The sequence below is a fragment of the Pantoea sp. DY-5 genome (assembly GCF_019795955.1).
Taxonomy (GTDB): Bacteria; Pseudomonadota; Gammaproteobacteria; order Enterobacterales; family Enterobacteriaceae; genus Pantoea; species Pantoea leporis.
The window spans coordinates 173015-230685 of the sequence record NZ_JAIMIE010000002.1; the positions used below are offsets into that span (position 1 = coordinate 173015).

Sequence of the window (57671 nt, forward strand, 5' to 3'; positions counted from 1 at the left end):
CCCGGAATCGCCTTCATCGCCTGCAGCGCTTTATCCGCTGCATCCTGCTCAGCATCAATATCGATCACCACGTAGCCCATAATTGGCGTGGTTTGCAGATATTGCGCGGCGATGTTGATGCCCTGCTCGGCAAAAATCTGGTTGATAGCGGTCAGCACACCCGGACGGTTTTCATGAATGTGCAGCAGACGGCTAGCACTTGCCGCATGCATCGGCAGTGAAACTTCCGGGAAGTTAACCGCAGACAGCGTAGAACCGTTGTCGGAGTATTTCGCCAGCTTGCCAGCCACTTCGATACCGATGTTTTCCTGCGCTTCCTGCGTTGAACCACCAATGTGCGGCGTCAGGATCACGTTATCGAACTCGCACAGCGGTGAGTTAAACGGATCGCTGTTAGTAGCAGGCTCGACCGGGAAGACGTCGATAGCGGCACCGGACAGATGTTTATTCGCCAGGGCATCACACAGCGCCGGAATATCGATCACGGTACCGCGCGCGGCGTTGATCAGCAGCGCGCCTGGCTTCATTAACGCCAGCTCTTCGGCACCAATCATGTTCTGAGTGGATTGCGTTTCAGGAACGTGCAGACTCACTACGTCGCTCATGTTGAGCAGCTCGGAGAGATGACGCACCTGAGTGGCGTTACCCAGCGGCAGCTTGCTTTCGATATCGTAGAAGAACACATGCATACCGAGGCTCTCTGCCAGCACACCCAGCTGCATGCCGATGTGGCCGTAACCGATGATGCCCAGTTTCTTGCCGCGTGCTTCAAACGAACCGTTGGCGACTTTATTCCAGATGCCACGGTGCGCTTTGGCGTTGGCTTCCGGAATGCCACGCAGCATTAGCAGCATTTCGCCAATCACCAGCTCTGCAACAGAACGGGTGTTGGAGAACGGCGCGTTGAACACCGGCACACCGCGTTTCGCCGCTGCAGCGAGATCAACCTGGTTGGTACCGATACAGAAGCAGCCGACTGCTACCAGCTTTTCAGCGGCAGCAAAGATCTCTTCAGTCAGTTGGGTACGGGAACGGATACCAATGAAGTGCGCATCGCGGATGGAGGATTTCAGCGACTCCGCATCCAGCGCCCCTTTGTGAAACTCGATGTTGGTGTAGCCTGCTGCACGCAGGTTTTCCAGCGCACTCTGGTGAACGCCTTCCACCAGCAGGAACTTAATCTTGTCTTTTTCCAGTGATACCTTTGCCATTTCCCGACCCTATTCAGAATTCAATGAGGACTACCATAAGGTAGCCTTCTGTCAAAATATCAAAAATTTCGTGCGCAGCAATACAAACGATTGCCTGGGAGCCAGCACGCGCCCACGCGGAGACAGCACAATGCCGTACAAAATCGTGACATCCTTAATGGACGAAGTACGAACTTACTGCTGATGAAGCTTTTGTGACATAAGTCACCAAATTTCAGCCTGGTGAGAAAAGATGTTTTGCGGATGGAAATAACCGGCGCATCACGCGCGCCGGACAGATCATTTTACGATGGTTTTGACGCCGTCAGCGGTGCCAATCAGCGCGACATCGGCACCACGTCCCGCAAACAGGCCAACGGTCACCACGCCCGGCAGCGCATTGATGGTTTTTTCCAGCTCGATGGGATCGAGAATACGCAGATTATGCACGTCGAGAATAATGTTGCCGTTGTCGGTAATGACGTTCTGGCGATACTCCGGCAAGCCGCCGAGTTTGACCAGTTCACGCGCCACATACGAACGCGCCATCGGAATCACTTCAACCGGCAGCGGGAAATGGCCCAGCACATCGACTTCTTTCGATGCATCGGCAATACAGATGAATTTCTTCGCCACCGCTGCAACGATTTTCTCACGCGTCAGCGCTGCGCCACCGCCTTTGATCATCTGCATCTGCGGATTGATTTCATCGGCGCCATCTACATAAACCGACAGCTCATCAATTTCGTTGAGATCGAAGACGTGAATGCCCAACGCTTTCAGTTTCTCCGTCGAGGCTTCCGAACTGGAAACCGCGCCTTCAATCTGATTCTTCATGGTGCCGAGTGCATCAATGAAATGCGCTGCCGTTGAGCCCGTACCTACACCGACAATGGTGCCGGGCTCTACGAACTGCAGGGCTGCCCAACCTACCGCTTTTTTCAGTTCATCCTGGGTCATGGTATGTTTAAAACCTGTGCGACATCGAAGTGCGCGTAGTATAAAACAAGGCGCTGTAAAAAAGCGCGACTGTTAGACAGCCGATTTAACGCTTTGGAAGCCAGCCCGCAAAAATGAGCCGCAGCACAATTTGACAGTTTTATGGCATAGTAACGTCCACCCTGAACGAGAGAGAACAACAATGAAACGCCCGGATTATCGAACGCTTCAGGCGCTGGATGCTGTGATTCGCGAGCGCGGCTTTGAGCGTGCGGCACAAAAACTCTGCATCACCCAATCGGCGGTTTCGCAGCGTATTAAACAGCTGGAAAATTTATTTGGTCAGCCGCTGCTGGTGCGCACCGTGCCGCCGCGTCCGACCGAGCAGGGACAAAAATTACTGGCGTTGTTGCATCAGGTTGAGCTGCTGGAAGAGGAGTGGCTGGGTGATGATAACGGTGGAACCACTCCGCTGTTGCTGTCGCTGGCTGTCAACGCCGACAGTCTGGCAACCTGGCTGCTACCCGCGCTGAAAGACGTGCTGGCCGATTCGCCAGTGCGCCTGAATTTGCAGGTGGAAGATGAAACCCGCACTCAGGAACGTCTGCGTCGCGGTGAAGTGGTCGGCGCGGTGAGTATTCAGCCGCAGCCGCTGCCGAGCTGTCTGGTGGATCAACTGGGCGCGCTCGATTATCTGTTCTGCGCATCACCTGATTTTGCTGCACGCTATTTCCCGAACGGCGTGACGCGCTCTGCGCTGCTGAAAGCGCCGGCGGTGGCGTTTGACCATCTGGATGATATGCATCAGGCGTTTTTACAGCAGAACTTTGACCTGTCGCCGGGCAGCGTGCCCTGCCACATCGTCAACTCGTCAGAAGCCTTTGTGCAGCTGGCGCGTCAGGGTTCGGTGTGCTGTATGATTCCGCATCTGCAGATTGAGCGCGAGTTGGCGCAAGGTGAACTGGTGGATTTGACGCCAGGCCTGTATCAGCGTCGTATGCTGTACTGGCACCGCTTTGCGCCTGAAAGTCGTTTGATGCGCAGCGTCACCGACGCGCTGATTGCGCACGGACATCGTGTGCTGCGTCAGGATGTGTTGCCCGTTTAAGCAATGCGTTGCATATGATTGCAGGTGCGCATCAATGCGCACCCAATAACCGTAGGGTCGCCATTCATGGCGACCTGAATTAAAGTTTTACGGCGTATTCGGTTTGATTTCGAATACCACATCCACCTGATCGTCAAAGTGAATGCTCTGCTGCTCGTAAGTTTGCTGCGCGGTGGTATCAGCAGGTGCAGCGGCGGCTTTATACATGCGCGCCATCGGCATCGGTTGATAGTTCGCAACGTGATAGCGGATGCTGTAAACCGAACCTAACTTAGCGTTAAACCCTTCTGCCAGCGCGTTCGCCTGCTGCGTAGCATTCGCGATGGCCACTTTACGCGCCTTCTCTTTATAGCTGTCCGGATTCGCCACACCTAACTCGACCGAACGAATTTCATTCAGGCCAGATTTTAATGCGCCATCCAACAGCTCGTTGAGTTTGTCCAGCTGGCGCAGCGTCACCTGTACCTGACGCTCGGCACGATAGCCTTTCAGTACCGATTTGCCATCTTTGGTGTAATCGTATTCCGGCTGCGTGCTGAGGTTTGCCGCATCAATATCTTTTTTCTCGATGCCGTTCTTTTGCAGGAAATCGAAATATTGCGCCACGCGGTCATCAGCTTGTTTCTTCGCTTTTGCCGCGTCTTTCGACGAAACATTCACCACAATAGCGAGCGTCGCGAGATCTGGCGTGGCATCAACGCTTGCCTGTCCAGAAGTCACCACATGCGGTCCATTCGGCAATTCGCCTGCCTGAACTAAACCGGAAAGTGCGCCCGTGCTCATTACGGCGGCTAGCACCAGTGCTTTCAGTTTCACGAAAGTCCTCCTTGAGAGATTCAATTTGCAGGTCGCCATTATGGCTAAACCTAAAACACATTAACATGTGTGCTTATCTGATTAGTAAACGGCTCAAAAGTTCGAGCAATCTCCTTTTAAACGTAGCCGCGATCGCAAATTTAGCGGTACAGATTCGCCAAAAAAACACTTAAACGTTTCTATTAAAGAAACACCTCTGAGTTCGGGAGAGTTGCCAATGACAGAACAGCCGCTTAGCCAAACTGCCGTTAGCGTTCGCGCGGGACGCACGCGCTTTCTGATGCTCGGTCTGGTGTTTATTAACATCATTATCAACTACATGGATCGTACTAACTTGTCGGTTGCTGCTACAGCAATCGCCGGTGAACTGCGCTTCACGCCGATGGAAATGGGATTGATCTTCTCTGCTTTCGGCTGGATCTACGCTGCGCTGCAAATCCCCGGCGGCTTCCTCATCGATCGCCTGGGTGCGCGCGTGGTCTATGGCATCGGTTTGTTTGCCTGGTCGCTGATCACCGCGCTGCATGCGCTTGCCAGCAGCTTTGGCGCGCTGTTTGGTCTGCGGCTCGGCGTCGGCGCCTTTGAAGCGCCAGTGATGCCCTCCAACAATCGGGTGATCTCCAGCTGGTTTCCGGAGCAAGAGCGCGCCAGTGCCATCGGCATTTACTCCTCAGCGCAGTTTGTCGGCCTGGCGTGTATGACGCCGCTGCTGTTTCATCTGCAGGATGCTTTTGGCTGGCGCGGACTGTTTTTGATCACCGGACTTGCGGGGATGATTTGGGCGCTGGTGTGGTATTGGCTCTACCGCGAGCCGAATCAGCATCAAGGCGTGTCAAAAGCTGAGCTCAGCTATCTGCGTGACAACGGTGCGCTGCTGGAGAGTCGACAAAATTCGCAGCAGCCCATAGCGCGCTGGGGCGATTTGGCGCAGATGTTCCGCAGTCGTAAATTGGTCGGCATCTATATTGGCCAGTTCACCATTTCCGCCACCTTCTGGTTCTTCCTCACCTGGTTCCCAACTTATCTGGTGGAGTATCGCCACATGGGCTTCATCAGAAGCGGTTATGTGGCTTCGGTGCCCTACTTCGCCGCCTTTTGCGGCGTGCTGCTGGCCGGATTTGCCTCGGATCGCATGATACGTCGTGGCGTCTCCGCCAGCGTGGCGCGCAAACTGCCGGTGATCCTCGGCCTGTTCCTGACGCTGTTTATCCTTGGTGCCAATTACACCGACGATTCCACGCTGATTATCCTGTTTATGTCGCTGGCGTTCTTCGGCAACGGCCTGGCGACCATTACGTGGGTGTTTGTCACGGCGCTGGCACCGCGCCACTTGATTGGTCTGGCGGGCGGCGTATTTAACTTTACCGGTGCGCTGTCATCCATCGTGGTGCCGATTGCCATTGGTGCGTTAATCGACGGCGATAACTTCGCGCCAGCCCTGGCATTTATCGCCGTGCTGGCCGCGATTGGCATCTGCAGTTACCTGTTTATTGTCGGGAAAATCGATCATGTTAGCGCGGGGTGAACACGGTTTGCGCCAGCGATTGCAACTGTTGCAGGCGCTGCGCGAGGTGCGCCTCATCGTCCTGCCAGATTTTGGCGAACGCCAATGCCGCGCGATTGTGATCAATCGGCTGCGCCATGCTGATTTCGCCATCATCGCGATGCCAGATCAGGTAACCCTCAGCACGCTTACGCGCCAGCAGCGGCGCGATTTGCAGCCACTGTTCTTCGCTAAAACGCGGGCGCAGCGCCTCGTCACTTTCCGCCGCCAGCAACGACACGCCAATCACCGATTGCCACGCGGGCAGCATACGGAAACCGGCCAGCGCCTGGCTGGCGTTGATGCGTTCACCGGGTTCCGAGTGCCAGATATAGATCACCTGATCCTCCCACAGCACGCCCAGCGCCACCACGATATCGCGCGGCGCGTGGCGTTCCAGCTGCGGCAACGCCTGCGCGAACAGCGAAGATCCGCGAATCGCCTGTGCCGCCAGCGCGTGAATACCGGGGCCAGGCAGATAGCGTCGATGCTCATCCTGCGTCGTCAGTCCAATCGACGCCATGGTCATCAGCAGTCGATTCACACGCGTGCTGTTCATCCCCATCTGGCGCGCCAGTTCACGGCAACCCACGGCCTTGTCACTGGACACCAGATATTGCAGACAGCGAATACCGTCAATCAGGCTTTGGTTCGGTTGAGAAGACATAGATCACCTGCGGCGGGCAAACTCCAATCTTAGCCTTAGAGTCAGAGGAATGAAATGATGCAGACTTTCTCTACGCAAAATGAGCGCCACTTTCCGCAACAACGACTACAAGCGGAGTTACTGATCGTCGGCGGTGGACTGGCGGGCGTGTGTGCCGCGCTGGCCGCCGCACGCGATGGCCTTGATGTGGTGCTGATTCAGGATCGCCCGGTGCTGGGCGGCAACGCCTCCAGCGAAGTGCGCTTGTGGGCCAACGGTGCGACCTCACACATGGGCAATAACAATCGCTGGGCGCGCGAAGGCGGCATCATGGGCGAGATCATGGAGGAGAACCTGTGGCGCAATAAAGAGGGCAATCCGGTACTGTTCGATATGGTGCTGCTGGACATCGTACAGGCGCAGCCCGGCCTGACTTTGCTGCTCAATACGGTGGTGACCGATATCGAAAAATCTGGCCGCCGTTTGCTGTCAGTGCAGGCGTTTAACGCCATTAATCAAACGCGTTATCGGGTTTCGGCTACACAATTTATCGATGCCAGCGGCGATGGCGTATTGGGCTATCTGGCCGGTGCGGCGCATCGCGTGGGCGCGGAATCGGTGGAGGAGTTTGGCGAGAAGATGGCGCCGGGCGAGAATTTCGGCCACAAGCTCGGTCATTCCATTTACTTCTACACCAAGCGCACGGCACAACCGATACGCTTCGTTGCGCCCTCTTTCGCACTGAAAGAGATCACCGCCATTCCGCGCTATAAACGGCTGAGTTCAGAGCTGAACGGCTGCGATTTATGGTGGCTGGAATGGGGCGGACGGCTCGATACCGTGCATGAGAGCGAAACCATCAAGTGGGAACTGTGGAAAATTGTCTGGGGCGTGTGGGATTACATTAAAAACTCCGGGGAATTTCCCGATGCCGATAACCTCACCATCGAATGGGTGGGCCTGATTCCCGGCAAGCGCGAGAGCCGGCGTTTTCTCGGCGAGACGATGCTGTGCCAACAGGACATCATCGAACAACGCGACCACTATGATGCAGTAGCGTATGGTGGCTGGTCGATTGATCTGCATCCGGCCGACGGCGTCTACAGCGAACACGATGGCTGTCGTCAGTTCCACAGCAAAGGGACTTACACCATTCCCTTCCGCGCGCTCTACAGCCAGTCGCTGGACAATCTGCTGCTCACCGGCCGACTGATCTCCGCTACGCACGTCGCCTTTGGCAGCGCACGCGTCATGTGCACCTGCGGCGTGCTGGGCGAAGTGGTGGGCCGCGCGGCGGCGCTGTGCCAGCAACAGCAGATCACGCCCGCCGAACTGGCGCAGCCTGAGCGCGTTGGGCAGCTGCAGCAGCATCTGCTGCGTCAGGGTGCGTTTATTCCTCGACATCCGTTGGCCAACCCAGCGCGCGATGCGCATGTCATGGTGAGCAGCACCTTACAGTTGTGCGCCCTGCCTGCCGATGCCGGTTGGCAGCCGCTGAAATCCCGCTGTGCGTTACTGCTGCCGCTCAAAGCGGGCGAACGTTTGCCGCCAATCAGCGTGCAGCTGCGCGCCGCCAACACGCAGAAATTACAGGCATCGCTGCTCACCAGCGATAATCCGGCGAATACCTGCGGCGATTGTCATCTGGCCACGCAAAGCATCACGGTTACTGAACAAGGCACTTATCGACTGAACTTTGATTATCGCGCCGAATGTGATCGCTATCTGTTTATCGCCTTTGAGGAGAACGCTGCGATTGAGGTTGCATTAACCAGCCAGCGTTTGCCGGGCGTGATGATGGTGTTCAACAGTCTGAATACGCGCGTGGCGAAACGCACACGTCAGATTAACGATGGAGATTATGGCGTTGATGAGTTTGATTTCTGGCTGCCGCGCCGGGCTCCACAGCAAATCCTGCTGGCCTTTGCTCTGGAAAAGCCGCTGCAGCTTTGGCATCGCGATTATCTGCTCAACGGCAAGCTGCGCCCGGAACAGCACACCAATTGCTGGGTGCCGGCGCAGGATGACACGCATCCCAACGTCAGCTGGCATTGGAATGAACTGCAGCAGGCGAAACGCATTACCTTGCTGTTTGACAACGACTTCGACCATGCGATGGAAACGGTGCAAATGGGCCACACGCAGGCGGTCACGCCGCATTGCACCACGTATTATCGCGTATGGCTGGATGAGATGCTTTTAGCTGAAGTGACGGAAAATCATCACTCGCTGTGCCATCACATGCTGCCAGAAGGCGTGAGTTTTAGTCAGATTCGGCTGGAGTTGCTCGCCAGTGCGGGCGCGCTGCCCGCACTGTACGGACTACATCTGCATTAGAGAGCAGCAATGCCCTGACGCGCCAGCTGAATGGCGATAAACCACATCACGCCGCCGACCAGCAAATTGATAATGCGCTGCGCCCGCACGGTGCGCAGCCGCGGCGACAGCCACGCGGCCAATAGCGCCAGGCCGAAGAACCAGATGATTGACGCACTCACGGTGCCAAACGCAAACCAGCGACGCGCGTCTTCAGAGGGAAGCTGGCTACCGAGGCTGCCGAGCACCACAAAGGTGTCGAGATAGACATGCGGATTGAGCCAGGTGACCGCCAGAATGGTGGCGATGATACGCCAGCGCCCTTGCTTTATCTCCGCATCGGAAGCCAGCGACACATCACCTTGCCATGCACTGCGCAGCGCGCCCCAACCGTACCACAGCAAAAACGCCACGCCCGCCCAAGTGATCAGCATCAGTAAGAGAGGCGATTGATTCAGCAACGCGCTGCCGCCAAAAATCCCACCACAGATCAGCGCAATATCGCTAAGGGTACATAGCGATGCGGTCATCAGATGGTAATGGCGCTTAATGCCCTGATTCATCACAAAAGCATTTTGCGGGCCTAACGGCAAAATCAGCGCAGCACCAAGGGCAAGCCCTTGTAAATAAACAGATAACACGGAAATAACCTTAATAACTGGGGAGATGCGGTGCAGTATAGTGACGCGAAGATATTAGAGGAAATTGAAATATTTAATAGGCTATTAGAATGAGTAATAAAAAAGGCACCCGCAGGTGCCCTTCTCTATTATTCGCTGCGTGCAGGCTGTTGTTGCTCGCTCTTCACCTGATGCAGATGCACATCCATCTGCGGGTAAGGAATGCCGATGCCGTTCGCGTCCAGCGTACGTTTGAAGTTCTTCATCAGATCCCAATAGACGTTTTGCAGATCGCTGCTTTTACTCCAGCAACGCACCACAAAGTTGAGCGATGAAGCCGCCAGTTCATTTAGGCCGATCTGTACGCCGAGGTCTTGCAGTACGCGCTCGTCCGCATCAACCACTTCACGCAACAGGCTAATAACCTGATCGACATCCGCATCGTAAGCCACACCAATAATGAACTCGTTGCGACGGATCGGTTCACGTGAATAGTTAACGATATTGCCGGCGATAATTTTACCGTTAGGCACCACCACGATTTTGCCATCAGCGCTTTTCAGCGTAGTGGAGAAAATCTGCACGTTCTGTACGGTACCCATCACGCCGCCGAGATCGACAAACTCACCGGTTTTGAACGGGCGGAAGGTCACCAACAGCACGCCAGCAGCCAGGTTGGACAGCGAACCTTGCAGCGCCAAACCCACAGCCAAGCCAGCAGCACCCAGCACGGCAATCACAGAGGCGGTTTGTACGCCAACGCGTCCCAGTGCAGCAATGACGGTAAAAGCGATAATTCCGTAGCGCACCATTGCAGAAAGGAAATCTGCCACAGTGGCATCAATATGACGCGCCAGCAGAACGCGGTTAATCGCATTGGAGACGATGCGCGCAATGAACATACCAATGATGATGGTAATAATCGCCGCCACAATATTGACCGCATAGCTCAGGATCAACGCCTGATTACGTATCAGCCATCCACCAGCACTATTAATGCCATCAACGACATGTAAATCTTCCATTTGTTAGCCCTGTTGTTGAGTTTCCCGCGGGAAATTGCCAAAAACTGCCAGATTGACTCCGACACTCCGAATACAAGGGTAAACAAAAATAAGGCGAAGCGCCAAAAATGGCCTGAATTCGTGGGATTTTCTGGATGAGACGCATAAAAAAAGGCCCTTGCGGGCCCTTTTTTGTACTGTACGGAAAAATTACAGTACGTCGACAGCGTTAAGCTCTTTGAAAGCCTGCTCCAGGCGAACAACCATTGAAGCCTGAGCAGAACGCAGCCACACGCGTGGATCGTAATATTTCTTATTCGGGCTATCTGAACCATTTGGGTTACCCAGCTGGCCTTGCAGATAGTCTTCGTTCTTTTTGTAGTACTGCAGAATACCGTCCCACGTTGCCCATTGGGTGTCGGTATCGATGTTCATCTTGATCACGCCGTAGCCGATAGACTCTTCGATTTCTGCAGCAGAAGAACCTGAACCACCGTGGAACACGAAGTCCAGCGCGTTGTGCGGCAGATTGTGTTTCTTGGTCACGTATTCCTGAGAATCACGCAGGATAGTTGGCGTCAGTTTCACGTTGCCTGGCTTGTACACGCCGTGCACGTTACCGAATGAAGCCGCGATGGTGAAACGTGGGCTGATTTTGCTCAGCTCGGTATAAGCGTAATCAACGTCTTCTGGCTGAGTGTACAGCGCAGAAGCGTCCATGTGGCTGTTGTCCACGCCGTCTTCTTCGCCACCGGTACAACCCAGTTCGATTTCCAGGGTCATATCCAGTTTGGCCATGCGCGCCAGATACTTAGAAGAGATCTCGATGTTCTCTTCCAGTGACTCTTCAGACAGGTCGATCATGTGAGAAGAGAACAGCGGCTTACCGGTTTTCTTGAAGTGCTCTTCACCCGCGTCCAGCAGACCGTCGATCCACGGCAGCAGTTTCTTGGCGCAGTGGTCGGTATGCAGGATTACTGGCACACCGTACTGTTCAGCCATCAGATGCACATGGTATGCACCCGCGATAGCGCCGAAGATAGCCGCGCCCTGCGGCTTGTCGGTTTTGAAACCTTTACCGGCGATGAAGGCAGCACCACCATTGGAGAACTGAACGATGACCGGCGCTTTCACTTTGGCCGCAGCTTCCAATACCGCGTTAATAGAATCCGTGCCGACGCAGTTAACTGCTGGCAGAGCGAATTTGTTCTCTTTCGCTACCTGGAAAATTTTCTGAACGTCGTCACCAGTGACAACGCCGGGTTTTACGAAATCAAAAATTTTAGACATGTTTGTGTCCCGTTTCGTTACCGTTCATCCCCGAAGGGATTGCGATTTGTTTGCCCCATAAAGGGCTAGCCTTCAGGCGACGCCAAAGCGTCGCCCCCAAAGAATTACTGCTTCGCGCGCTCTTCCAGCATAGCAACTGCTGGCAGTTTTTTGCCTTCCACGAACTCGAGGAATGCGCCGCCGCCGGTAGAGATATAAGAGATCTTATCTTCGATACCGAACAGATCGATTGCAGCCAGCGTATCGCCGCCGCCTGCCACTGAGAATGCATCGCTATCGGCGATTGCATTTGCCACGATTTCGGTACCTTTACGGAAGTTCGGGAACTCGAACACGCCAACCGGGCCGTTCCACAGAATGGTTTTCGCGCCTTTCAGAATCGCAGCCATCGCCTGTGCGGTTTCGTCGCCGAAGTCCATAATCTCTTCGTTATCCGCCACTTCGGAAACCTTTTTCACGGTTGCCGGTGCAGTTTCAGAGAATTCCGTGCCTACGCGAGAATCAGTAGGAACCGGGATGCCGTGCTCGTCACGCAGTTTTTTCGCTGCTTCAACGAAGTCTGGCTCGTACAGTGATTTACCGACGTTGTTTTCGATCGCCACGAAGGTATTCGCGATACCGCCGCCAACAATCACGGTGTCAGCAATTTTCACCAGCGACTGCAGCACATCAAATTTGGTCGACACTTTAGAACCGCCAACCACAGCAACCAGCGGACGCTCTGGATTACTCATCACTTTGCCCAGCGCTTCCAGCTCAGCTGACAGCAGCGGACCGGCACACGCGATTGGGGCAAATTTGCCCACGCCGTGGGTAGAAGCCTGTGCGCGGTGCGCGGTACCGAAGGCATCCATCACGAACACGTCGCACAGTGCGGCATATTTCTTCGACAGCCCTTCTTCGTCTTTTTTCTCGCCTTTGTTAAAGCGCACGTTTTCCAGCACAACCAATTCACCCGCGCCGACTTCAACGCCGTCGAGGTAATCTTTTGCCAGGGTAACGTTGGTGCCGTTCAGTTTATCTTTCAGGTAGTTAACAACCGGCAGCAGGGAAAACTCTTCGTTGTATTCACCTTCGGTCGGACGACCCAGGTGAGAGGTAACCATCACTTTCGCGCCCTGTTTCAACGCCGCTTCGATGGTAGGCAGAGAAGCACGAATACGTGCATCTGACGTCACTTTCCCTTCTTTCACTGGCACGTTGAGATCGGCACGGATCAGAACGCGTTTACCAGCAAGATCCAGATCGGTCATCTTAATTACAGACATGGTGAACCCTCTCGTTGATTCTCATAAGTTTTGCCAGACGCAGTCCGCGTCTTACCTGAAACCGCTTGCGGCCATTGCTAACGTGGTGTCGATCATGCGGTTAGCAAAGCCCCATTCGTTGTCACACCAAACCAGCGTTTTGATAAGGTGATGACCACTGACCCGCGTTTGCGTGCCATCGACTATGGCACTGTGCGGATCATGGTTAAAATCTACTGAGACTAACGGTAATTCCGTATAGTCAACTATACCACGAAACGCCCCTTCTGACGCGTTTTGCAGCAACGCGTTGACCTCACACGCCTTCACCGCTTCGCGCACCGACACGCTCAGATCAATGGCTGTCACGTTGATGGTGGGCACGCGCACGGCAATCGCCTCAAAGCGATCGTTAAATTTCGGAAAAATACGGGTAATGCCAGCAGCGAGACGCGTATCTACCGGAATGATCGATTGGCTGGCGGCGCGGGTACGACGCAGATCGCTGTGATAGGCGTCGATCACCTGCTGATCGTGCATTGCCGAGTGAATGGTGGTCACGGTGCCCGACTCAATGCCAAAGGCGTCATCCAGCAACTTGATCACCGGAATAATGCAGTTGGTGGTGCAGGATGCGTTGGAGACAATGCGGTCAGTTTGTTTAAGAGCTTGTTCGTTAACACCGAATACTACTGTGGCATCGAGATCGTTGCCGCCCGGATGCGAGAACAACACTTTTTTCGCACCCGCCGCCAAATGGGCTTCGCCATCAGCGCGGCTACCGTACACCCCGGTACAATCCAGCACGATATCCACATTCAGTTCGCGCCACGGCAGCGCATCAATTTCAGCCTGATGCAGGATGCGAATGGTGTCGTCGCCAACAAACAGTTGATCGCGCTCCTGGCGCACATCAAAGGCAAAACGGCCGTGGCTGGTGTCGTACTTCAGCAGATGCGCCATGCCGGCGGCGTCTGCCAGCTCGTTAATGGCGACCACGGTGATCTCAGCCCGGCGACCGGTTTCATACAGGGCACGCAACACATTACGCCCGATACGACCAAAACCATTTATTGCTACGCGAACGGTCATCTCTACCTTCAACCACACCCGAAAAAACGTGCCGATTAGCCTGAGCGTTTCACACCGTTTTGTACAGGGAATTATTGCTTACCCGCACGAGTGAGATGCACGATTTTATTCACAACTGAAACGGTTCAGCTAGAGTAATGCAAGAGAGGAATAACAGGAATGATTGCGATCAAGTGAGTGGCTGAATATTGGATCTACGTCACAAATTTTGCACTGGTGGATTATTACTGCAGGAATAATTGAACCGTTTCAGGTTAGATACGCCTGCATTGCAGGTGTACGCGATGAATCGCGCCGCTACAGGCGATGCATAACCGGTAGCGGCGCAATTTACTTCACAAAGTTACAGAATCGATTTCGCCGTTTTCACCACATTTTCAACGGTGAAGCCAAACTCTTTGAACAGCTGATCCGCAGGCGCTGACTCACCGAAGGTGGTCATGCCGACGATCGCGCCGTTCAGGCCGGTGTATTTGAACCAGTAATCCGCGATACCCGCTTCAATCGCCACGCGTGCGGCAACGGCTTTTGGCAGCACGGATTCACGGTACGCCGCGTCCTGCTTGTCGAAGGCGTCGGTGGATGGCATAGACACCACGCGCACCTTGCGGCCTTCCGCCGTCAGCAGCTCAAACGCCGCCACCGCCAGTTCCACTTCTGAACCGGTGGCGATCAGGATCAGCTCTGGCGTACCTTCGCTGTCCTTCAGCACGTAACCGCCGCGCGCCACGTTAGCCAGCTGCTCAGCGCTACGATCCTGCTGCGCCAGGTTCTGACGCGAGAAGATCAGCGCCGACGGGCCGTCCACGCGTTCAATCGCGTACTTCCACGCCACCGCTGACTCAACCTGGTCGCACGGGCGCCACAGGCTCATGTTTGGCGTCACGCGCAGGCTGGCCATCTGCTCAACCGGCTGGTGCGTCGGGCCATCTTCGCCCAGACCAATCGAGTCGTGGGTGTACACCATGATCTGACGGATCTTCATCAGCGCGGCCATACGTGCGGCGTTGCGCGCGTACTCGACGAACATCAGGAAGGTGGCGGTGTACGGCAGGAAGCCGCCGTGCAGTGCGATACCGTTGGCGATCGCGGTCATACCGAACTCGCGCACGCCGTAATGGATGTAGTTGCCCGCCGCATCTTCATTGATCGGCTTCGAGCCGGACCACATGGTGAGGTTGCTCGGCGCGAGGTCAGCGGAGCCGCCCAGATATTCCGGCAGGATTTTGCCAAAGGCTTCGATGGCGTTCTGCGAGGCTTTACGGCTGGCAATTTTCGCCGGACTGGCCTGCAGCTGCTCGATGAACTTCTGCGACTCGCTGGCCCAGTTCGCCGGCAGCTCATTGTTGACGCGACGTTTGAACTCGGCAGCCAGCTCCGGATGCGCGGCGGCGTAGGCGGCAAACTTCTGGTCCCACGCGGACTCCTTCGCCTGGCCGGCTTCTTTGGCATCCCACTGCGCGTAGATGTCTGAAGGGATTTCAAACGGACCGTGGTTCCAGCCGAGCTGCTTGCGGGTCAGCGCGATTTCATCGGCACCCAGCGGCGCGCCGTGCGAGTCGTGCGTACCGGCTTTATTCGGCGAACCGAAGCCAATCACGGTTTTGCACATCAGCAGCGAAGGCTTGTCGGAAACCGCTTTGGCCTCTTCCACCGCTTTTTTAATCGCGTCCGCATCGTGACCGTCCACGCCGCGCACCACGTGCCAGCCGTAGGCTTCAAAACGTTTGGCGGTGTCGTCGGTGAACCAGCCGTCAACGTGACCGTCGATGGAGATGCCGTTGTCATCGTAGAAGGCAACCAGTTTGCCCAGCTTCAGGGTACCGGCGATGGAGCAGACTTCGTGTGAGATGCCTTCCATCATGCAGCCGTCGCCCATAAACACATAGGTGTTATGGTCTACGATGTCATGACCCGGACGGTTGAACTGCGCTGCCAGCGTGCGCTCGGCAATGGCAAAACCCACTGCGTTAGCGATGCCCTGACCCAGCGGGCCGGTGGTGGTTTCAACGCCTGCGGTGTAGCCGTATTCCGGGTGGCCTGGAGTTTTAGAGTGCAGCTGACGGAAGTTCTGCAGCTCGCTCATTGGCAGATTGTAGCCAGTGAGATGCAGCAGGCTGTAAATCAGCATTGAGCCGTGACCGTTCGACAGCACAAAACGGTCGCGATCTGCCCACAGCGGGTTAGTAGGGTTATGGTTCAGGAAGTCACGCCACAGCACTTCGGCAATGTCCGCCATGCCCATTGGGGCACCCGGATGTCCCGAATTGGCTTTCTGTACTGCATCCATACTTAACGCGCGAATGGCGTTGGCAAGCTCTTTACGAGAGGGCATCTTCTACTCCAGGTCGGATTAATGCTCCGCCACGCTTAACTTATTGTAATTAATCAGTTATAAGGCGAAGCGAGAAAAAAGTCGCACATCAATGTACATGAAAATCAGGACAAAAGTACATGCATCTGGGTGCTAAATCACGGGTAACCGTTTGCATTTCCGGGCTTGTCTGCTAGTCATTGAACAACATGCGAGCTATAACCAAAGCGTTTAAACACCTGGGCCAGTTTCAGGTGTTTGTTTTCTTTACCTTGTTACCCAAAGGATGCCGATATGAAAATGAGAGCCACGATTGTTGCTCTGGGAATGGCTTCGCTGCTGAGCGGATGCGAAGGGTTTGATAACAATGCGCTGCTACAATCGGGTGCGCAGGCTTATCAGGCCTATGCGCTGAACGATACGCAGGTGAAAGAGTTGAGCGATCAATCCTGTGCGCAGATGGATAAAGACAATCAGGTTGCGCCCGCTAACAGTGAATACCAGCAGCGCCTGAACAAAATCGCGGCGGCGCTAGGCGACAACATCAACGGCGTGCCTGCCAACTACAAGGTTTATCAGACCAAAGATGTCAACGCCTGGGCGATGGCAAACGGTTGTATCCGCGTCTACAGCGGGTTGATGGATATGATGACCGATAACGAAGTCGAAGGTGTGCTCGGCCACGAAATGGGCCACGTCGCGCTAGGCCATACGCGTAAAGCGATGCAGGTTGCCCTGACGACAACGGCGACGCGTACCGCCGCTGCATCGGTGGGCGGCGTGATTGGCTCACTGTCGCAGTCGCAGTTGGGTGAGATGGGTGAGAAACTGGTGAATGCGCAGTTCTCGCAAACTCAGGAATCACAAGCCGATGATTACTCGTTCGACCTGCTGAAAAAGCGTGGCATTGATCCAATGGGATTGGCTACCAGCTTTGAGAAGCTAGCGAAACTGGAGCAAGGCCGCCAGAGTTCAATGTTTGATTCGCATCCGGATTCGGCAGCGCGCGCCCAGCATATTCGTGAGCGCATTGCGGCTGGGAAATAGATCGTGCTTGCTGTCCCCCATCCCGGCCTTCCCCCGTTAACGGGGGAAGGAGACGCTGCTACATGCAACATCTAAACGTATATATTGCAGCATCTTCCTCCCCCATAAATGGGGGAGGACTGAGGAGGGGGACAGCGGGCTAAGATCAGCGCTTAAACAACCCATCTACCATCGCACCCAAATCCTGAGTATTCGACGTCTTAATGTGGCCCTGCGGCGACAGCTTATCAATCACCTGCGGCAATAAGGCAGCCAGCGTACCGGACGCACCATTTACATCGGTGCCAAGCTTATCCGCCAACGACTGCAGCTGATCCTGACCGAGCGCATTTTGAATCTCGCCGCCATCAACTGACTGGTTACTGCCGCTGCCAATCCAGCTATTCAGCACCTGCCCGAGTCCGCCCTGCTGAAACTTCTGCAGCAGCACTTCAACGCCGCCCTGTTCCTGCACCCAGTTCCAGATAGCCATCAGCTGTTGCATCTGGTTGCCCTGCCCGCTTCCGTTGCTGTTTCCTAGCGATCCTACTAAATCGTCCAGTAAACCCATAGTCGCCTCCGCAGATTAATTAACCGTCAATAAGTGTAGCCGCAGGAGAAAGGATTAACCTTTATTTGCCGCCTGCACGTGCAGCATGTCCAGCGCCAGTGTGGCTGCGGCCAGCGAGGTCAGATCGGCGTGATCGTAGCCCGGCGCCACTTCCACCAGATCCATACCGACGATATTCATGCCCTGCAAACCGCGAATCAGCTTGGTGGCTTTATCGCTGCTCAAGCCGCCAATCACTGGCGTGCCGGTGCCCGGTGCGTGGGCGGGATCCAGACAATCGATATCAAAGGTCAAATACACCGGCAAATCGCCAACGGTGCGCTTCACTTCCGCCAGAATGTCATCAACGCTGCGATCGTTGACTTGTGCGGCATCCAGCACATTGAAACCGAGGCTCTTATCGAACTCGGTACGAATACCGATCTGCACCGAATGCTGCGGATCGATCAAACCCTCTTTCGGCGCGGTGAAGAACATGGTGCCGTGATCGAAGGTTGGACCGTTGGAATAGGTATCGGTATGCGCATCGAAATGAACCAGCGCCATTTTGCCAAAGTGCTTAGCGTGCGCGCGCAGCAGCGGCAGCGTGACGTAATGGTCACCACCAAAGGTCAGCATGCGTTTACCGTTCGCCAGCAGTTTCTCGGCGTGCGCCTGCAGTTTGTCTGAGAGATCCTGTGAATCGCCAAAGGCATAAACCAGATCGCCGCAGTCCACCACGTTCAGACGCTGACGCAGATCGAAGTCCCACGGCCAGCGGCAGCCTTCCCATGCGAGGTTGGTGGAAATCTGGCGGATTGCACCCGGACCTAAACGGCTGCCTGGACGACCTGACGTCGCGGCATCGAAAGGAACGCCAGTAATCACCCACTCAGCATCGCTGTCGTAAGGTTGGAAGTTCACTGGAAAACGCATGAAACCGAAAGCGTTAGAAACCAGGGAGTTATCGTACTGATTGCCCAGGGTGTTATACATAATTCGTCCTCATTAAGGCGGTAATCGTTTCACCAGTTTAGGATATAAATAAAAAATCCCCTCCGCGTCGTTAGACCCGACGAGGAAGGGATTGGTTGGCGCGATTATCGCGGAGATTTCAGTGGCCTGCAATCATGCAGCATCGATCAGCGTTCGCGCATCGCCTCTTTACCCTTATTAAACGGCTTAATCAGATAATCCATCACCGTCTTCTCACCGGTCTTGATATCCACGGTCGAAACCATGCCGGGGCTGATGGAGAAGCGCTTGCCGGCTTTATTCTGCACGTAGTCGTTATCAGTGCGGATAAAGACGCGGTAATAGTAAATTTCCGGCTTAACTTCATCCTGAATGGTATCCGGCGAGATGCTCTCCACCACGCCGTTCAGGCCGCCATAAATGGCGTAGTCATACGCCGAGATCTTCACCACCGCGCGCTGGCCGGGACGGATAAAGGCGATATCGCGCGGTGACAAACGCGCTTCAATCAGCAGACGATCGTTCATCGGCACAATATTCATCAGCTCGCCATTTGGTGGCACCACGCCGCCAACGGTGGAGACTTTGATGTTTTTCACGATGCCGCGCATCGGCGAGCGGATGGTCAAACGCGTCACCGTGTCTTCACGCCCTTTCACCACTTGCGCCATACTGTCGGCTTCGGCGTTGGCTTTCGCCAGCTCCTCGCGCGCCTGCACGTAATATTGCGAACGCATATCGGTGAGTTTCAGCTCCAGATCTGATTTATCGCGCTGCAAACGCAGCACTTCCACGCTACTGGCGGCACCGGTTTTGGCCAGACGCTGCGTGATGGCCAGCTCACGGTTAGCCAGCGCCAGCGACTCTTTAAACTGCGCAGTCGCATCAGTGAGCTGTGCGCGGCGGGTTTTATACAGCCGCGTTTCTGACGCCATCAGATCGGGGAACTTATTCAACTCTGTCGGGAAACTCAGCGGCTGATCGTTCACTTCCGCATTAAGGCGTGAGGCGGCAGCCAAGGCCGCACGATAGCGTGCCGCACTTTCGCCAACGTTAGATTGCGAGCGCGTGGCATCGAGGCGCGCCACCACTTGCCCGGCCTGCACCTGATCGCCTTCGTGCACATACAGCTCGGTGAGGATGCCGCCTTCCAGCGATTGCAGCACCTGGTCGCGCGAGCTGGGAATCACTTTGCCGGTGCCGGTTGAGACTTCATCCAGCACGCCAAACCAGGCCCAGATCACGGTAACGAGGATCAGTGCGGTGCTGATGACGATCAGCCGCACCGCGCCGGTGTAATGGGTTTCGGATCGCAGCTCGCCCAGCAGATCGTCGGAGGAATCCACTTCTGCTGCCGTCACTAAGCGCAGTCTTGCCGGTAATTGTTTGATCATGATTGCGCCTCCGGCAGGCTGCCGTTAGCACGCGGTGCCGGCAAGGCTTTCTCTTTCGGGCTGTCCATCACCAGTTGTCCCTCTTTCAGCACCAGCACACGATCCACTAGCGCGAGGATCGCCGCACGGTGCGTCGCCACGATCAAAGTGCGGCCGTTGAGCCACTGACCGAGACGTTCGATAAACTCTTTCTCGGTGTGATCGTCGAGTGCCGCCGTCGGTTCATCCAGCAAGATGATGTTGGGATCGCGCAGCAGCATACGCGCCAGCAGCAGCGACTGACGCTGGCCGCCGGAAAGCCCTACGCCGCCTTCCATAATCGGATGGTCGAGGCCGAGCGGCAGACGACGAATGAAATCTGCGCCGCCGCTGACGGTAAGCGCGCCAAAGATCGCATCATCGGTGGCGTGCGCCGCGCCCATGGTGAGATTCTCGCGCAGCGTGCCGTGGAACAGCCGCGCGTTTTGCGTCAGCAGGCCAACGTTACGCCGCACATCGGCCACATCAATGTGCGGCAGGCTGAGGTTATCCAGCCGCAGTTCACCGCCGACAAGATCGATGCCGCCAATCATCGCCTGCAGCAAGGTGGATTTGCCCGAACCGTTGCGTCCCAGCACTGCAATGCGCTCGCCCGGTTTGATGGTCAGGCTTTTGATGCGCAGCGCGATGTTCATCGAATCGGTGTAGTAACGGAACATCGCGTCGGTGAACTGGTAGTGACCAAACAGCACCGGCGTATGAATCCGCGTTTCGTCTTTGCTGTTTTCCACCGGCAAATTCATCAGCGCATCGAGGCTGCCTTTTGCCGCTTTCACCTGCTGCCAGCGCGCCAGCACGCCACACAGCGTGGCCATTGGCGCAATCATGCGCGAGGAGAGCAGCGACGCCGCCACAATCGCACCGGTGGTAATATCGCCGTTGATTACCATCGGCGCACCGATCACAATCACGCTGGCGTATACCAAACCCTGCACCGTCACGCCCCAGGTAATCAGCGAGTGCATCACTTTGCGCATCTCCACGCCCGATTGCGCGGTAATGCGAATGTAGCTGTTCCACTGTTGCAGGAAGCGATCTTCCGCCTGCATCAGCTTGATATCTTCCAGCCCTTGCACGCTCTCCACCAGCACCGCATTACGCAGCGTCGACTCTTTCAGGTTCTGCTGCGCCAGCTTCGCCAGCTTCTTCTGGCTCAGCACGCCCGGCAGGATCATCAGCAGCACCGCCACCGGCGCAATCCACGCCAGCTGCGGCGCAATAATCGCCATCACCAGCATGAACAGCAGGAAGAACGGCATATCGACAATCGCCGTTACCGTGGTGGAGGTGACCATTTCGCGGATCGCCTCCAGCTCGCGCAGCTGCGAGATAAAGGTGCCGGTCGAGCGCGGCACCGCGCTGTTACGCAACCGCAGCGCGTGACCAAATACCCGATCGGAGACGCGCATATCGGCACGCTTGCCCAGCAGATCGGTCACGTGATCGCGTCCAACGCGCAGAATATAAGTGAACACCACCGAGATGATCACGCCGATATACAGCACATACAGCGTGGGATAGGACTGCGCCGGAATCACCCGATCGTACACCTGCATCGAGAAGATAATGCCGACCAGCGCCAGCAGGTTGATCAGGAAGGATCCGAGCATCACGTAGCCGTACGGCCGCAGATCGTGCAGCACCAAACGGCGCAGCCAATCCGGTTTTACCGTGGCGAGATAGCGATCGACGCGGCTATCTTTGGCGGCGGTAACCGGACGCAGCGCGGCGGCAAAGCGGATTTCCGGCAGCAACGTCTCCAGCGCAATTGGTGCTGGCTGTTCATCACCGGCAAAATGCACCCGCACTTCATCGTCGCCATCAAACTGGGTGATAACGCCCACCTGACCGTCGGCCAGCTCGATCGCCAGCGGCAAGCGCCAGCTGGTGATCTCCCACTTATTCTCTTCATATAATTGCAGCGATAAGCCGGCCTGGCGCGCCAGATGGCGTAACGCTTTATCGCGCGACTGTTTGCCCTGCCATTCGGCAGCGGCCATGATCATGCCCGGCGAACAGGGCAAGCGATAATGGCTGGCGATCAGGATGATTGCGGTGGCCCATCCGTGTAAGGGCACGTTTCCCCCGGACGCGCTATCAGGCGCGTCGGGAATCTGTAATTGCGTCATGGCTGGATCTCCACGGACTGGATCCGCTGATTATTCAAAGCAAACGCCGACCGCATATGCCCGGTGCTGTAGAGGCAATCGAGCTGCAGTGAGCGTAACTGGCTGATGGTTTGCTGCAATGTGAAACGGGTCTGGAACACTTCCTGCTCGGCGTTGAGCACGTCCAGCAGCGGACGGGTGCCGAGTTGCAGATACTGATCCTGATAGAGCGACTGGGTTTTCTCGCCCAGCGTCTGTTGCCGTCCCATGATCGCCAGGCTGAGCGCCAGGCTTTGCGACGCGTTCTGCGACTCACTCAACTGCTGACGCGCTTTAAGTCGCGCCGAGTTGACGGCCGCATTGGCGGCCTGCAATGCATTGGCGGCCGCGTCCCGGCTGGCGGTGATGCCGCCGCCCTGATAGAGCGGCATTTCCACTTTCACAAACGCCGAATATTGGGTGCGATCCAGCGATTCGCTGCCGGAGTAGTGATTATTGAGATAATGCGTCACCTGCGGTTCCAGCGAGATGGTTGGCATGTTTTGCGCGTTAGCATTATCGAGCTTGGCCTGCGCCTGATTGGCCTGCGCCCAGGCCGCCAGCACCGACGGATTGAGCTTGTCATCGGCTTTCGCCACCTGACAGGACTGGGTGAGTTTGGTGGGAAAATCGTCGCTGACCTTTTTCACCAGCGGCCAGCCAAGATAGGTTGCCAGCGTGGCGCGCCAGCGGTCGAGGTTGGCTTGATACTGCGTTAGGGTGGTACGCGCGCCTTCGATACGCGCATCGGTTTGGGTGGCATCCGAAAGCGACGCCGCGCCCTCTTCATTACGCTGGCGCGCCAGATCGCCAATCTTACTCAGCGCCGTGAGCTGCTCACGCGCAATTTTGACCAGTTGCTGATAACCCTGCACTTCCACCAGCGCCGCGGCGGTATCGTGCGCCACGGTATCAATGCTCACCAGCACGTTGGCCTGCTCCTGCGCCACGCCCGCTTCGGCGGAACGCACCGAACTGCTGACCTTGCCGAAGTCATACAACATCTGTGAAACCGACAGCACAAACGACGGGCTGAAGCCCTTTTCGCTGTAGGCGTTGCTGTAGCCGTTGTTCATGCCGGCACTGATTTGTGGATAGTATTTGGCTTTCGCCACATCAACCTGATTGGCCTGCTCCAGCATTTTTCCTACTGCCTGAGCAATATCGGGATGCCACTGAACGGCGCGCTGTACCGCCTGGTTGATGGTGAGAAAGTCGGGGACGTTGGCAAGGGCGGGTTCCGCCACTTCACCGGTTAATGAAGGCAGTTCTTGCTGTTGCGCTAAACCTGCTGAGGTGATGTGCCCCGCCCGGGTTAACGCGTCACTGGCCGCTAAAAGTGGAGAACTGTAAAGTAAAGCCATGCCCGCACAGAGAACGCTGAGCTTAAACGAACGGCGAAAAGTTGCGCCTGAGTGCATCAGTTCCATCGATAGTCCACCAGTCAATAAAGAGAAAGGGGCACATCCCTGTGCCCTAACTGCATCCCTGCATCACAGAGCGATTACGCCGTGTGGTTTTGGTGCGGTTGTTGCAGCAGCTCCTCCAGAGAAACGTTCACGCCTTCCAGCGTAATCAGCTGAGTGGTGCTGTAACCCGTACCGGTACCATCACGGTCAATGGAGAGCACCGTATTGCCATCTGAAGTATGATCCACTTTCACGAAATCATTAATATTACTTGTGGAATCATTCCAGCCGATAAGCAAGTTACTGACGTCAATTTTGTCGCCTTGCGCGACATTGAAGTCGGTCCAGGTATCGTGACCGTTACCGCCGGTAGCATCCGCACTCGCCAGTAAGTGATACACCAACGTATCTGCGCCGGCACCGCTGGTGATGGTGTCGTCGTAGGCACCGCCGGTTAGCGTGTCAGCCCCCGTGGTTCCTGTGATAGTTGGATGCAGCTCAATGGTGAACGACTGCGTGGTGATGGTGCCATCGCTCGCCGCCAGGGTGTAACTGAACACCTCTTTATGGGTAATGGATTGTCCATCCACGCCCGCATTCAGTGAATAGGTGTAGTTACCGTTGGCGGCAATACTCAGCACACCAAAGTCCCCAGCAACCGATGTGGAACCCACGCTGTGAACCGTGGTGATATCGCCGTGTTCATTAGTGATACTCAAGGTTCCGGTGTGCGTGCCCGATGCTGAACCGTAGATGCTGCCGCTGGCGTCGTGGTCATTGGTGGCTTCGGCCACCAGACTGTTGATCGCCAGCAGCGTGCTGGTGGATGCACCGTTGTGCAGGTTCACCGTCAGGCTGGCCGAGGTCACCGCGCCGCTGGCATCACGCACCGAATAGGTGAAGACGTCGGTGGCTGGCACCAGATCGGCATCCAGTCCCGCCTTCAGCGTATAGGTGTAGTTACCGTGCGAATCGATGGTCAGCGTACCGTAGCTGCTGGTGATCACCGTGTTACCGGTAGCCGCAATCGCATTGCCAGTCACCTGGGTGACCACCGTACCGTTCGGCACCGTACCGGCGACGGAGCTGGTATCGTTGGTCAACAGGTTGCCGGTGACAGTTGCCGCCACGGTCAACGCCAGCGTCGTAATATCCGACGTGGTGGTGACGGTAGTCGATGGCAACACGCCAACGCCGGTGCTGGTGCCTAACAGCACGGCATAGTTACCTGTACCGAGGTTGCTGTAAGTCACGTTGCCACCGGTTTGTGTACCAATGGTCAGAACCGTGGTGATGTAGTTGGCGTTGCTGGATTTCAGCGCCCAGGTGCCGTTCGCCTGCTGTTGATAGAGGTACAAGGTGTAAGTCGATGTCAGCGCCGCCAGGCTGGTGGCCGAGGCGTGTAATGTCACCGTGCGCGTATCCCCTGCGCCAACGTTAAACATATAGGCGTTAGTGCTGCTCAATACTCCCACACCCAGCACGCTGCCGAGGTTAACGCTCAGCAATGCGACGCTGGTCGAACTGGTATTGGCATTGGTGATGGTGCCGATTTGGGTGGTGTAATCCACTTCGTTGACATCATTCGCCGCCACGATTTGAATCGCACCGGTCAGCGGGGTGCTGGTCGATACGTTGCCTGCGCGGTCAGTCTGAATCACCGACAGCGAAGCACCGGTGGTTTGCGCCGTACTCAGGCTCACCGACCATGAACCGCCGCTGCCTACCGTCGTTGTACCCAGCGCGTTACCGCCCGCATCACGTACCGTTACCGTTGCCCCCACTTCACCGCTACCGGTGACCGTGGTACCGGCACCGTTGATTGCAAGGCCACTTACCGCCGCAGGCGGCACAGTATCAACGTTCACCGTCACCGCCGTGTTACCGGTGCTGACGTTACCCGCCGAATCGGTCACCGTTACGCTCAACGGATGCGCGCCGTTCGCCAGTGCGCTGGGGGTGTAAGTCCAGCTGCCACCGGCACCGACCGTTACTGAACCCAGCGCGGTGGTGCCATCGTAGATGGTGACAATCGTGCCCACTTCCGCCGTGCCGTTCAGCACTGGCGTGGTATCACGGGTGTAGGCGCCATTGGTCAGCGTCACCGGCGTGCTGCCGGCGTCGTCGGTAATGGTGAGCGTACTGGCCGTTGGCGCCACGGTGTCGATGCGCAGCGTGGTCGAGGCGTTCGGGCTGACGTTGCCCGCCGCATCGGTCGCCGTCACGTTCAGCGTGTGCGTGCCGTTGCTCAGCGTAGTCGAGACGAAGCTCCATGTGCCGCCGCTGCCCACCGTGGTGGTACCCAGCAGTGTGGTGCCGTCGTACACGCTGATCCGTGCCCCGACTTCACCGTTACCGGTCAACAGCGGCGTGCTGTCGTTGGTGATGCCGTTATTCGGAATGGTCACCGCCGTGCTGCCGTTGTTATTGGCAGCGACCAGGTTAGTGACCGCCGCTGGCGGCGTGGTATCGATAATGACCGACGCCGACGTCGTCCCGCTGACGTTACCGGCCGTGTCCGTTACCGTCACGCTCAATGGATGCGTGCCCTGCGTGAGCGCGGCGGTGGTGAAGGTCCATGCGCCAGTGCTGCCCGCAATCGCCGTGCCTAACAAGGTGCCACCATCGTAGATCGAGACGCGGCTGCCCGCTTCCGCCACGCCGCTCAACGTTGGCGTGGTGTCGTTGGTAGCACCGCCGCTCGGCACCACGGTACTGGTGACATCATTGGTGATCACCAGCGTTGACGCCGCTGGAGCCACGGTATCCACCGTAATGGAAACCGTCGCCGATGCCGCACTGGTGTTACCCGCTGCATCGGTCACCGTCACGCTCAGCGGATGGGGGCCGTTGCTCAGGGTCGCGGTGGTGAAGCTCCAGGCACCTGAACCATTGGCGGTGGTGGAACCTATCACGGTGGTACCGTCGTAGATGGTCACAATCGCGTTGGCTTCCGCCGTGCCGCTCAGGGTTGGCGTGGCGTCATCGGTGAAGGCACCGTTCGCCAGCGGCCCCTGAATAGTGCCGACATCATCATTGATCACCAGATTGGTCACCGGATTCGGCGCCACGGTATCAATCGTCAGGGTGGTTGAGGCGTTCGGGCTCACGTTGCCCGCCGCATCGGTTGCCGTAACGTTCAAGGTGTGCGCACCGTTGCTCAGCGCCGTCGAGACGAAGCTCCATGTGCCACCGCTGCCCACCGTGGTGGTGCCCAGCAGCGTGGTGCCATCGTAAACGCTGATCTTCGCGCCAATCTCGCCGGATCCGGTCAACAGCGGCGTATTGTCGTTGGTCACGCCGTTGTTCGGAATGGTCACCGCCGTACTGCCGTTATTGTTAGCGGCCACCAGATTGGTGACTGCCGCTGGCGGCGTGGTATCGATGGTTACCGAGGCCGAGGTACTGCCACTAACGTTACCGCCCGCGTCGGTGACCGTAACGCTGAGTGGATGCGTGCCGGTGGAGAGTACGTCGGTGGTGAAGGTCCACGCGCCTGTGCCATTCGCAATCGCCGTCCCCAGCAACGTCGCGCCATCATAAATCGATACGCGGCTGCCCGCTTCCGCCACGCCGCTCAGCGTTGGGGTGTTGTCGTTGGTGAAGCCACCACTCGGCACCGTGGTACTGGTGATGTCGTTAGTGATCACCAGCGTTGAGGCCGCTGGCGCCACGGTGTCTACCGTGATGGAAACCGGCGTGGTGGCGGCACTGGTGTTACCCGCCGCATCTTTCACCGTTACGCTCAGCGGATGCACACCGTTGCCTAGCGTGGTAGTGGTGAAGTTCCACGCACCGCCCGTGCCGGCCACCACTGAACCCAGCACCGTGGTGCCGTCGTAGATAGTGACAATCGCATTCGCTTCCGCCGTACCGCTCAGCGTTGGTGTGGCATCATCGGTCACCGCACCGTCCGCCAGTGGCCCCTGAATGCCGCCCACATTATCGTTGATCACCAGGTTAGTGACGGGCGCCGGTGCCACGGTATCCACCGTCAGAGTCAGCGTTGCATTCGGGCTGACATTGCCCGCTGCATCCGTCGCCGTGACGTTGAAGGTGTGCGCCCCCTCCGCCAGCGTTGGCGTGGTGAAGCTCCATGCGCCGTTAGTGCCTGCGGTAACAGAACCGATAATCGAGGTGCCATCGCGGATAATCACCAGACTGCCCGCTTCTGCCGTACCGCTCAGCGCTGGCGTGTTGTCATTGGTGCTGCCGTTATTGGCAATCGCCACCGGCGTACTGCCGTTGTTGTTGGCCGCGGCCAAACCGGACACCGCCCCCGGCGCGACGGTATCGATAATCACCGTGGCCGAGGTGCTGCCGCTGACGTTACCCGCCGCATCGGTGACCGTGACGCTCAGTGAATGAGAGCCTTGCGTCAGGACGTCGGTGGTGAAGGTCCATGCGCCGTTGCTGCCTGCCACCGCCGTACCCAGCAGCGTGCTGCCATCGTAGATTGATACGCGGCTGCCCACTTCCGCCGTACCGCTCAGCGTTGGCGTGCTGTCGTTGGTTGCACCACCATTCGGCACCGTGGTGCTGGTGAGATCATTAGTGATTAACAAGGTTGCGTTGGCTGGCGCCACCGTATCGACATTGACCGTGAAGTTGGTCGCCGCGCTGGTGTTACCGGCTGCATCGCGCACCGTCACGCTCAACGGATGCGATCCGTCGCTCAATGCGGCAGTGGTAAAGCTCCACGCACCATTGCTGCCCGCCACCACAGAACCCAACACCGTGGTGCCTTCCGAGATAATCACGATATTGCCAGCGGTGGCATTACCGCTCAGCGTTGGCGTGTTGTCATCGGTCGCCGCACCGCTGGTGAGTGCCCCTTGTGTTGCACCTACGTTGTCAGAAACCACCAGATCGGTGACTGGCGTTGGCGCTGCCGTGGTCACAGTGAAGCTGATCGCCGCATTCGGGCTGACGTTACCGGCGAGATCGGTCGCCGTCACGTTCAGGGTATGCAGACCATCAGCCAGCGTGGGTGACGTGAAGCTCCATGCGCCGTTGCTGCCTGCGGTGACAGAACCGATAACGTCGGTGCCATCACGGATCACCACCACGCTGCCCGCATCTGCCGTACCGCTCAGTGCTGGCGTGTTGTCGTTGGTGCTACCCCCCGCAGCGATGGTCACCGGCGAACTGCCGTTGTTGTTGGCAGCAGTCAAACCGCTCACCGCCGTTGGTACGACGGTATCCACAATCACCGTTGCCGTGCTGGATGCCACGCTGGTGTTACCGGCTGCATCTGTCACGCGCACGGTGAGCGGATGGCTGCCTTCGCCCAGTACCGGTGAAATAAAGCTCCATGCTCCGCCTGTTCCGGCAGCAACCGAACCGAGCAAGGTCGTACCGTCGTAAACGGTGATCACACTGCCAACTTCTGCGGTACCGCTCAGCGTCGGCGTGTTGTCGTTGGTCGAACCGCCATTTGGCACCACTGTGCTGGTGACGTCGTTGGTGACCACCAGCGTCGAAGCGTTGGGTGCCACGGTATCGACCGTGAGGTTCACAACATCAGAGCGTGGACTGACGTTACCCGCCGCATCCGTCACGGTGACGCTCAGCGCATGTCCGCCCTGACTCAGCGTTGGCGACGTGAAGTCCCACTCACCGCTACCATTGGCGACCGTTGAGCCGATAACCGTGTTGCCGTCATAAATCGTAACAATGCCGTTGGCTTCCGCGAGACCGGCGAGCCGCGGGGTACTGTCGTTGGTGGTGCCATTGTTAGCAATGGGCACGGTTACGCCGTCATTGTTATTAGCGGCAGAGAGGTTAGTTGCTGCAAGCGGTGCCACGGTATCAATAGTGAAATTCACCGTTGGCGAGGTTGCGCCCGGATTACCCACTGAATTGACCGTGGTGACATAGATGCCGTGCGGTCCATCATTCAGCGTTGGCGTGAAGGTCCACTGTCCGGTCGCACCGACGGTAACGCTACCCAACACGGTAGCACCATCGTGAATGGTAATCACATCCCCCACATCTGCCGCGCCGGTTAATACCGGCGTGCCGTCCTTGATATTGGCGCCGTCATTCACGGTAACCAGTGAATTGCCGCTATCGTCGGTGATCACCAGCGTACTGACCGCTGGCGGCAGATCCGCCGTGATATTGAGCGTAAACGCCGGACTGCTTGCCGCGCTGACGTTGCCTGCTACATCGGTCACTGTGAAGGTGAAGTTATGCTCGCCGTTAGAGAGCGCGCTGCCCGGCGTGAAGCTCCATGTGCCGCCAGTAGCGATCACGGTGCCCAGCAGCGTGGTGCCATCGTAAACCGATACTCGGCTGCCCGCTTCAGCGGAGCCGCTCAGCGTTGGCGTGCTGTCATCGGTGGTGTCACCCGACGTCAACGGACCGGTGCTGCCCCCCTCATCGTCTGTTACGACAAGATCGCTGACCGTTGCCGGTGCAGCCGTATCAATATTAATCGTAATCGGTATCGCTTCCGGGCCCGTCGTCCCCGCAGCGTTGGTGACTGAAACGGTGAAGCTGTGCTGGCCATCATCTAAAGCCGCAGTTTCAAAGCGCCACTCGCCGTTCTCGCCTACCGTGGTGGTGCCAAGAAGATCGCTGCCCTCGTAGATGTTGATGATGGTGCCCGCTACACCGGTTCCGCTCAGCAAAGGCGTGTTGTCGTTGGAGTCACCGTCATCCGCCACCTGCACGGTGGTAGTGGCCGCATTATTGTAAATAGCAAAGCTCGACACCGCTGCCGGCGTAGAGGTGTCCACCGTCAGTGATACCGAGGCATTGGCGCTCACGTTGCCCGCCGCATCGGTTACGGTGACATTCAGCGTATGCGTTGCGTCCGTCAGCGCGCTGGTGGTGATGCTCCATGCGCCGTTGCTGCCTGCTACGGCTGAACCCACTAAGGTAGTGCCGTCATAGACGCGAACAATCGCGTTGGCTTCCGCCGTGCCGCTGATGGCTGGTGTGCTGTCATTGGTAATGCCGCCATCGGCAATGGTCACCGGTGAGCCACCATTGTTATTTTGCAGCAGCAGATCGTCAGCCGGCTGCGGTGCGGTGGCATCCACCACCACGGTAAAGGTCGAGGATGGCGAACTGACGTTGCCGACCTCATCGGTTACGGTAGCGGTCAGCGTATGCGAACCCTCAGTTAAGGTCGGTGAGCTGAAGCTCCAGGTTCCGCCCGCCGTTGCGGTGGTCGAGCCGATAACGGTGGTGCCATCATAAAGAGTGACCAGGCTGCCCGCTTCCGCTGTGCCACTCAGCAACGGCGTGTTGTCGCTGGTGGTGGCGCCGTTCGGCACCAGTACGGGCGTCCCGCTGTTGTCATTGTTCACCACCAGCGTGGCTGGCGCTGGAACCACGCTGTCGACGGTAAAATCAATCGCCGGTGACGCTGTACTCACATTGCCCGCCGCATCCACCACGGTGGTGCTCAGGCTGTGCGCGCCCTCATCCAGCGTGGGTGAGGTGAAGCTCCACTGGCCGTTGCTGCCCACCGAAGCGCTACCGATGATGGTTGTGCCGTCACGGATAATCACCGTGCTGCCCGCTTCGGCGGTACCGGTGAGGAATGGCGTGTTGTCGTTGGTGAAGCCGCCGTTGGTAATAGCCACCGGCGACGTGCCTTCATCATTACTGGCCACCACGTTCAGCGCCGCATCTGGCGGTGTGGCATCAATCACGACACCAATGGTGCTCGGCGCACTGACGTTTCCTGCCGCATCGCTGGCCGTGACGCTAAAGGTATGGGTTCCATCCGCCAGCGCGCTCGCTGGCGTGAAGGTCCAGGTTCCGCCCGCCCCAACGGTGGTGGATCCCAACACGCCGTTTTGATCGGATACGGTGATGATGCTGCCCGCTTGTCCAGAACCGCTCAGCACCGGTGTGCTGTCGTTGGTGAGCCCGCCGTTCGGAATGCTAACGGGTGTACCAATATCGTTGGTCAGCGTCAGGCCGGTCGCCGCTGGTGGTGCCACGGTATCTACGGTGACGGTGATGGTGCTGCTTGCCGGTCCGGTGTTACCTGCGGCGTCACGCACCGTCACGCTCAGGTTGTGCGTGCCATCGGTCAGACTGGGTGAGAAGCTCCAGGCGCCCTGCGCATCGGCGACGGCGCTGCCCAGCACGGTGGTGCCGTCAGACACAATCACAATGCTGTTGGCTTCTGCGGTACCGCTCAACGCTGGCGTGTTGTCGTTGGTGGTGCCGTTATTGGCAATCGGCACCGGCGAACCGCCGTTGTCGTTGTTCAGCGCCAGCCCGGTTGCCGCAACAGGCGCAACGGTATCAACGTTAAAGGCGATTGCTGCGGAGGCAGGACCGATGTTACCGGCAGGATCGGTGACGGTCGCCGTCAGGCTGTGCGCACCTTCACCCAGCGTTGGCGTGGTGAAGCTCCACTGTCCGTTACTGCCAACAATCGCGGTGCCCAGCACGGTAGCGCCATCCAGCACGGTCACGGTGCTGCCGGCTGCTGCGGTACCGCTGATCGCCGGAGTGGCATCGTTGGTGCTGCTGCCCGCGGCAATCGCAACCGGTGAACTGCCGTTGTTGTTGTTCAGCGCGATCGCGCCCGGCGCCACCGGCGGCGTGGTATCAATACTGAAGTTCAGGGCCGCGGACGGCGAACTGACGTTACCTGCAGCATCGGTCACCGTGGTGGTCAGGCTGTGATCGCCCTCGCCCAGCTCCGGCGAAGTGAAGCTCCAGCTGCCGCCGCTGCCGACCACAACCGAGCCCAGCACGTTGCTGCCGTCAGAAACAATCACGATGCTGCCTGCTTCAGCGCTGCCGCTCAACACCGGTGTGGTGTCGTTGGTGGCGCCGCCTGCAGCAATCGGTACCGGCGTTTGGCCGGAATCATTGCTCAGTTGCAGCCCTGTCGCCGCATTCGGTGCCTCGGTATCGACGGTAAAGGCGATTGCCGTAGACGGAGCGCTGCTGTTGCCTGCGGCGTCAGTGACGGTTGCCGTCAGGCTGTGCGCGCCCTGGCTCAGCGCTGGTGAAGTGAAACTCCAGGTTCCATCGGTGCCAACAATCGTCGAGCCCAGCACGGTGGTGCCGTCACGCACGATGATGATGTTGTCCGCCTCGGCGGTACCGCTCAGTACCGGCGTGGTGTCGTTAGTGGCTCCGCCCGAGACGATTGGCGTTGGCGTGCTGCCCTGATCGTTACTGAGTACCACCGTAATCACGGCTGGCGGCGCGGTGATATCGATGGTAACCGCGTACGGCGTAGAGGCCGGGCCGACGTTACCGGCCGGATCGGTGACGGTAGCGGTCAGGCTGTGCGCGCCCTCGTCCAGCGGATTGGCCGGAGTGAAGCTCCATTTGCCATCGGTGCCGACGGTGGTGCTGCCCAGTACCTCGGTGCCATCACGCACCGTGACGACGCTGCCCGCTTCGGCACTGCCGCTCAACACTGGCGTGCTGTCGTTGGTGCGACCGCCGGTATCAACAGGAATCGCCGTGCCGCTGTTGTTATTGCTGAGCTGCAGATCGGTGGCGGCGGCTGGCGGTGTGGTATCCACGGTAAAGGTAACCGGCGTGGATGCGCCGCTGCTGTTGCCCGCCGCATCGGTGACGGTGGTGGTCAGGCTGTGTGCGCCCTCGCCCAGCGCGGCCGTTGGCGTAAAGCTCCAGTTGCCGTCGGTGTCCGCCGTGGCGGTCCCCAGCACGGTGGTGCCATCAAGTACCGTGACGGTGCTGCCCGCTTCGGCGCTGCCGCGCAACACCGGCGTGTTGTCGTTGGTGATGCCGCCAGCGGCAATCGCCGTGCCGCCATCGTTACTCAGCTGCAGGCCGGTTGAGGTTGCCGGTGGCTGCGTATCCACGGTGAAGTTAATCGGCGCAGACGGATCGCTGACGTTACCCGATGCGCTGGTGACGGTGGTGGTCAGGCTGTGCGCGCCTTCGCTCAACGCCGGAGTGCTGAAACTCCAGCTGCCGCCGCTGCCAACCACAACGGTGCCGAGCACGGTGGTGCCATCCAGTACGGTGACGGTGCTGCCCGCCGCTGCGCTACCGCTGAGCACCGGCGTGGTGTCATTGGTGGCGCCGCCGGACGCAATCGGCACTGGCGTGCCGCCGTTGTCATTGTTCAGCACCACGCTGCCCGCCACTGGAGGCTGAGTGGTGTCAATGTTGACGGTGATCGGAGTCGATGCCGGGCCAACGTTACCGGCCGGATCGGTGACGGTCGCAGTAAGCGTGTGCTCTCCCGCCGTCAACGGTGCGGTTGGGATCACGCTCCAGCTGCCATCACTGCCAACGGCTGCGCTGCCGATCACGGTCGTGCCATCACTCACCGTGACGATGCTGCCCGCTTCTGCGATGCCGCTCAGCGCAGGTGTGGTGTCATTAGTGGTGCCGCCCGCAGCAATCGGTACCGGCGTCGCTCCTTCGTTGTTGCTGAGTTGCAGACCCGTTGCCGCCGCAGGTGGCGTGATATCCACGGTGACCACAATGGGCGCAGAGGGCGCACCGGTGTTGCCCGCCGGACTGGTAACGGTGGCGGTCAGGCTGTGATTGCCCTCGTTCAGCGCTGGCGTGGTGAAGCTCCATGTTCCGCCGCTGCCGACAGTGACGGTACCGAGTACGGTAGCGCCATCAGAAACGGTAATGGTGCTGCCCGCTGCTGCGGTGCCGCTCAATACTGGCGTTGCATCATTGGTTGCCGCACCAGAGGGAATAGGAACAGACGTGCCGCTGCTGTCGTTACTCAGCTGCACACCGCCCGGTGCTGGCGGTGCCGTGGTATCGATGGTGAAGGTCAATGGCGCGCTGGCCGCGCCGGTATTGCCCGCCGCATCGGTCACGGTGGTGGTCAGGCTGTGTGAGCCATCGCCGAGCGCCGGAGAGGTAAAGCTCCAGTTGCCATCGTTGCCGACGGTCACCGAACCCAACGCCGTGCTGCCATCAGACACCGTCACGACGCTGCCCGGCTCCGCACGACCGCTCAACACCGGCGTGACATCGTTGGTGGTGCCGCCATCCGCGACCGGCACCAGCGTGCCGCTGCCATCGTTGCTCAGTTGCAAATCGGTCGCCGCTGCCGGTGGCGTGGTATCCACAATCACAATCACCACTGACGATGAAGGGCCGACGTTACCGGCAGTATCAGTGACGGTGGTGGTGAGATTGTGCTGCCCTTCACTCAGCGGATCGGTTGGTGTGAAACTCCAGTTGCCGTCGGTGCCGGTGGTTGCGGTGCCCAGCACCGTAGTGCCATCGCTCACCGTCACGGTGCTGCCCGGTTCGGCGGTGCCGTTCAGGGTTGGCGTGGTATCGCCGGTAGTGCTACCTGAAGCCAGCGGCGTGCCGTCGTCGTTGGTGAACTGCACATTGCCCGCCGCCGCTGGCGGTTGGGTATCAACGGTCACGGTCACCGGCGTTGAAGCCGGGCCGGTATTGCCCGCCGGATCGGTAACGGTTGAGGTCAGGCTGTGACCACCATCGCTCAGCGGTGGCGTGGTGTAACTCCAGTTGCCATCGTTGCCCACCGTGGTGGTGCCGAGCACGGTAGTGCCATCCGAGATGGTGACCGTGCTGCCCACTTCACCGCTGCCGGTTAGCGTTGGCGTGTTGGTGTTAGTGCTGCTGCCTTCCGGGATCGGCACACCTGCACCATCTTCCAGCGCCACGCCGGTTGGCGCGGTCGGCACCACGGTATCAATAGTGATGTTGATGGTTGGCGAATCGGTCTCCACGCCGGTCGTCGCGTTAGTGGCGACCGCATGGAAAGCGTAAGTGGCATCGGCCAGCGCCGCAGGTGTGAAGTTCCACTGCCCATCGCTACCCGCGACCGTGCTGCCAATGAGGGTGGTGCCGTTATACAGCGTGATCAGATCGCCCGCGCCCGCCTGGCCGCTAAGAATCGGCGTGGTGTCGTTAGTGCTGGAGTTGTTTGGCAGTTCAACCAGCGTGCTGCCGCTGTCGTCGGTCACCACCAGCAGGCTGCTGGTCGCCGGAACGCCAGCATCGACATTGAGGGTAAATACCGGCGACGACGGGCTAACATTGCCTGCCGCATCGGTGACGGTGGTGGTCAGGCTGTGTTGGCCGTTAGTCAGCGCGGCATCTGGCGTGAAGCTCCAGCTACCGTCGCTGCCCGCTGTCGCTGAGCCCAGTAGCGTGGTGCCGTCATAAACGCGCACCACCGATCCCGCTTCGGCGGTGCCGCTCAGGGTTGGCGTGCTGTCGTCGGTGATAGTGCCCGAAGTCAACGGACCGGTGCTGCCGCCGACGTTATCATTGACCACCAAACCGCTGACCGGCGCTGGCGCGGTGGTATCTACGCTGAAGGCGATCGGTGTAGTCGCCGGGCTAACATTGCCCGCCGCATCGGTCACGGTGGTGCTCAGGCTGTGATTGCCCTCCGCCAGCGTCGGTGTGGTAAAGCTCCAGTTACCGTCGCTGCCGACCGTCACGGTACCCAACACGGTGGTGCCATCAAGGATAGTAACGGTGCTGCCCGCTTCCGCGCTGCCGCTTAAGACTGGTGTCGCATCATTGCTGGCCCCGCCAGCGGTAACTGGCTGCGTAATGCTGCCCGCATCGTTGGTGAGTTCCACGTCGGTTGCGGCATCGGGCGCAATAGTATCGACGGTGATGTTAATGGTTGCGGTATCAGTGACGTTGCCGTTGGCATCAGTAATGGTGCCGTGCAACGCATGCGGACCATTGCCTAAACCGGTGACATAGAAAATCCACTGACCGTTACTGCCCGCCGTGGTGCTGCCCAGCACGGTGGTGCCGTCATACAGGGTTATGATATTGCCGGGCCCCGCCAAACCGGTTAATACCGGGCTGTCATTGTTGGTGCTGCCGCCGTCAGTCAGTTGACCCACGATATTGCCGTTTTCATCCGTCACTTCCAGCGACGATGTGGCTGGCGGAATAGCCGCATCAACGTTGATCACAATCGGCGGACTGGCTGGGCCGACGTTACCGGCGCTGTCCGTAGCGGTGACGGTGAAGGTATGGCTGCCATTGCTCAACGCTGGCGTGGTGAAACGCCATGTGCCGTCGGTGTCCACGGTGGTGTTACCCAGCAGCGTGGTGCCATCGTAAATACTGATGGTGGCATTCGGCTCGCCGGTGCCGCTAAGGGTTGGTGCGCGGTCATCGGTGGTATCGCCGGACGTTAACGGCCCTTGAACCGCGCCGACGCTATCTTCGATCACTACATCGGCAATAACGGCTGGCGGCGTGGTATCCACTGTTAAAGTAACGGCTGGCGACGCCGGACCGGTGTTACCGGCCGGATCGGTGACGGTGGTGGTGAGGCTGTGGTTGCCGTCACTCAGGGTTGGCGAGGTGAAGCTCCAGCTGCCGTCGCTGCCCACCGTTGCGCTGCCGATCACGTTGGTGCCATCCAGCACGGTAACGGTGCTGCCCGGTTCTGCGGTGCCGCTCAAGGTTGGCGTGTTGTCATTGCTGGTGCCGCCAGAGGCAATGGGTACCACGGTGCTGCCGCTGTTATCGCTCAATTGTAAGTCGCCAGCCGCTGCCGGCGCGGTGTTATCAATAGTGATGTTGAGGGTGCCGGAATCGGTCACATTGCCATTGGTATCAGTGGCCGTGGCGTGGAAGGCATAAGTCCCGTCAGCCAGCGCGGTAGCTGGCGTAAAGCTCCATTGCCCATCCGCACCCGCGACGGTGCTGCCGAGCAGCGTGGTGCCGTTATATAACTCGATGAGCGCGCCCGCCGAGGCCAGACCGCTCAAGGTTGGCGTGGTGTCCTGCGTGCTGGAACCTTCTGGCAACAGGCGAAGTGTGCTGCCGCTGTCATCGGTGATTTCCAGCGTGCTGGTGGTTGGCGGTACGCCAGCGTTGACGGTGAAGCCAACACCGGTTGTCGCCGGGCTGACGTTACCTGCCGCATCGGTCACCGTTACGCTGAGCGAATGGCTACCGTTGCTCAACGTTGGCGTAGTAAAGCTCCAGGTGCCGTCGTTGCCAACGGTGACGCTGCCGAGCAGCGTGCTGCCATCATAAATTTTGACGATGGCGTTGGCTTCACCGTTACCGGATAGCGTGGGTGTGCTGTCGTCGGTGGTGCCGCCCGCGGTGATTGGGCCGGTTGCAGCACCGACGTTATCGCTGATCACCACATTACTGGCACCCGCAGGTGGCTGAGTATCCACGGTAAAGGCGATCGGCGTCGAGGTTGGACCCACATTACCTGCCGCGTCGGTGACCGTGGCGGTCAGGCTGTGACCGCCTTCGGTTAAGGTCGGCGCAGTGAAGCTCCATGACCCATTGCTGCCCACGGTTGCCGTACCGAGCACGGTATCGCCATCACGCACGGTGACGGTGCTGCCCGGTTCAGCGGTGCCGCTCAGCACCGGCGTGGTGTTATTGGTCGCGCCACCGGCGACAATCGGTTGTAGCGTGCTGCCATCGTTATCGCTCAGCGTTACGCCACCAGCCGCAGCGGGCGCGACGGTATCCACCGTGATGGTGATAGTTGGCGTTTGCGTCACGCTGCCCGCGTTGTTATCGACGGTGGCGTGCAGCGCGTAGGAACCGTCAGCCAACGCAGTTGGGGTAAAGGTCCACTGACCATCGCTGTCCGCGACCACGCTACCCAGCACTGTGGTTCCGTTATACAGCGTGATCAGCGCACCCGCCGTGGCCAGGCCGCTCAGCGTTGGCGTGTTGTCGTGAGTGCTGGCACCGTTGCTGAGCTGCACCAGCGTGTTGCCGGAATCATCGGTGATTTCCAGCGACGTTGTGGCCGGCGGAATAGCCGCCTGCACGGTGATCTCATAAGGGACAGATGGCGCACTGACGTTGCCAGCCGCATCGGTCACGGTCACAGTCAGGCTGTGGCTGCCGTTACTCAGAGCGCTGGTGGTGTAACTCCAGTTGCCATCGGAACCCACCACCGCCGTACCCAGCAGCGTTTGCCCATCATAAACGCTGACGATTGCGCCCACTTCACCGCTGCCGGTAAGCGTCGGCGTGTTGTCATCGGTCGTCCCGCCGTTATTTACGGTGCCGCCGCTGCCGCCTGAATTATCGTTAACCTGCAGGTCGATGACTGCTGCTGGCGCTTGCGTATCCACGGTGAAAGTGATGGTCGCTGGCGTGCTGACGTTGCCCGCCGCATCGGTGGCGGTGATGCTCAACGTATGGCTGCCCTCACCCAGCGCTGGGCTGGTAAAACTCCATGCGCCATTGCTGCCCACGGTGACACTGCCGAGCACCGTATCGCCATCGCGGATGGTGATAATCGAGCCCGCTTCCGCCGTTCCGCTCAGCACTGGCGTGGTGTCTTTGGTCGCGCCGCCGTTAGGTATGGGCTGCGCAGTCGAGCCGCTGTTGTTAATAACGCTCAGGTCGCCAACCGTTGCGGGCGCCACGGTATCCACGGTGAAATCCACCGGATTGGTCGCTGGGCTGGTGTTCCCCGCCGCGTCGGTGACGGTAGCGGTCAAACTATGCTGACCCTCCGCCAGCGCTGGCGTGGTAAAGCTCCAGCGGCCATCGGCGCCAACGGTGACAGTGCCGAGCAGCGTGCTGCCATCGTAGATGCTGACAATCGCGCCCGCTTCAGCGGTGCCGCTCAGCGTGGGTGTGTTGTCATCGGTAATGGCACCCGCGCCAATCGCGCCCTGGTACGGACCTACGGCGTCGTTGATCACCAAATCCGTGATGGCGGTTGGCGGCGTAGTGTCGTTTCCACCGGGATCGGTGGGATTGGTTGGGTTGGTAGGATTAGTTGGGTTGGTGGGATTGCCGCCGTTGTTACCGTCATCGGGATTGGTCGGCGAGGCATTACCGCCACCACCACCTGAACCGGCAAACAGCGCACCTAAGCCCGCCAGGGCCGCACCACCGATACCAAAGGCAGCAATGGTGCCGTTATTGGTGGTGTTTTCCGCTAACAGTCCTTCGGTGCTGTCGATTGAAACGTACTGGAAACCTTCTGTACCGGGATCTTCAACCCACCACATGGCGCCGCGATCGTCCTGCAGAACCAGATCGCTATCGCCATTCGGGCTATAAAAATTATGAATAACAACCACTTCACCAGACTTCGTGGTGACGACTAAATCATTACCATTGCGTGTGAAAGACTTAATATCAGACTGATTAAGATGCAGCTTCACCAAACTCGGAGCGGTCAAATTAACTTGATTTCCACTCAGCTCAGAAGCAACGGTCCCACCTTTTGGGGTTACTGAGATATTATTCATGTTATCGAGATCCCGCAGTTTCCATAATCACGCCCGGCATCAGCAGACACCGGCTTTCACAGCGAATAATCGCGACGATTATTCACTTCTTCTCTTGATCGATTTCATACAGGCTGAGAATGAAATCGCGTTGAGTTTTGTTTAGCCGCCATCCTGATAACTGATTGGTTTTATTTCTTAAAATCACCACGGGAAAAATATATTTATTCTCAAGCGGCCGGGCACAAATGACGTGAAAAGCATAAAGCCCAGGCTTTGACATTTTTTTACTTTCCCGAGGGATGAAACCAACCCAATAATTTTCAGGATTAAGCTAATAAATCATCGAGATAGACGCTCTGCCACAAATAGCCCTGCATGCCATAAATTGCTTTATGCGACAGCAGGTCGACCTGTTGTTGATTTTCAACACCCTCAACGATGACGCCGTTGCATAATTCGTTGAGATGGTCGAGCAGAATGTCAAAGGTGCGACCGTCGCCAAATTGCCAAAAAAATTCTTTGTCAATCTTGACGATTTCAAATATTCCGCTATCAAACATGGAAAGGTTAGAATAACCCGGACCAAAGTCATCGAGCCATAAAGGGGCTGGCGTCACTTTCGCGACACCTTTTAAAATCAACAGATCGGCGCTATTAAATCGCGCAGTAAAGAATGCTGATATTTCCAGACGCAACAGCGTCAGTTGAGCCAGTTTTTCTTGTATTTCAGCATCTTTAAAAATGCTGGCTACGATATCTCTATCAACATTGACACTGACAATCTGGTCGAACCCTTTCTGGTATAGCTGAATAAGTTTTTCGATCTGGTGGAGGAATAACTGCCATTTAACGTCAGCAGAAAGCTGACTGAAGAACCCAACATCCCTTTCAGGGTTACGCTTATTATTGATATCTGCGTCGTCTGCAAGACGCGTTAACAATTCCCTGGCAATCACCTGGCCGGATAAATCGTAAACCGGCTCCAACAAGAACACTGTCTTCGGTTGATTGCTCATTTCATATCCTTACTGCAACTGCCTGATAGCCTTAAACTGTCAGGATTTCTCATGTAAGAAGTAAGGTAAACATTGATAAAACTTAATGTCTTAACTGAAGGTTAACGTACTACTTACACTTTGAGAAATAGATTTCAGTAAACACTCTAGGTAACTTCAATCGTTTAAATCAATCAATAACGTAAGTAAATTTCTCTAAAATTCACAAAAGCTCAGAAAATTCTTAATCTAATTTAACTTATCTTTTACTTTAAGAGATCTGTAAAAACATTATCGAATTGAAAAATAATGATAAAAAAAGATTCTGCACGATTTGATAGCTCTCCTTAACTCAAATTGCAAAATGTTTTATCTGGCATCTATGCTTCCAAAAAGCGCCAATAACCACTAATTTCCATAGTGACTATTAAAATCTTAATGTTTAAATTTTTATTATGCATTGCAAAGAATACATAACAGAATAACTGCTTAATCCATGATAAATCAGTAAGTAAGGTAAGGATATTAAGAAAATAATCAGCGTTGCCGACTCGCTTTATTAGAGAAAAGAAGGAGATAGCATTTGGGGAGGTAAATGTGGGATTTACGTGGCGGGTTACAAATAAGCCAAAGGTGATCGTCTTCACAAATCAAATTAAATTATTGTTGCCAGGCGCGGATATAGCAGGAAAAGCGAAAACCGAGCCCTTGCGAGCTCGGTTTAAGAGCAATTAATTACTCATCTTCTAAATAGGTATAACCGTACAAGCCACTCTCGAATTCAGACAAGAACTGCGCGCGCAGCTCTTCATCTATATCCGTTTGTTGCGTTACCTGATCGCGGAACAGCGTCATCAAATCGTTAGGATTCAGCTGCACGTACTCAAGCATATCCGCTACGGTATCGCCCTCATCCGACAGCTGAACTTCCACGCTGCCATCCGGGAACGCAAACACATCAACCGCTTCGGTATCACCGAACAGGTTATGCATGTTGCCGAGAATTTCCTGATACGCGCCCACCATAAAGAAGCCGAGCATCGGCGGATTGTCGATGTCGTATTCCGGCATCGGCATGGTGGTGGCAATGCCATCGCCATCGACGTAGTGATCGATGGTGCCATCGGAGTCACAGGTGATGTCGAGCAACACCGCGCGACGCTTCGGCATTTTATTCAGCCCTTCCAGCGGCAGCACCGGGAACAGCTGATCGATACCCCACGCATCCGGCATTGACTGGAACAGCGAGAAGTTGACGTAAATCTTATCCGCCATGCGCTCCTGCAGCTCATCAATGATCGGGCGATGCGCGCGGTTGCTGGGATCGAGATGCTGCTGAATGTAGTGGCAGATGCTCAGATAAAGCTGCTCTGCCCAGGCGCGCTGGCCGAGATCGTAGGTGCCTGATGAATAACCGGTATGGATGTCGAACAGATCCATTTGGCTATCGTGCAGCCATTCGCGCAGCGAACGACGCACGTCAGGTTCGTGCATCTCCTGCCACGTATCCCACAGGCTCTGAATCGGACGCGGTGAATCGGCATCCGGTGCCACCGGCGTGCTGAACTCGTTACGCTCAACACCAATGATGTTGGACACCAGCACGGTGTGGTGCGCCGTCACCGCACGACCTGACTCGGTGATCACGGTTGGATGTTCCAGCCCGTTCTCTTCACAGGCATCGCCAATCGCCCAAATCACGTTGTTGGCGTATTCGTTCAGACCGTAGTTGACCGAGCAATCTGACTGCGAGCGGGTTCCTTCATAATCCACGCCCAAACCGCCGCCCACATCGAAGCATTTGATGTTAACGCCCAGCTTCGCCAGCTCCACGTAGAAACGCGCCGACTCACGCACGCCGGTCGCGATGTCGCGGATGTTGGACATCTGCGAACCGAGATGGAAGTGCAGCAGTTGCAGGCTATCGAGACGGCCCGCTTTGCGCATGATATCGACCAGCTGTAATACCTGCGATGCCGCCAGGCCAAATTTCGATTTTTCACCGCCGCTCGACTGCCACTTGCCTGAGCCCTGCGACGCCAGACGCGCGCGGATACCGAGACGCGGAATCACGTTCAGACGCTCGGCCTCTTCCAGCACCAGACGCACCTCGGTCATCTTCTCGATCACCAGATAGACTTTGTGGCCGAGCTTTTCACCGATCAGCGCCAGACGAATATATTCGCGGTCTTTATAGCCGTTGCAGACAATCACCGAACGGGTTTTACCGGCGTGAGCCAGTACAGCCATCAGCTCGGCTTTCGAACCGGCTTCCAAGCCCAGCGGTTCGCCAGAGTTGACCAGCGACTCAATCACGCGCTTATGCTGATTCACCTTGATTGGGTAAACCAGGAAGTAGTCACCTTTATAGCCGTAAGATTCACGCGCGCGTTTGAAGGCGGCGTTAATCGAACGCAGACGATGCTGGAGAATCTGCGGGAAGCAGAACAGCGCCGGCAGACGTTGACCGTCGGCTTCGCGCTCTTTCACCAGCTTCGCTAAGTCAACGCGCACTTCCGGCTGATCCGGATCGGGACACACGCTGATGTGCCCCAGCTCGTTGACGTCGTAATAGTTGTTTCCCCACCAGGCAATGTTGTAGGTACGCAGCATTCTGCTCGCTTCCTGATCGTTCATCGCCACCTCCTGCATGGAGCGGAGTACACCTTGTTCGCCAGCTGACGAACCCTTGATATTCTTCATGTCGTCAGACATCGCGAACCTCAATTTTCCGTTGAAATATGAATTTGTTACCGAGTTTTGTCATGGTGGCGCCAGGTAAAAATTGCCTCATCCTGCTTGCTGCCTCTGTAAGGTTGCACTGTGCAATGCTGACTCTAAGTGTAAAACACCGCGCCAAAGTCGGGGCAAATAGCCTGAGACTTCCACGGTCAGTAGACAGCGAAATAGAGTAATAGATGCAGAGAAATGTTAACCGGCGCGCGTGTCGGGAGAATGAACACAACGTCGATAAGAGAAAAGAACGGGTTTGGAGTGTGAAAGGAGTACCAGCGCGCCAAAACAGCGCAGTGAACCAAAGCGAGAGAAAGAGTGGTTCATTACTTTAATCACCTCCATCGCCTGCTTAAAGCATGCGAGAAACGGCTTGGGTGAAGGTCAGATTAAATGGCATCTGACGGCGCGACGCACGGCGGCGTCATCCTTTGCGGCTGTGGTCGACAGCAGCGGCGTTTTATACAGCCACACGGGGTAAATTGCAAAATCTTTGTCAGTAACTGCGCGCGGTGTCAGGAAATGATTCCACTTAGGATGTTGCGGAAAATGCGGGATCGGAAAAAGCACTGGAAAAGTGCTCACTGAGTAACCTAGAATAGCCGTCCAGATGGTTTTCCATCTAAACTGATTAACATCCAGGCGGTGTGAGTTAATGCTCTCGCTGCCACTGCTTGCGGCTTTGCCTGAAGGGGCGTCGAGTCGGTCTGATCCCGCTTACGCTATGCAGTCGTATTCAAACCATTTTTAAGGTAAAGAACAGAATGGCTAAACACCTTTTTACATCTGAGTCCGTATCAGAGGGACATCCTGATAAAATCGCTGACCAAATTTCCGATGCCGTGCTGGATGCGATCCTTGAGCAGGATCCGAAAGCGCGCGTGGCCTGCGAAACTTACGTGAAGACCGGTATGGTGCTGGTTGGCGGTGAAATCACCACCAGCGCATGGGTTGATATCGAAGAGATCACCCGTAATACCGTACGTGAAATCGGCTATGTCCATTCCGATATGGGCTTTGATGCGAACTCTTGCGCAGTGCTGAGCGCGATTGGTAAGCAATCTCCAGACATCAATCAGGGCGTTGACCGTACCGATCCGCTGGAACAAGGCGCGGGCGATCAGGGCCTGATGTTCGGCTACGCCAGCAACGAAACCGATGTGCTGATGCCAGCGCCGGTCACCTACGCGCACCGTCTGGTGCAGCGTCAGGCTGAAGTGCGTAAAAGTGGTTCACTGCCGTGGCTGCGTCCGGATGCAAAAAGCCAGATCACCTTCCAGTACGATGACGGCAAAATTGTCGGTATCGATGCGGTTGTGCTCTCGACCCAGCATGCTGAAGATGTGACCACCGCCGATCTGCGTGAAGCGGTGATGGAAGAGATCATCAAGCCGGTTCTGCCGACTGAGTGGATCACCGCCAGTACCAAATACCACATCAACCCAACTGGCCGTTTTGTCATCGGTGGTCCAATGGGCGACTGCGGTCTGACCGGTCGCAAAATCATCGTTGATACCTACGGCGGCATGGCGCGTCACGGTGGCGGCGCGTTCTCAGGTAAGGATCCGTCAAAAGTCGACCGTTCTGCCGCTTACGCTGCACGTTATGTGGCGAAGAACATCGTCGCGGCTGGCCTGGCTGACCGTTGTGAAATCCAGGTTTCTTACGCCATCGGCGTGGCTGAGCCAACCTCGATCATGGTTGAAACTTTCGGTACCGAGAAAGTCTCCACCGAACAGCTGACGCTGCTGGTGCGCGAGTTCTTCGACCTGCGTCCATACGGCCTGATTCAGATGATGGATCTGCTGAAGCCGATCTACAAAGAGACCGCCGCATACGGTCACTTTGGTCGTGAGCACTTCCCGTGGGAGAAGACTGATAAAGCTGCGCAGCTGCGCGAAGCGGCGGGCTTGAAGTAAGCCCAGAAGCGACATCGTTATTGAGCCCGCCACTGGCGGGCTTTTTTGTACCCGTAGGGTCGTCATTTATGACGACCTGGTCCCCAACCACTCCAGCAACTTAAACCTCCAGTTGTCACTTCTTCCCCTCCGTCTACACTTCTTTCACCTCGCTTACAACTTAGTGATAACGATTACATTTTGAAATCCTTTATCAATCGGCAATTTAGAGATTTTTCAGCGTAGTTATTACTCTGAAAATGCGTTATTTTCAGCGTCGTCTGATAGCCGGTATTTAGTGCGATGTCAGAAACTTAAAGGGTGCTATACCTTACTGGTTACGTAACTATTTCGGGCGGAAAATGCTGGATTGCAGGGTTTCAGCGTGTGTAACCGATTACACCAGTGTGATCTTACTCACTTTTTTCCGCCGACAGGTTTCATAACATTGATAACAACAACGATGGATAAACTTTGGAGGCTTCATGCCTGGTAATAATCATAAGAGCAGAACTTCAAATAAGGTCATGACCTTGTTTGTCTGCTTCTTAGCGGCGCTGGCCGGCTTGCTGTTTGGTCTGGATATCGGTGTTATCGCCGGTGCTTTGCCTTTCATCGCGAAAGACTTTAACGTCACTGCACACCAGCAAGAGTGGATTGTCAGCTCAATGATGTTTGGTGCGGCAGTCGGTGCGGTCGGTAGCGGCTGGATGTCATCGCGTCTGGGTCGTAAAAAGAGCCTGATGGCCGGTGCGATTCTGTTCGTTATCGGTTCGCTGTGGTCTGCGGGCGCAACCAGCCCGGAAATGCTGATCGCCGCGCGTGTGGTGCTTGGCCTGGCTGTGGGTGTTGCCTCTTACACCGCGCCGCTGTATCTCTCTGAAATCGCACCAGAAAAGATTCGCGGCAGCATGATTTCACTGTATCAGCTGATGATCACCATCGGTATTCTGGCGGCGTATCTCTCCGATACCGCGTTCAGCGACGCTGGCGCATGGCGCTGGATGCTGGGCATCATCACCATTCCAGCGGTGCTGCTGCTGATTGGCGTGTTCTTCCTGCCGAACAGCCCACGCTGGCTAGCGGCTAAAGGTGATTTCCGTAGTGCTGAGCGGGTGTTATCGCGTCTGCGTGATACCAGCGAACAAGCAAAACGCGAGCTGGATGAAATCCGTGAAAGCCTGAAGATTAAACAGTCAGGCTGGCAGCTGTTCCAGAGCAACAGCAACTTCCGCCGCGCGGTGTTCCTTGGCGTGCTGTTGCAGGTGATGCAGCAGTTCACCGGTATGAACGTCATCATGTACTACGCACCGAAAATCTTCGAAATCGCTGGCTTTGCCAATACCACGCAGCAAATGTGGGGCACGGTGATTGTCGGTCTGGTGAACGTGCTGGCAACCTTTATTGCTATCGGTCTGGTGGATCGCTGGGGCCGTAAACCTACGCTGCTGCTGGGCTTCCTGGTGATGGCGCTGGGTATGGGCATTCTCGGCACCATGCTGCACATCGGCATCCATTCTCAAGAAGCGCAATACTTCGCGGTAGCGATGCTGCTGATGTTCATCATTGGTTTTGCGATGTCTGCTGGTCCGCTGATTTGGGTACTGTGTTCCGAGATTCAGCCGCTGAAAGGCCGCGACTTCGGTATCACGGTTTCCACTGCGACCAACTGGATTGCCAACATGATCGTCGGTGCTACCTTCCTGACCATGCTGAACACGCTGGGCAACGCGCCAACCTTCTGGGTTTACGCCGGTCTGAACGTGTTCTTCATTCTGCTGACGCTGGCGCTGATTCCAGAGACCAAAAACGTCTCGCTGGAGCACATCGAGCGCAACCTGATGTCTGGCAAAAAACTGCGCGATATCGGTCAGAAGTAATCCCGATGAGCGAATGCAAGGGCTGCCAATTGGCAGCTCCTTTTATTTGAGATCGTTCCGGCAACCTTTTATGCTGCCCCACATGAAAACACCGCGCCTTCCCATCGCCTTACAACAAGCCGTTATGCGCTCGCTGCGCCACTATTTACAGCTGGCCAACGAGAAACTGGAACGCCGCTTTGATGAGCCCTCGCTGGTTTATCAGCAGCGCGGCACCGCTGCGGGCACCGCATGGCTGGATAAGTGGGAAATCCGCATCAATCCGGTGCTGCTGCTGGAGAATCAGCAGGCATTCGTTGATGAAGTGGTGCCGCACGAACTGGCGCATCTGCTGGTGTGGAAAACCTTTGGCCGCGTGCCGCCGCACGGCAAAGAGTGGAAATGGATGATGGAAAGCGTGCTCGGCGTGCCTGCGCGTCGCACCCACCAGTTTGAAATCGATTCGGTGCGCAGTAACACCTTCCCTTATCGCTGCCGCTGTCAGCAGCATCAGCTCACCGTGCGGCGCCATAACCGCGTGCTGCGCGGAGAAAGCGAATATCGCTGTGTGCACTGCAAATCGCTGCTGCAACCCGGTGAGTTTTTAGCAACCTAGCCTAATCTCATATCCCGTGCGTCCTCATTCTGTTACCCTGCCGCCCTTTTTCAGGACCAGGTTAATTTTTGGAATATGTCTCGCAAAACGCTGTTGTTACTTACTTTATTAGTTGCCCCGCTTAGCGCTTACAGCCTCAGTTTCACTCACTATCATCAAAACAATTTTAGTCAGGCCAAAGCGTATGCCGCGCAGATCAACGCTGATGCGCCCGCCGACTTTTACTGCGGCTGCAAAATCAGCTGGCACGGCAAAAAAGGCGTACCGGACCTAAGCAGCTGCGGCTACAGCGTGCGTAAGAACGCCAATCGTGCCGAACGCATTGAGTGGGAACATGTGATGCCCGCGTGGGAGTTCGGCCATCAGCGTCAGTGCTGGCAAAACGGCGGCCGTAAGAGCTGCAGCAAAGATGCCGATTACCGCCGCATCGAAAGCGATCTGCATAATCTGCAGCCAGCGATTGGTGAAGTGAACGGCGACCGCAATAATTTCCAGTACAGCCAATGGAACGGCGGCGAACAGCAGTACGGTCAATGCAGCATGAAGGTCGATTTCAAACAAAAGCTGGCCCAGCCGCCGGAGCGTGCGCGTGGCGCCATTGCCCGCACTTACTTCTATATGCGCGACCAATATCATCTGCGCCTGTCGCGCCAGCAAACCCAGCTGTTTACCGCGTGGGATAAGCAATATCCGGTGACGAGCTGGGAGTGCGAGCGCGACAATCGCATCGCCAAAGTGCAGGGAAATCATAATTCCTACGTACAGCAGGCTTGCCAGCGCTAAAAGCGCTACCCTACACTAGCTTTTTTTCGATTGCGCCGTGTTCGCTGACACGGCATAACGCTGGCAGGAACCGCATGCGTATACCTCGCATTTATCATCCCGAATCTCTCGAAGTTAACAGTGAAGTCTTCCTCGATGAAGATGCCGCTAACCATGTCGGACGCGTGCTGCGCATGACGGCCGGTCAGCAAATTGAGCTGTTTGATGGCAGTAATCTGACTTTTAGCGCCGAAATCACCCAGGCTGATAAAAAGCGTGTAAAAGTAAGGGTCCTTGCCAGTCAGGCTGATGACCGTGAATCCCCGCTGTATTTACACCTCGGTCAGGTGATGTCGCGCGGTGAAAAAATGGAATTCACTATCCAGAAATCGATCGAACTTGGCGTGAATGTGATTACGCCCTTGTTTTCTGAACGCTGCGGCGTAAAGCTGGATGCCGAGCGACTGGCGAAAAAAATTCAGCAATGGCAGAAAATCGCGATTGCCGCCTGTGAACAGTGCGGCCGTAATCGTGTGCCGGAAATTCGCGAGCCGATGACGTTGCAAGCCTGGTGCGCGGAAGCCGAAGACGGCTTGAAGCTCAATTTGCATCCGCGCGCCAGCCACAGCATCAACACGCTGCCGCAGCCGGTAGAGCGCCTGCGCTTACTGATTGGGCCGGAAGGTGGCTTAACCGCCGATGAAATTGCCATGACCGCGCAGCAGGGTTTTACCGATATTCTGCTTGGACCACGCGTGTTGCGCACCGAAACCACCGCACTCACCGCCATTACGGCACTTCAGGTGAGGTTTGGTGACCTCGGTTAAGCGATACTTTCGGGTTCGAACGTAACTTCACAGCACAACGCTTTCGGGGTAAATGCTTCCCCATTTAGGAGAGAATAATGATTAAGCTTGGCATCGTTATGGACCCGATTTCGTCCATCAATATTAAAAAAGACACCAGCTTCGCCATGTTGCTGGAAGCACAGCGCCGTGGTTACGAAATTCATTACATGGAGATGAGCGATCTCTCCCTGCGCGGCGGCGTGAGCTATGCGCGCACCCGTCTGCTGAGCGTTGAGCAGAACTACGACAACTGGTACACGTTTGGCAGCGAGCAGAATATCCCGCTGGCCGATCTTAACGTGGTGCTGATGCGTAAAGATCCGCCATTCGATACCGAATTTATCTACGCCACTTACCTGCTGGAACGCGCAGAAGAGCAAGGCACGCTGATCGTCAACAAACCGCAGAGCCTGCGCGACTGCAACGAGAAGCTGTATACCGCATGGTTCGCCGACCTGACGCCCGATACGCTGGTCACGCGTAATAAAGAACAGCTGCGCGCCTTCTGGCAGGAACATGGCGACGTGATCCTGAAGCCGCTGGACGGCATGGGCGGCGCATCCATCTTCCGCGTGAAGCAGGACGATCCCAACTTCGGTGTGATCACCGAAACCCTGACCAATCACGGCCAGAACTTCTGCATGGCGCAGAACTATCTGCCGGCGATCAAAGAAGGCGACAAACGCGTGTTGGTGGTGGATGGCGAACCCGTACCTTACTGCCTGGCGCGCATTCCGCAAGGCGGCGAAACGCGCGGTAATCTGGCAGCCGGTGGGCGTGGTGAAGCGCGTCCGCTGAGCGACAGCGACTGGGAAATTGCCCGTCGCGTTGGCCCAACGCTGAAAGCCAAAGGGCTGATTTTTGTCGGCCTGGATATTATCGGTGATAAACTGACTGAAGTTAACGTGACCAGCCCAACCTGCGTACGTGAAATCGAGGCCGCGTTCCCGATATCGATCACTGGCATGCTGATGGATGCCATTGAGAAACGCCTGGGCTGATGCCGTCGGAGTCTCCACTCCGTGAACACCCAAAACCGGCACTGCCGCGGCTGCGCCGGTTATTTTTGGTATACGAGTGATAATGAATTTACAGCATCATTTTCTAATTGCGATGCCGTCGCTGCAGGACCCACTGTTCAAACGCTCCGTAGTCTATATCTGCGAGCACAATGAAGATGGCGCCATGGGTTTGATCGTCAATAAGCCAATGGACAACCTGACGGTCGAAGGCATTCTTAAAAAGCTTAAAATTAGCGCATCCGAACGCGATCCTGCCATCAAACTGGACAAGCCGGTGTTTGCCGGCGGTCCGCTGGCGGAAGATCGTGGTTTCATCCTGCACTCGGCGCAGCGCATTTACTCCTCAAGCATTCGTATTTCAGACACCACGGTGATCACTACCTCGCGTGATGTGCTGGAAGCGATCGGCACCACTTCACAGCCCGATAACGTGCTGGTCGCGCTGGGTTATTGCGCTTGGGAGAAAGGTCAGCTGGAAGAGGAGTTGCTGGAGAATGCCTGGCTCACCTCGCCCGCTAACACCAATATTCTGTTCCAGACGCCCATCGCTGAACGCTGGCGTGAAGCGGCACGCGGATTGGGCGTCGATATTCACAACATTGCCACCGATGCAGGGCACGCCTGATGTCCAGTGAAACCTTACTGGGCTTCGATTTCGGCACCAAAAGCATCGGCGTTGCTGTCGGTCAGCAATTAACGGGCACCGCGCGCGCGTTGACGGCGCTAAAAGCGCAGGATGGCACGCCGGACTGGAAGTTGATTGAAAAGCTGCTGAAAGAGTGGCAGCCCAATTATGTGGTGGTGGGCTTGCCGCTGAATATGGATGGCACCGAACAGGAACTGACTGCGCGCGCACGTAAGTTCGCCAATCGCCTGCATGGTCGTTTTGGCGTACGCGTCGAGCTGCAGGACGAGCGCCTGAGCACCGTTGAAGCGCGTGCCGATCTGTTTGAACGCGGCGGCTTTCGCGCGTTGCAGAAAGGCCAGGTTGATTCACAATCCGCGGTGATTATCCTCGAAGATTGGTTTGATACGCATTAAAGCCATCCATATCTGGCACATAGCGTAGCGGCGCATTTATTGCGCATTGCCACGGATGAGCAGGACAGCGGCATAAACATGCGCGATGAATCGCGCCGCTACAATGGGTTGGTTTTCCGCCTCTGATGGCGTAACTGGATCTTTTCAAATCATCCCCGCCGCCTGACGCCCCTGCTCGCTCTGCGCGAAGGTTTGCATGCCCGCCTGCGCGCCGGTTTGCAACACGCCAGGCAACTGATGCATCTTGCCTTCGCGAATCAGGTTCGCCACCGCCGGCGTCGCCACCAACACTTCAAACAAGCCAATCCGCCCGCCCGCTTTTGCCGGCACTAAACGTTGCGCCAGCACCGCTTTCAGGCTGCCCGCTAATTGGGTGCGTACCAGGTTTTTCTCCTCGGCGGGAAACACATCCACCAGCCGATCAACCGCCTGGGTTGCACCGCGCGTATGGAGCGTGGCCAGCACCAGATGCCCGGTTTCTGCTGCAGTGAGCGCCAGGCGGATGGTTTCGCTGTCGCGCAGTTCGCCGAGCAGAATCACATCAGGATCTTCACGCAGCGCGGCTTTCAGCCCGTGTTGAAACGAGGCGCAGTGCGCACCCACTTCGCGCTGTTGAATCAGCGAGCGCTGGCTGCCATGCACAAACTCAATCGGATCTTCCAGCGTCAGAATGTGCCGCGCCTGTTGACGATTCAGACAATCCACCATCGCCGCCAGCGTGGTGGATTTGCCGCTGCCGGTGGCGCCGGTAATTAAAATCAGTCCCTCTTCCAGCTGTAATAGCTGGCTCACCACCTCGGGCAGATGCAGGCTGCTGAGATCGGGCGCCTGGCTGGCAATTAGCCGCAGCGCCAGCGATAAGCCGTGACGCTGCATAAACAGGTTGGCGCGCAGCCGTATGCCGATGGCAAGCGTAATAGCGAAGTCAACGTGGCCGTTCTCCTCCAGTTCGGCCTGCTGCGACGCCGTGAGCCACTGCTGCATAAAGGCTTCCAGCCAGCCGCCATCCAGCGCGCTCTGCTGCGGAATCGGCTCCAGCACGCCTTGTCGCCGCCAGTGCGGCAAATGTCCGCTGCAAAGGTGCAGATCGGCGGCGTTATGCTTTACACTAAGGGCCACTATTTCATCCAACTCCATTTAACTTCTCCTGACTATGACTTCCATTGAGCACAATTTACAGCAAGTGCGTGAGCGTATCGCCGCCGCCGCCGCACGTTGCGGCCGCGCGCCAGAAGAAATTACGCTGCTTGCAGTGAGCAAAACCAAACCTGCGAGCGCGGTCGCAGAAGCCATTGCCGCTGGACAACACGCGTTCGGTGAGAATTACGTGCAGGAAGGGGTTGAAAAAGTGGCTGAGCTGGCCGCACATCCTGATTTGCAATGGCACTTTATCGGCCCGCTGCAATCCAATAAAAGCCGTCTGGTGGCGGAAAACTTCGCCTGGTGCCACACCGTGGACCGCCAGCGCATCGCTCAGCGTCTGAACGATCAGCGCCCGGCGTCGTTACCGCCGCTTAACGTGTTAATTCAGGTAAATATCAGTGACGAGAACAGCAAATCTGGCATCATGCTGGAGGCGTTGCCGGAGCTGGCGCAGCAGATCGCCGCACTGCCACAGCTGCGCCTGCGTGGGCTGATGGCGATTCCGGCGCCAGAGTCAGAATACGCGCGGCAACTGGCGGTGTGTCAGCAGATGGCCGCCGCGTTTCAAGCCTTAAAACAGGACTATCCTGACGTCGATACGCTTTCTCTGGGAATGAGCGACGATATGGACGCGGCAATCGCCGCGGGCAGCACCATGGTGCGTATTGGCACCGCCGTTTTTGGCGCGCGGGATTATGCGCGACCTTCACAACAATAATTGAGGAACCTCATGTTAACACTGACGTTTTTAGTCAAAACGCTAATCGATTTGTACGTGATGGTGCTGCTGCTGCGCATCTGGATGCAGTGGTCGCGCTGTGACTTCTACAACCCGCTGGCGCAGTTTGTCGTGAAGATCACCCAACCGATTATCAAACCGCTGCGCCGCGTCATCCCGGCCATTGGCCCGATTGATACCGCCTCGCTGCTGCTGGCCTTTGTGCTGACCACGCTGAAATATCCGATCCTGCTGCTGATTCAGGTCGGCGTGTTCTCGGTTGATCCTACCAACCTGCTGGTCGGCCTGCTGTCGCTGGTGAAATCCGCCGGTTATCTGGTGTTCTGGGTGATCATCATTCGTTCGCTGATGAGCTGGATCAGCCAGGGTCGCGGCCCGGTGGATCAGGTCTTGATGCAGCTGACTGAACCGCTCATGTCGCCAATTCGCCGTATTCTGCCGGCGATGGGCGGTATCGATTTCTCTGCCATGATTGTGATTCTGGTGCTGTACGCGCTGAATTTCCTCGGCATGGACCTGTTCCCAGGTCTCTGGTATTTGCTGTAATTCGTCTATCTGGAACTGTTATGCAAAAAGTTGTTCTCGCGACCGGAAATCCCGGCAAAGTCCGCGAACTGGCCGATCTGTTAGCGGCCTTCGGACTTGATATCGTGGCGCAAACCGAACTCGGCGTTGAGTCGGCGGAAGAAACCGGCCTGACCTTCATCGAAAACGCCATCCTGAAAGCGCGTCATGCGGCTGAGATTACCGGTTTACCGGCGATTGCCGATGATTCCGGCCTGGCAGTCGATGCGCTGGGCGGCGCGCCGGGGATCTACTCCGCGCGTTATGCGGGCGTTGATGCCAGCGACCAGCAAAATCTGGATAAGCTGCTGGTAGCATTGGAAAAGGTGCCGGATGGCGAACGTCAGGCGCAGTTCCACTGCGTGCTGGTTTACCTGCGTCACGCTGCCGATCCTACACCGCTGGTGTTCCACGGTAGCTGGGCTGGGGAAATCACGCGCGCAGCAGCGGGCGCAGGCGGTTTCGGTTACGATCCCATCTTCTATGTGCCTGAATTAGGTAAAACGGCGGCAGAGCTGAGTAAAGACGAAAAGCGCGCCGTCTCTCACCGTGGTAAAGCATTGACGCTGCTGCTGGAAGCGATGCGCAATGCCTGAGTTACCTCCCTTAAGCCTGTACATCCACATTCCGTGGTGTGTGCAGAAGTGTCCGTACTGTGATTTCAACTCTCACGCGCTAAAAGGCGAGGTGCCGCACATTGAGTATGTGCAGCACCTGCTCAACGATCTCGAACAGGATTTGCCGCTGACCGGCGGGCGTGAAGTGCGCACTATTTTCATCGGCGGTGGTACGCCAAGCCTGCTGAGCAGCAATGCGATGCAGATGCTGATGGACGGCGTGCGTGCGCGGTTGCCGCTGGCGGCCGATGCAGAAATCACCATGGAAGCCAATCCGGGCACCGTGGAAGCCGATCGCTTTAGCGCCTACCAGAAAGCCGGTATTAACCGTATTTCGATTGGCGTGCAGAGTTTCAGTCCGCAGAAGCTGGAGCGCTTAGGCCGCATTCACGGGCCGGAAGAAGCCGTGCGCGCGGCACAGCTGGCGGAAGGATTAGGCCTGCGCAGCTTTAACCTCGATCTGATGCACGGCTTGCCGGATCAGTCGCTGGAAGAAGCGCTGGATGATTTGCGTCAGGCGATTGCGCTCAATCCGCCGCATCTGTCGTGGTATCAGCTGACGATTGAGCCGAATACCTTATTCGGTTCACACCCGCCAAAACTGCCGGATGACGATGCGCTGTGGGATATCTTTGAGCAAGGTCATCAACTGCTGAGCGCTGCGGGTTATCAGCAATATGAAACCTCGGCGTATGCCAAACCGGGTTATCGCTGCGAGCACAATCTCAACTATTGGCGCTTTGGTGATTACCTCGGCATTGGCTGTGGCGCACACGGCAAGCTGACGCAGGCCGATGGTCGCATCGTGCGTACGGTGAAAACCCGTCATCCGCGCGGCTTTATGAAAGGCAATTACCTCGATAAGCAGCACGACGTGGCCGAAAACGACAAACCATTCGAGTTCTTTATGAACCGTTTCCGTCTGCTGGAAGCCGCACCGCGCGCCGATTTCCGTCGCTATACCGGTCTGGATGAGCAAGTGATTCGCCCACAAATTGATGCGGCGATAAGTGCGGGATATGTGGTGGAGACCGCGGAGAATTGGCAGATTACCGAGAAAGGGAAGCTGTTCCTGAACTCGCTGCTGGAGCTGTTCTTAAGCGAAGATGAGTAAAAAAGGCCGGGAAACCGGCCTTTTTGTTTTTAACCTTTAACGCCCTGCATCAATCCTTTGCGCTGCTCTTCCAGCACGGTTACGCGGTTACATACTTCGTGGCCGAAGTTCTGGAAATCCTGCTCCTGCTTGTTCCATTCCGCTTGTACCGACTGCTGTAAGCCGCCAAGGTTGCCCATGATCGCCTGCAGTGGATTGCTGCCGCTTGCTGCCTGGCTGCTGCCCATTTCGTTGAGGCTATCCTGCATGATGCCGCCAAGCGTGCTCTGCACCAGCTTCTCGCCTTCCGCGCGCACCTGATCGATAGCCTGATGATGGAACGTCAAACCGTCTGGACGATGCTCGATAATGCGGTTCATTTGCTGCTTGAGCTGACCATCCAGCTTAGTGAGACGATTACGCACGTTGCTGTTTGCGCCGAGCTTTTCGACAATCACTTTGTCCAGCGCCACGCGGCTGCGTTCGAGACGCGAGGTTGCGCCGCTATCGATCCACGGCAAATCGCGACGCAGCGCGGTTTGGTAGTCGATGGCTTTCTGGCGCGCAGCGTTATCCACGCTGACCTTCTGGCCATTAAACTGCACGTCGCCCTGTGGAGTGATTTCGAGGTTGCCGTTAGTTCCCACCACCTGCACGCTCTGCGGTTTAATGATCACATCATCCTGTGGCTTGACGCTGCACTCGTATGCAGCCTGAGCCTGAGTTGCCGCCAGCAGCAGCGCGGCGATAAGTACCTTACGAACCATGAAATCTCCCTTTTTTACGCGCTGAAAGGTCGGGCGTTGAGCGTCGCAGCCATTTTTGTGGCGGCCAGCGCGCAGCATCCGGAGCGTACATAAGTACGTGAGGAATGCGAGCACTGCCCGGTGCAAAAAGGGCAAGTAAGCTAGCCCGATACGATCTTTAGTCCCACCAAACGTCGAAGAGTTCAGTCACCTGCACATCCGTCAGGTTATGAGCTTCCAGCCACTTACGCACCAGTTCGCGGTGCTCATCGGTGCATTTGCCGGTTTCCTGCAAGCACACCAGACCTTCCCACACCAGATAACCGCTGCCGTCATACGCCAGACCATTCGGCGCGATTACTTCATTAATGAACTGATCAACAGTGGCGTCGATTTGCTCCTCGGTGGTGCCTTCGGCGAAACGCCAGGCGACGGAGAAGCCTAATTCCTGAAACTCATCAATATGCAGTTTTTTACGCAAACGACGGCTACGCTGTACGGCCATTATTTCACCCTCTCAAACATCAGATCCCATACGCCATGGCCCAGTCGCTGCCCGCGCTGCTCAAACTTGGTTAACGGACGCGTTTCTGGACGCGGCACGTAATTGTTACTTTCCGACTGATTTTTATATCCGTCGATGCTGCTCATCACTTCTAACATGTGTTCGGCGTAGGCTTCCCAATCGGTGGCCATATGGAACACGCCGCCCAGCTTCAATTTGCGCATCACCAGCTCAGCAAACGGCACCTGTACGATGCGACGTTTGTTATGGCGCGCTTTGTGCCACGGATCCGGGAAGAACAGCTGCACCATGCGCAGCGAGTTATCTGGAATCATCTTCTGCAGCACTTCTACTGCGTCGTGACACATCACGCGCAGGTTCTCCACGCCCGCTTCCTTCGCCGACGCCAGGCAAGCCCCCACGCCCGGCGCATGCACTTCCAGGCCGAGGAAATTCTGATGTGGATTATTCTGCGCCATGGTCACCAGCGAGGCGCCCATGCCGAAACCGATCTCCAGCACTACCGGCGCGTCACGGCCAAACAGCGTCACCAGATCCAGCGGCTCCTGCTGGAACTCCACGCCCATCTCCGGCCATAAATTATCGAGCGCGAGCTGCTGTCCTTTCGTTAAGCGCCCCTGACGGCGCACAAA

General features: G+C 56.9%; 38 protein-coding genes (2 of these 38 running past the window's edge). 16 read left to right on the forward strand and 22 right to left on the reverse strand.

The genetic code is table 11. The features are described 5' to 3' along the window. Nucleotides 1-1211 carry the 5' portion of a phosphoglycerate dehydrogenase gene (gene serA, locus K5Y30_RS08995; RefSeq protein WP_222185525.1) on the reverse strand. 28 nt of this gene lie to the left of the window's left edge, so the window shows 1211 of its 1239 coding nt (coding positions 1-1211); the start codon lies at nucleotides 1209-1211; its stop codon lies off the left edge, out of view. Nucleotides 1212-1490: 279 nt separating this feature from the next. Further along, complete coding sequence (rpiA, locus tag K5Y30_RS09000) at nucleotides 1491-2150, reverse strand: ribose-5-phosphate isomerase RpiA (protein ID WP_222211084.1); 660 nt, start codon at nucleotides 2148-2150, stop codon at nucleotides 1491-1493. Nucleotides 2151-2331: 181 nt separating this feature from the next. On the opposite strand from rpiA, the gene K5Y30_RS09005 reads away from it, so the two are divergent. Then, nucleotides 2332-3237: a LysR family transcriptional regulator ArgP gene (locus tag K5Y30_RS09005; protein WP_008108259.1), complete on the forward strand. Its 906-nt coding sequence runs from the start codon at nucleotides 2332-2334 to the stop codon at nucleotides 3235-3237. Nucleotides 3238-3324: 87 nt separating this feature from the next. Here the strand turns inward: K5Y30_RS09005 and K5Y30_RS09010 are convergent, their stop codons facing one another. Further along, nucleotides 3325-4053: an oxidative stress defense protein gene (locus K5Y30_RS09010; protein WP_222185523.1), complete on the reverse strand. Its 729-nt coding sequence runs from the start codon at nucleotides 4051-4053 to the stop codon at nucleotides 3325-3327. Nucleotides 4054-4270: 217 nt separating this feature from the next. Here K5Y30_RS09010 and K5Y30_RS09015 point away from each other — a divergent pair, with 217 nt between their 5' ends. Beyond that, nucleotides 4271-5578, forward strand: coding sequence for an MFS transporter (locus K5Y30_RS09015; protein WP_222211086.1), 1308 nt, complete (start codon nucleotides 4271-4273; stop codon nucleotides 5576-5578). Here the strand turns inward: K5Y30_RS09015 and K5Y30_RS09020 are convergent. Continuing rightward, nucleotides 5565-6263 (reverse strand): transcriptional regulator, encoded by a 699-nt coding sequence (locus K5Y30_RS09020; protein WP_101761942.1) that lies wholly within the window; start codon nucleotides 6261-6263, stop codon nucleotides 5565-5567. The two genes, K5Y30_RS09015 and K5Y30_RS09020, sit on opposite strands and share 14 nt — an antisense overlap. A 57-nt stretch (nucleotides 6264-6320) precedes the next feature. Between K5Y30_RS09020 and K5Y30_RS09025 the strand changes: the two genes are divergently transcribed. Next, a complete protein-coding gene (locus tag K5Y30_RS09025) occupies nucleotides 6321-8579 on the forward strand; it encodes an FAD-dependent oxidoreductase (RefSeq protein WP_370634194.1) in 2259 nt (752 codons plus the stop codon). On the opposite strand, the gene argO is transcribed toward K5Y30_RS09025, so the two are convergent. The 6 genes from argO to tkt all read right to left on the reverse strand — a co-directional run bounded on the left by argO (nucleotide 8576) and on the right by tkt (nucleotide 16146). Next, nucleotides 8576-9199: an arginine exporter ArgO gene (gene argO, locus K5Y30_RS09030; RefSeq protein ID WP_222211089.1), complete on the reverse strand. Its 624-nt coding sequence runs from the start codon at nucleotides 9197-9199 to the stop codon at nucleotides 8576-8578. The genes K5Y30_RS09025 and argO overlap by 4 nt on opposite strands. A 128-nt stretch (nucleotides 9200-9327) precedes the next feature. After that, nucleotides 9328-10203: a small-conductance mechanosensitive channel MscS gene (gene mscS / locus K5Y30_RS09035; protein WP_101761939.1), complete on the reverse strand. Its 876-nt coding sequence runs from the start codon at nucleotides 10201-10203 to the stop codon at nucleotides 9328-9330. A gap of 189 nt (nucleotides 10204-10392) precedes the next feature. Further along, entirely contained in the window at nucleotides 10393-11472 is a 1080-nt protein-coding gene (gene fbaA, locus K5Y30_RS09040; RefSeq protein ID WP_222185518.1) for a class II fructose-bisphosphate aldolase, read from the reverse strand. Between the two features lie 104 nt (nucleotides 11473-11576). Continuing rightward, nucleotides 11577-12740: a phosphoglycerate kinase gene (pgk, locus tag K5Y30_RS09045; RefSeq protein ID WP_222211091.1), complete on the reverse strand. Its 1164-nt coding sequence runs from the start codon at nucleotides 12738-12740 to the stop codon at nucleotides 11577-11579. A 51-nt stretch (nucleotides 12741-12791) separates the two neighbouring features. Next, entirely contained in the window at nucleotides 12792-13811 is a 1020-nt protein-coding gene (gene epd / locus K5Y30_RS09050; protein WP_192236435.1) for an erythrose-4-phosphate dehydrogenase, read from the reverse strand. A 343-nt stretch (nucleotides 13812-14154) separates the two neighbouring features. Continuing rightward, entirely contained in the window at nucleotides 14155-16146 is a 1992-nt protein-coding gene (gene tkt, locus K5Y30_RS09055; protein ID WP_222211092.1) for a transketolase, read from the reverse strand. A gap of 273 nt (nucleotides 16147-16419) precedes the next feature. On the opposite strand from tkt, the gene K5Y30_RS09060 reads away from it, so the two are divergent. Continuing rightward, complete coding sequence (locus tag K5Y30_RS09060) at nucleotides 16420-17172, forward strand: M48 family metallopeptidase (RefSeq protein WP_222211094.1); 753 nt, start codon at nucleotides 16420-16422, stop codon at nucleotides 17170-17172. 145 nt (nucleotides 17173-17317) lie between these two features. Here the strand turns inward: K5Y30_RS09060 and K5Y30_RS09065 are convergent, their stop codons facing one another. The 8 genes from K5Y30_RS09065 to speA all read right to left on the reverse strand — a co-directional run bounded on the left by K5Y30_RS09065 (nucleotide 17318) and on the right by speA (nucleotide 43547). Further along, entirely contained in the window at nucleotides 17318-17722 is a 405-nt protein-coding gene (locus tag K5Y30_RS09065) for a YidB family protein (RefSeq protein ID WP_222211096.1), read from the reverse strand. Nucleotides 17723-17776: 54 nt separating this feature from the next. After that, nucleotides 17777-18697 (reverse strand): agmatinase, encoded by a 921-nt coding sequence (gene speB, locus K5Y30_RS09070; protein ID WP_128601689.1) that lies wholly within the window; start codon nucleotides 18695-18697, stop codon nucleotides 17777-17779. A gap of 146 nt (nucleotides 18698-18843) precedes the next feature. Continuing rightward, nucleotides 18844-20070: an HlyD family type I secretion periplasmic adaptor subunit gene (locus K5Y30_RS09075; protein WP_222211098.1), complete on the reverse strand. Its 1227-nt coding sequence runs from the start codon at nucleotides 20068-20070 to the stop codon at nucleotides 18844-18846. After that, nucleotides 20067-22238 (reverse strand): type I secretion system permease/ATPase, encoded by a 2172-nt coding sequence (locus K5Y30_RS09080; protein WP_222211100.1) that lies wholly within the window; start codon nucleotides 22236-22238, stop codon nucleotides 20067-20069. Before K5Y30_RS09080 ends, K5Y30_RS09075 begins: the two co-directional genes overlap by 4 nt. Continuing rightward, nucleotides 22235-23686: a TolC family outer membrane protein gene (locus K5Y30_RS09085; RefSeq protein ID WP_137386416.1), complete on the reverse strand. Its 1452-nt coding sequence runs from the start codon at nucleotides 23684-23686 to the stop codon at nucleotides 22235-22237. Before K5Y30_RS09085 ends, K5Y30_RS09080 begins: the two co-directional genes overlap by 4 nt. Before the next feature lie 74 nt (nucleotides 23687-23760). Next, nucleotides 23761-39855: an Ig-like domain-containing protein gene (locus tag K5Y30_RS09090; RefSeq protein WP_222211108.1), complete on the reverse strand. Its 16095-nt coding sequence runs from the start codon at nucleotides 39853-39855 to the stop codon at nucleotides 23761-23763. Between the two features lie 308 nt (nucleotides 39856-40163). Continuing rightward, nucleotides 40164-40853: an EAL domain-containing protein gene (locus K5Y30_RS09095; protein WP_176972868.1), complete on the reverse strand. Its 690-nt coding sequence runs from the start codon at nucleotides 40851-40853 to the stop codon at nucleotides 40164-40166. 714 nt (nucleotides 40854-41567) lie between these two features. Further along, a complete protein-coding gene (speA, locus tag K5Y30_RS09100; protein WP_101761914.1) occupies nucleotides 41568-43547 on the reverse strand; it encodes a biosynthetic arginine decarboxylase in 1980 nt (659 codons plus the stop codon). A 782-nt stretch (nucleotides 43548-44329) separates the two neighbouring features. Between speA and metK the strand changes: the two genes are divergently transcribed. The 8 genes from metK to ruvX all read left to right on the forward strand — a co-directional run bounded on the left by metK (nucleotide 44330) and on the right by ruvX (nucleotide 51611). Beyond that, on the forward strand, nucleotides 44330-45484 hold the full coding sequence (gene metK, locus K5Y30_RS09105; RefSeq protein ID WP_222185512.1) for a methionine adenosyltransferase: 1155 nt from the start codon (nucleotides 44330-44332) through the stop codon (nucleotides 45482-45484). 464 nt (nucleotides 45485-45948) lie between these two features. After that, nucleotides 45949-47343, forward strand: coding sequence for a sugar porter family MFS transporter (locus tag K5Y30_RS09110; protein ID WP_101761913.1), 1395 nt, complete (start codon nucleotides 45949-45951; stop codon nucleotides 47341-47343). A gap of 82 nt (nucleotides 47344-47425) precedes the next feature. Next, nucleotides 47426-47938: a SprT family zinc-dependent metalloprotease gene (locus K5Y30_RS09115; RefSeq protein ID WP_222211109.1), complete on the forward strand. Its 513-nt coding sequence runs from the start codon at nucleotides 47426-47428 to the stop codon at nucleotides 47936-47938. A 75-nt stretch (nucleotides 47939-48013) separates the two neighbouring features. Next, a complete protein-coding gene (endA, locus tag K5Y30_RS09120; protein ID WP_192236412.1) occupies nucleotides 48014-48721 on the forward strand; it encodes a deoxyribonuclease I in 708 nt (235 codons plus the stop codon). Nucleotides 48722-48795: 74 nt separating this feature from the next. Then, nucleotides 48796-49527 (forward strand): 16S rRNA (uracil(1498)-N(3))-methyltransferase, encoded by a 732-nt coding sequence (gene rsmE / locus K5Y30_RS09125; protein WP_222211110.1) that lies wholly within the window; start codon nucleotides 48796-48798, stop codon nucleotides 49525-49527. Nucleotides 49528-49604: 77 nt separating this feature from the next. After that, complete coding sequence (gene gshB, locus K5Y30_RS09130) at nucleotides 49605-50549, forward strand: glutathione synthase (RefSeq protein WP_222185510.1); 945 nt, start codon at nucleotides 49605-49607, stop codon at nucleotides 50547-50549. Nucleotides 50550-50631: 82 nt separating this feature from the next. Then, entirely contained in the window at nucleotides 50632-51195 is a 564-nt protein-coding gene (locus K5Y30_RS09135; protein ID WP_137386422.1) for a YqgE/AlgH family protein, read from the forward strand. Beyond that, complete coding sequence (gene ruvX / locus K5Y30_RS09140) at nucleotides 51195-51611, forward strand: Holliday junction resolvase RuvX (protein ID WP_222211111.1); 417 nt, start codon at nucleotides 51195-51197, stop codon at nucleotides 51609-51611. The genes K5Y30_RS09135 and ruvX overlap by 1 nt, the downstream gene beginning before the upstream one ends. A 144-nt stretch (nucleotides 51612-51755) precedes the next feature. Here the strand turns inward: ruvX and K5Y30_RS09145 are convergent, their stop codons facing one another. After that, nucleotides 51756-52748, reverse strand: a complete 993-nt coding sequence (locus tag K5Y30_RS09145) for a type IV pilus twitching motility protein PilT (RefSeq protein WP_222211112.1) — start codon at nucleotides 52746-52748, stop codon at nucleotides 51756-51758. Nucleotides 52749-52764: 16 nt separating this feature from the next. On the opposite strand from K5Y30_RS09145, the gene K5Y30_RS09150 reads away from it, so the two are divergent. The 4 genes from K5Y30_RS09150 to hemW are packed head-to-tail and all read left to right on the forward strand — an operon-like array spanning nucleotide 52765 to nucleotide 55788. Next, complete coding sequence (locus K5Y30_RS09150; RefSeq protein WP_222185508.1) at nucleotides 52765-53472, forward strand: YggS family pyridoxal phosphate-dependent enzyme; 708 nt, start codon at nucleotides 52765-52767, stop codon at nucleotides 53470-53472. A gap of 12 nt (nucleotides 53473-53484) precedes the next feature. Then, nucleotides 53485-54039 carry a YggT family protein gene (locus tag K5Y30_RS09155; RefSeq protein ID WP_008107240.1) on the forward strand — a complete coding sequence of 185 codons (555 nt, stop codon included), beginning with the start codon at nucleotides 53485-53487 and terminating at the stop codon, nucleotides 54037-54039. A 20-nt stretch (nucleotides 54040-54059) separates the two neighbouring features. After that, entirely contained in the window at nucleotides 54060-54653 is a 594-nt protein-coding gene (locus K5Y30_RS09160; protein ID WP_222211113.1) for an XTP/dITP diphosphatase, read from the forward strand. Beyond that, nucleotides 54646-55788, forward strand: coding sequence for a radical SAM family heme chaperone HemW (gene hemW, locus K5Y30_RS09165; RefSeq protein ID WP_222211115.1), 1143 nt, complete (start codon nucleotides 54646-54648; stop codon nucleotides 55786-55788). The genes K5Y30_RS09160 and hemW overlap by 8 nt, the downstream gene beginning before the upstream one ends. Before the next feature lie 29 nt (nucleotides 55789-55817). Here the strand turns inward: hemW and K5Y30_RS09170 are convergent, their stop codons facing one another. The 3 genes from K5Y30_RS09170 to trmB form a co-directional block, all read right to left on the reverse strand. Then, complete coding sequence (locus K5Y30_RS09170) at nucleotides 55818-56534, reverse strand: DUF2884 domain-containing protein (protein WP_222185506.1); 717 nt, start codon at nucleotides 56532-56534, stop codon at nucleotides 55818-55820. Nucleotides 56535-56691: 157 nt separating this feature from the next. Beyond that, entirely contained in the window at nucleotides 56692-57018 is a 327-nt protein-coding gene (locus tag K5Y30_RS09175; protein ID WP_008107231.1) for a YggL family protein, read from the reverse strand. Next, nucleotides 57018-57671, reverse strand: the 3' portion of a protein-coding gene (trmB, locus tag K5Y30_RS09180) for a tRNA (guanosine(46)-N7)-methyltransferase TrmB (protein ID WP_008107230.1). 66 nt of this gene lie beyond the right edge of the window; 654 of the gene's 720 nt are visible here — the last part of the coding sequence; the start codon falls outside the window, past its right edge; the stop codon is at nucleotides 57018-57020. The genes K5Y30_RS09175 and trmB overlap by 1 nt, the downstream gene beginning before the upstream one ends.

Excerpts from the sequence above, each read along its gene's own strand:
- K5Y30_RS09025 (WP_370634194.1), top strand. The coding sequence starts at position 6,321 with ATGCAGACTTTCTCTACGCAAAATGAGCGCCACTTTCCGCAACAACGA.
- hemW (WP_222211115.1), top strand. The coding sequence starts at position 54,646 with ATGCCTGAGTTACCTCCCTTAAGCCTGTACATCCACATTCCGTGGTGT.
- rsmE (WP_222211110.1), top strand. The coding sequence starts at position 48,796 with ATGCGTATACCTCGCATTTATCATCCCGAATCTCTCGAAGTTAACAGT.
- K5Y30_RS09060 (WP_222211094.1), top strand. The coding sequence starts at position 16,420 with ATGAAAATGAGAGCCACGATTGTTGCTCTGGGAATGGCTTCGCTGCTG.
- K5Y30_RS09155 (WP_008107240.1), top strand. The coding sequence starts at position 53,485 with ATGTTAACACTGACGTTTTTAGTCAAAACGCTAATCGATTTGTACGTG.
- endA (WP_192236412.1), top strand. The coding sequence starts at position 48,014 with ATGTCTCGCAAAACGCTGTTGTTACTTACTTTATTAGTTGCCCCGCTT.
- epd (WP_192236435.1), bottom strand. The coding sequence starts at position 13,811 with ATGACCGTTCGCGTAGCAATAAATGGTTTTGGTCGTATCGGGCGTAAT.
- K5Y30_RS09090 (WP_222211108.1), bottom strand. The coding sequence starts at position 39,855 with ATGAATAATATCTCAGTAACCCCAAAAGGTGGGACCGTTGCTTCTGAG.
- speB (WP_128601689.1), bottom strand. The coding sequence starts at position 18,697 with ATGTATAACACCCTGGGCAATCAGTACGATAACTCCCTGGTTTCTAAC.
- K5Y30_RS09150 (WP_222185508.1), top strand. The coding sequence starts at position 52,765 with ATGACTTCCATTGAGCACAATTTACAGCAAGTGCGTGAGCGTATCGCC.
- K5Y30_RS09160 (WP_222211113.1), top strand. The coding sequence starts at position 54,060 with ATGCAAAAAGTTGTTCTCGCGACCGGAAATCCCGGCAAAGTCCGCGAA.
- K5Y30_RS09080 (WP_222211100.1), bottom strand. The coding sequence starts at position 22,238 with ATGACGCAATTACAGATTCCCGACGCGCCTGATAGCGCGTCCGGGGGA.
- metK (WP_222185512.1), top strand. The coding sequence starts at position 44,330 with ATGGCTAAACACCTTTTTACATCTGAGTCCGTATCAGAGGGACATCCT.
- rpiA (WP_222211084.1), bottom strand. The coding sequence starts at position 2,150 with ATGACCCAGGATGAACTGAAAAAAGCGGTAGGTTGGGCAGCCCTGCAG.
- K5Y30_RS09135 (WP_137386422.1), top strand. The coding sequence starts at position 50,632 with ATGAATTTACAGCATCATTTTCTAATTGCGATGCCGTCGCTGCAGGAC.
- K5Y30_RS09145 (WP_222211112.1), bottom strand. The coding sequence starts at position 52,748 with ATGGAGTTGGATGAAATAGTGGCCCTTAGTGTAAAGCATAACGCCGCC.
- fbaA (WP_222185518.1), bottom strand. The coding sequence starts at position 11,472 with ATGTCTAAAATTTTTGATTTCGTAAAACCCGGCGTTGTCACTGGTGAC.
- K5Y30_RS09075 (WP_222211098.1), bottom strand. The coding sequence starts at position 20,070 with ATGATCAAACAATTACCGGCAAGACTGCGCTTAGTGACGGCAGCAGAA.
- K5Y30_RS09015 (WP_222211086.1), top strand. The coding sequence starts at position 4,271 with ATGACAGAACAGCCGCTTAGCCAAACTGCCGTTAGCGTTCGCGCGGGA.
- K5Y30_RS09085 (WP_137386416.1), bottom strand. The coding sequence starts at position 23,686 with ATGGAACTGATGCACTCAGGCGCAACTTTTCGCCGTTCGTTTAAGCTC.
- pgk (WP_222211091.1), bottom strand. The coding sequence starts at position 12,740 with ATGTCTGTAATTAAGATGACCGATCTGGATCTTGCTGGTAAACGCGTT.
- K5Y30_RS09115 (WP_222211109.1), top strand. The coding sequence starts at position 47,426 with ATGAAAACACCGCGCCTTCCCATCGCCTTACAACAAGCCGTTATGCGC.
- gshB (WP_222185510.1), top strand. The coding sequence starts at position 49,605 with ATGATTAAGCTTGGCATCGTTATGGACCCGATTTCGTCCATCAATATT.
- K5Y30_RS09005 (WP_008108259.1), top strand. The coding sequence starts at position 2,332 with ATGAAACGCCCGGATTATCGAACGCTTCAGGCGCTGGATGCTGTGATT.
- ruvX (WP_222211111.1), top strand. The coding sequence starts at position 51,195 with ATGTCCAGTGAAACCTTACTGGGCTTCGATTTCGGCACCAAAAGCATC.
- K5Y30_RS09020 (WP_101761942.1), bottom strand. The coding sequence starts at position 6,263 with ATGTCTTCTCAACCGAACCAAAGCCTGATTGACGGTATTCGCTGTCTG.
- K5Y30_RS09175 (WP_008107231.1), bottom strand. The coding sequence starts at position 57,018 with ATGGCCGTACAGCGTAGCCGTCGTTTGCGTAAAAAACTGCATATTGAT.
- speA (WP_101761914.1), bottom strand. The coding sequence starts at position 43,547 with ATGTCTGACGACATGAAGAATATCAAGGGTTCGTCAGCTGGCGAACAA.
- K5Y30_RS09170 (WP_222185506.1), bottom strand. The coding sequence starts at position 56,534 with ATGGTTCGTAAGGTACTTATCGCCGCGCTGCTGCTGGCGGCAACTCAG.
- tkt (WP_222211092.1), bottom strand. The coding sequence starts at position 16,146 with ATGCCCTCTCGTAAAGAGCTTGCCAACGCCATTCGCGCGTTAAGTATG.
- K5Y30_RS09095 (WP_176972868.1), bottom strand. The coding sequence starts at position 40,853 with ATGAGCAATCAACCGAAGACAGTGTTCTTGTTGGAGCCGGTTTACGAT.
- mscS (WP_101761939.1), bottom strand. The coding sequence starts at position 10,203 with ATGGAAGATTTACATGTCGTTGATGGCATTAATAGTGCTGGTGGATGG.
- K5Y30_RS09110 (WP_101761913.1), top strand. The coding sequence starts at position 45,949 with ATGCCTGGTAATAATCATAAGAGCAGAACTTCAAATAAGGTCATGACC.
- K5Y30_RS09065 (WP_222211096.1), bottom strand. The coding sequence starts at position 17,722 with ATGGGTTTACTGGACGATTTAGTAGGATCGCTAGGAAACAGCAACGGA.